Annotated in this window: 48 protein-coding genes, 1 tRNA gene and 2 pseudogenes (1 of these 51 running past the window's edge); 24 read left to right on the forward strand and 27 right to left on the reverse strand. The window is 61.6% G+C overall.

Translation table 11 applies throughout. The features are described from left to right. Nucleotides 1-414 precede the first annotated feature (414 nt). Complete coding sequence (locus ACLI1P_RS04135; RefSeq protein WP_296134169.1) at nt 415-795, forward strand: cold-shock protein; 381 nt, start codon at nt 415-417, stop codon at nt 793-795. A 23-nt stretch (nt 796-818) separates the two neighbouring features. Here ACLI1P_RS04135 and ACLI1P_RS04140 read toward each other — a convergent pair whose 3' ends face one another. Beyond that, a complete protein-coding gene (locus ACLI1P_RS04140) occupies nt 819-1400 on the reverse strand; it encodes a DUF2771 domain-containing protein (RefSeq protein WP_411709479.1) in 582 nt (193 codons plus the stop codon). Nucleotides 1401-1411: 11 nt separating this feature from the next. After that, the gene (locus tag ACLI1P_RS04145) at nt 1412-2296 is read right to left on the reverse strand and encodes a glutaminyl-peptide cyclotransferase (RefSeq protein ID WP_411709480.1); all 885 of its coding nucleotides are present in this window, start codon (nt 2294-2296) and stop codon (nt 1412-1414) included. A 56-nt stretch (nt 2297-2352) separates the two neighbouring features. On the opposite strand from ACLI1P_RS04145, the gene ACLI1P_RS04150 reads away from it, so the two are divergent. The 3 genes from ACLI1P_RS04150 (at nt 2353) to ACLI1P_RS04160 (ending at nt 5372) form a co-directional block, all read left to right on the forward strand. Further along, nucleotides 2353-2982 (forward strand): DUF3027 domain-containing protein, encoded by a 630-nt coding sequence (locus tag ACLI1P_RS04150; RefSeq protein ID WP_296134179.1) that lies wholly within the window; start codon nt 2353-2355, stop codon nt 2980-2982. A gap of 125 nt (nt 2983-3107) precedes the next feature. Beyond that, a complete protein-coding gene (locus ACLI1P_RS04155) occupies nt 3108-4511 on the forward strand; it encodes an NCS2 family permease (protein ID WP_408931803.1) in 1404 nt (467 codons plus the stop codon). 39 nt (nt 4512-4550) lie between these two features. Then, nucleotides 4551-5372 carry a TrmH family RNA methyltransferase gene (locus ACLI1P_RS04160; RefSeq protein ID WP_411709481.1) on the forward strand — a complete coding sequence of 274 codons (822 nt, stop codon included), beginning with the start codon at nt 4551-4553 and terminating at the stop codon, nt 5370-5372. On the opposite strand, the pseudogene ACLI1P_RS04165 reads toward ACLI1P_RS04160, so the two are convergent. From ACLI1P_RS04165 to serC, 3 genes and pseudogenes are all read right to left on the reverse strand, one after another. Next, nucleotides 5324-6153 (reverse strand): annotated as a pseudogene (locus tag ACLI1P_RS04165) (DUF6928 family protein). The gene ACLI1P_RS04160 and the pseudogene ACLI1P_RS04165 sit on opposite strands and share 49 nt — an antisense overlap. A 15-nt stretch (nt 6154-6168) precedes the next feature. After that, a complete protein-coding gene (gene sepH, locus ACLI1P_RS04170; RefSeq protein WP_411709482.1) occupies nt 6169-7398 on the reverse strand; it encodes a septation protein SepH in 1230 nt (409 codons plus the stop codon). A gap of 139 nt (nt 7399-7537) precedes the next feature. Continuing rightward, nucleotides 7538-8668: a phosphoserine transaminase gene (serC, locus tag ACLI1P_RS04175; RefSeq protein WP_411709483.1), complete on the reverse strand. Its 1131-nt coding sequence runs from the start codon at nt 8666-8668 to the stop codon at nt 7538-7540. Between the two features lie 151 nt (nt 8669-8819). Between serC and ACLI1P_RS04180 the strand changes: the two genes are divergently transcribed. From ACLI1P_RS04180 to ACLI1P_RS04195, 4 genes are all read left to right on the forward strand, one after another. After that, nucleotides 8820-10112, forward strand: coding sequence for a citrate synthase (locus ACLI1P_RS04180; protein ID WP_411709484.1), 1293 nt, complete (start codon nt 8820-8822; stop codon nt 10110-10112). Between the two features lie 149 nt (nt 10113-10261). After that, a complete protein-coding gene (locus ACLI1P_RS04185) occupies nt 10262-10618 on the forward strand; it encodes an FKBP-type peptidyl-prolyl cis-trans isomerase (protein ID WP_296134500.1) in 357 nt (118 codons plus the stop codon). Between the two features lie 168 nt (nt 10619-10786). Continuing rightward, nucleotides 10787-11647, forward strand: a complete 861-nt coding sequence (locus ACLI1P_RS04190) for an aldo/keto reductase (protein WP_411709485.1) — start codon at nt 10787-10789, stop codon at nt 11645-11647. A gap of 120 nt (nt 11648-11767) precedes the next feature. After that, nucleotides 11768-12643, forward strand: a complete 876-nt coding sequence (locus ACLI1P_RS04195; protein ID WP_306508020.1) for a hypothetical protein — start codon at nt 11768-11770, stop codon at nt 12641-12643. On the opposite strand, the gene ACLI1P_RS04200 is transcribed toward ACLI1P_RS04195, so the two are convergent. Further along, the gene (locus ACLI1P_RS04200) at nt 12640-13575 is read right to left on the reverse strand and encodes a DUF1906 domain-containing protein (RefSeq protein WP_411709486.1); all 936 of its coding nucleotides are present in this window, start codon (nt 13573-13575) and stop codon (nt 12640-12642) included. The two genes, ACLI1P_RS04195 and ACLI1P_RS04200, sit on opposite strands and share 4 nt — an antisense overlap. Nucleotides 13576-13795: 220 nt before the next feature. Between ACLI1P_RS04200 and ACLI1P_RS04205 the strand changes: the two genes are divergently transcribed. Beyond that, the gene (locus ACLI1P_RS04205; protein ID WP_411709487.1) at nt 13796-14713 is read left to right on the forward strand and encodes a hypothetical protein; all 918 of its coding nucleotides are present in this window, start codon (nt 13796-13798) and stop codon (nt 14711-14713) included. Here the strand turns inward: ACLI1P_RS04205 and ACLI1P_RS04210 are convergent. Continuing rightward, nucleotides 14710-15138, reverse strand: coding sequence for an OsmC family protein (locus tag ACLI1P_RS04210; RefSeq protein ID WP_296134508.1), 429 nt, complete (start codon nt 15136-15138; stop codon nt 14710-14712). The genes ACLI1P_RS04205 and ACLI1P_RS04210 overlap by 4 nt on opposite strands. 145 nt (nt 15139-15283) lie before the next feature. Here ACLI1P_RS04210 and ACLI1P_RS04215 point away from each other — a divergent pair, with 145 nt between their 5' ends. Next, nucleotides 15284-17494: a LamG-like jellyroll fold domain-containing protein gene (locus ACLI1P_RS04215; RefSeq protein WP_411709488.1), complete on the forward strand. Its 2211-nt coding sequence runs from the start codon at nt 15284-15286 to the stop codon at nt 17492-17494. Nucleotides 17495-17610: 116 nt separating this feature from the next. After that, a complete protein-coding gene (locus ACLI1P_RS04220; protein ID WP_411709489.1) occupies nt 17611-19473 on the forward strand; it encodes a hypothetical protein in 1863 nt (620 codons plus the stop codon). A gap of 43 nt (nt 19474-19516) precedes the next feature. Here ACLI1P_RS04220 and ACLI1P_RS04225 read toward each other — a convergent pair whose 3' ends face one another. Further along, nucleotides 19517-20344 (reverse strand): hypothetical protein, encoded by an 828-nt coding sequence (locus ACLI1P_RS04225; protein WP_411709490.1) that lies wholly within the window; start codon nt 20342-20344, stop codon nt 19517-19519. Between the two features lie 140 nt (nt 20345-20484). Between ACLI1P_RS04225 and ACLI1P_RS04230 the strand changes: the two genes are divergently transcribed. Together ACLI1P_RS04230 and ACLI1P_RS04235 are read left to right on the forward strand one after the other, a co-directional pair. Next, on the forward strand, nt 20485-20889 hold the full coding sequence (locus ACLI1P_RS04230; protein ID WP_411709491.1) for a TetR/AcrR family transcriptional regulator: 405 nt from the start codon (nt 20485-20487) through the stop codon (nt 20887-20889). Next, nucleotides 20879-21235, forward strand: coding sequence for a hypothetical protein (locus tag ACLI1P_RS04235; protein ID WP_411709492.1), 357 nt, complete (start codon nt 20879-20881; stop codon nt 21233-21235). Before ACLI1P_RS04230 ends, ACLI1P_RS04235 begins: the two co-directional genes overlap by 11 nt. 106 nt (nt 21236-21341) lie before the next feature. Here the strand turns inward: ACLI1P_RS04235 and ACLI1P_RS04240 are convergent, their stop codons facing one another. Beyond that, nucleotides 21342-22826 carry an IS30 family transposase gene (locus tag ACLI1P_RS04240; RefSeq protein WP_411709160.1) on the reverse strand — a complete coding sequence of 495 codons (1485 nt, stop codon included), beginning with the start codon at nt 22824-22826 and terminating at the stop codon, nt 21342-21344. Between the two features lie 249 nt (nt 22827-23075). Next, the gene (locus ACLI1P_RS04245; RefSeq protein WP_411709493.1) at nt 23076-23981 is read right to left on the reverse strand and encodes a hypothetical protein; all 906 of its coding nucleotides are present in this window, start codon (nt 23979-23981) and stop codon (nt 23076-23078) included. Between the two features lie 96 nt (nt 23982-24077). Between ACLI1P_RS04245 and ACLI1P_RS04250 the strand changes: the two are divergent. The 4 genes and pseudogenes from ACLI1P_RS04250 (at nt 24078) to ACLI1P_RS04265 (ending at nt 28762) form a co-directional block, all read left to right on the forward strand. Continuing rightward, nucleotides 24078-25271 (forward strand): annotated as a pseudogene (locus ACLI1P_RS04250) (IS3 family transposase). A gap of 117 nt (nt 25272-25388) precedes the next feature. Beyond that, a complete protein-coding gene (locus ACLI1P_RS04255; RefSeq protein ID WP_411709494.1) occupies nt 25389-26243 on the forward strand; it encodes a hypothetical protein in 855 nt (284 codons plus the stop codon). 738 nt (nt 26244-26981) lie between these two features. Continuing rightward, on the forward strand, nt 26982-27959 hold the full coding sequence (locus tag ACLI1P_RS04260; RefSeq protein WP_411709495.1) for a DNA cytosine methyltransferase: 978 nt from the start codon (nt 26982-26984) through the stop codon (nt 27957-27959). Nucleotides 27960-27988: 29 nt separating this feature from the next. Further along, nucleotides 27989-28762, forward strand: a complete 774-nt coding sequence (locus ACLI1P_RS04265; RefSeq protein ID WP_411709496.1) for a hypothetical protein — start codon at nt 27989-27991, stop codon at nt 28760-28762. 194 nt (nt 28763-28956) lie between these two features. On the opposite strand, the gene ACLI1P_RS04270 is transcribed toward ACLI1P_RS04265, so the two are convergent. The 3 genes from ACLI1P_RS04270 to ACLI1P_RS04280 all read right to left on the reverse strand — a co-directional run bounded on the left by ACLI1P_RS04270 (nt 28957) and on the right by ACLI1P_RS04280 (nt 30821). Further along, nucleotides 28957-29715, reverse strand: a complete 759-nt coding sequence (locus tag ACLI1P_RS04270; protein WP_411709497.1) for an HNH endonuclease — start codon at nt 29713-29715, stop codon at nt 28957-28959. A 51-nt stretch (nt 29716-29766) separates the two neighbouring features. After that, the gene (locus ACLI1P_RS04275; protein ID WP_411709498.1) at nt 29767-30309 is read right to left on the reverse strand and encodes a hypothetical protein; all 543 of its coding nucleotides are present in this window, start codon (nt 30307-30309) and stop codon (nt 29767-29769) included. Nucleotides 30310-30413: 104 nt separating this feature from the next. Further along, the gene (locus tag ACLI1P_RS04280) at nt 30414-30821 is read right to left on the reverse strand and encodes a hypothetical protein (protein WP_411709499.1); all 408 of its coding nucleotides are present in this window, start codon (nt 30819-30821) and stop codon (nt 30414-30416) included. Between the two features lie 128 nt (nt 30822-30949). Here ACLI1P_RS04280 and ACLI1P_RS04285 point away from each other — a divergent pair, with 128 nt between their 5' ends. After that, on the forward strand, nt 30950-32746 hold the full coding sequence (locus ACLI1P_RS04285; RefSeq protein ID WP_411709500.1) for a hypothetical protein: 1797 nt from the start codon (nt 30950-30952) through the stop codon (nt 32744-32746). Nucleotides 32747-32976: 230 nt separating this feature from the next. On the opposite strand, the gene ACLI1P_RS04290 is transcribed toward ACLI1P_RS04285, so the two are convergent. From ACLI1P_RS04290 to ACLI1P_RS04310, 5 genes are all read right to left on the reverse strand, one after another. Further along, nucleotides 32977-33049: transfer RNA gene (locus tag ACLI1P_RS04290), tRNA-Arg, on the reverse strand. A 73-nt stretch (nt 33050-33122) separates the two neighbouring features. After that, entirely contained in the window at nt 33123-33401 is a 279-nt protein-coding gene (locus ACLI1P_RS04295) for a glutaredoxin domain-containing protein (protein WP_411709501.1), read from the reverse strand. Continuing rightward, on the reverse strand, nt 33401-33946 hold the full coding sequence (locus tag ACLI1P_RS04300) for a dihydrofolate reductase (RefSeq protein ID WP_411709502.1): 546 nt from the start codon (nt 33944-33946) through the stop codon (nt 33401-33403). Before ACLI1P_RS04300 ends, ACLI1P_RS04295 begins: the two co-directional genes overlap by 1 nt. Further along, the gene (locus ACLI1P_RS04305) at nt 33946-34752 is read right to left on the reverse strand and encodes a thymidylate synthase (protein ID WP_408930268.1); all 807 of its coding nucleotides are present in this window, start codon (nt 34750-34752) and stop codon (nt 33946-33948) included. The genes ACLI1P_RS04300 and ACLI1P_RS04305 overlap by 1 nt, the downstream gene beginning before the upstream one ends. 37 nt (nt 34753-34789) lie before the next feature. Next, nucleotides 34790-35548 (reverse strand): 3'(2'),5'-bisphosphate nucleotidase CysQ, encoded by a 759-nt coding sequence (locus tag ACLI1P_RS04310; RefSeq protein WP_408930269.1) that lies wholly within the window; start codon nt 35546-35548, stop codon nt 34790-34792. A 34-nt stretch (nt 35549-35582) separates the two neighbouring features. On the opposite strand from ACLI1P_RS04310, the gene ACLI1P_RS04315 reads away from it, so the two are divergent. The 4 genes from ACLI1P_RS04315 (at nt 35583) to ACLI1P_RS04330 (ending at nt 42946) form a co-directional block, all read left to right on the forward strand. After that, entirely contained in the window at nt 35583-40424 is a 4842-nt protein-coding gene (locus tag ACLI1P_RS04315) for an ATP-dependent helicase (protein WP_411709503.1), read from the forward strand. A gap of 157 nt (nt 40425-40581) precedes the next feature. Next, on the forward strand, nt 40582-41403 hold the full coding sequence (locus ACLI1P_RS04320; protein ID WP_306508321.1) for a DNA-formamidopyrimidine glycosylase family protein: 822 nt from the start codon (nt 40582-40584) through the stop codon (nt 41401-41403). A 10-nt stretch (nt 41404-41413) separates the two neighbouring features. Next, nucleotides 41414-41827: a YccF domain-containing protein gene (locus tag ACLI1P_RS04325; protein ID WP_411709504.1), complete on the forward strand. Its 414-nt coding sequence runs from the start codon at nt 41414-41416 to the stop codon at nt 41825-41827. Between the two features lie 51 nt (nt 41828-41878). After that, a complete protein-coding gene (locus ACLI1P_RS04330; RefSeq protein WP_411709505.1) occupies nt 41879-42946 on the forward strand; it encodes an HNH endonuclease signature motif containing protein in 1068 nt (355 codons plus the stop codon). A 143-nt stretch (nt 42947-43089) separates the two neighbouring features. Here the strand turns inward: ACLI1P_RS04330 and pgi are convergent, their stop codons facing one another. The 4 genes from pgi to ACLI1P_RS04350 form a co-directional block, all read right to left on the reverse strand. Next, entirely contained in the window at nt 43090-44724 is a 1635-nt protein-coding gene (gene pgi, locus ACLI1P_RS04335; protein ID WP_411709506.1) for a glucose-6-phosphate isomerase, read from the reverse strand. 94 nt (nt 44725-44818) lie between these two features. Beyond that, nucleotides 44819-45703 carry a trypsin-like serine protease gene (locus ACLI1P_RS04340; protein WP_408930274.1) on the reverse strand — a complete coding sequence of 295 codons (885 nt, stop codon included), beginning with the start codon at nt 45701-45703 and terminating at the stop codon, nt 44819-44821. Between the two features lie 98 nt (nt 45704-45801). After that, entirely contained in the window at nt 45802-46704 is a 903-nt protein-coding gene (locus ACLI1P_RS04345; protein WP_411709507.1) for a hypothetical protein, read from the reverse strand. Nucleotides 46705-46940: 236 nt separating this feature from the next. Beyond that, nucleotides 46941-47297, reverse strand: coding sequence for a chorismate mutase (locus ACLI1P_RS04350; RefSeq protein WP_411709508.1), 357 nt, complete (start codon nt 47295-47297; stop codon nt 46941-46943). Nucleotides 47298-47418: 121 nt separating this feature from the next. On the opposite strand from ACLI1P_RS04350, the gene pcrA reads away from it, so the two are divergent. After that, the gene (pcrA, locus tag ACLI1P_RS04355) at nt 47419-49911 is read left to right on the forward strand and encodes a DNA helicase PcrA (RefSeq protein ID WP_408930276.1); all 2493 of its coding nucleotides are present in this window, start codon (nt 47419-47421) and stop codon (nt 49909-49911) included. 26 nt (nt 49912-49937) lie between these two features. Here pcrA and ACLI1P_RS04360 read toward each other — a convergent pair whose 3' ends face one another. From ACLI1P_RS04360 to ACLI1P_RS04380, 5 genes are all read right to left on the reverse strand, one after another. Beyond that, nucleotides 49938-50693: a M23 family metallopeptidase gene (locus tag ACLI1P_RS04360; protein ID WP_296133660.1), complete on the reverse strand. Its 756-nt coding sequence runs from the start codon at nt 50691-50693 to the stop codon at nt 49938-49940. A 376-nt stretch (nt 50694-51069) separates the two neighbouring features. Then, on the reverse strand, nt 51070-53757 hold the full coding sequence (locus tag ACLI1P_RS04365) for an FtsX-like permease family protein (RefSeq protein ID WP_411709509.1): 2688 nt from the start codon (nt 53755-53757) through the stop codon (nt 51070-51072). A gap of 1 nt (nt 53758) precedes the next feature. After that, nucleotides 53759-54475, reverse strand: a complete 717-nt coding sequence (locus ACLI1P_RS04370) for an ABC transporter ATP-binding protein (protein WP_306508062.1) — start codon at nt 54473-54475, stop codon at nt 53759-53761. Continuing rightward, a complete protein-coding gene (locus tag ACLI1P_RS04375) occupies nt 54472-55017 on the reverse strand; it encodes a PadR family transcriptional regulator (RefSeq protein WP_296133656.1) in 546 nt (181 codons plus the stop codon). The genes ACLI1P_RS04370 and ACLI1P_RS04375 overlap by 4 nt, the downstream gene beginning before the upstream one ends. Before the next feature lie 191 nt (nt 55018-55208). Then, complete coding sequence (locus ACLI1P_RS04380) at nt 55209-55958, reverse strand: M23 family metallopeptidase (protein WP_408930279.1); 750 nt, start codon at nt 55956-55958, stop codon at nt 55209-55211. Between the two features lie 592 nt (nt 55959-56550). On the opposite strand from ACLI1P_RS04380, the gene ACLI1P_RS04385 reads away from it, so the two are divergent. Beyond that, nucleotides 56551-57671, forward strand: partial view of a DUF6350 family protein gene (locus tag ACLI1P_RS04385; RefSeq protein ID WP_411709510.1) — the 5' portion only. Its footprint extends 397 nt past the window's final position; the window shows 1121 of its 1518 coding nt (coding positions 1-1121); its start codon is at nt 56551-56553; the stop codon falls past the right edge of the window.

The following is a 57671-nucleotide window of genomic DNA, read 5'->3' on the forward strand; positions in this document are numbered from 1 at the left end:
TGCCTGTGGGCAAGAGTAGCGGTTTATAACGAATCAGTCACGTTAATTGACCTAAAACGATAACAATGACGGCACGAGTCCGGTGTTTTAGCAGGTCATTACATCGATGTAATCTACATCACGCAAGTAACGGGTGTGGTGGGTGTGGCGATATATGGCGCGGGTTTCTTTCCGTGGCGAGGGCGGGTTAAACTATGTCTCTTTATAGTTACACCGAAAGATTCCACTGCGCGCGGCTGTGGGGGACTTTCCTCGCGGCCCTGCGGCGGCTGCCAGTTCGCCTGCATGCCTAGCGCGCCTCGCCTGATGCATGTTGGGCACACCCCGCAGGTGCTGCGGCCGACCCAGGTCGGCTCAGCGTGGCGGGCGCCTAAGATCTGGAGGGAGTTCAAGGAAAGAAAGGGAGTAGGGTCCATGCCTATCGGAAAAGTGAAGTGGTTTGACGCTGACAAGGGATTCGGCTTTGTGAGCAACCCAGGGGACGAGGACGTCTACGTCGGCCGCAACGTGCTGCCCAAGGGCGTTGAGGAGTTGTTCCCGGGCCAGCGCATCGATTTTGATTTCGCTGCTGGCCGCCGTGGCCCGCAGGCGCTGCGCGTCAAGGTGCTTGATGCCCCACGCCGCCGCACCCCGTCCCGCAAGCCGGAGGAGCTGGCCAGCATGCTCTCTGATGTCATGACACTGCTGGAAACCCAGGTCCAGCCGGTGCTGAGCCAGGGCCGCTACCCGGAGCGCAAGACCGGCCGCCAGGTGGCGGAGATCCTACGGGCGATCGCTAAGGACCTGGATAGCTAACTCCGACGCTACAGGGGGGAAAGCTACTTGGCGCTGGTGTCGTCTCCGGTGGTCTGAGATTCCTTGAGCTCGTCCTCGCTCATGGTGGACAGGGACCACACGGTATTCATCGGGGTTTCCTCGCCGGCGTCGTCGTGGCCAATCATCAAGGTGGAAATCTCTACCACCATAAGCTTCGGGCGCTCGCCGGTGGATGCCTCAATGGGCTCGACCGAGCCGGGGATGTTCAACTCCGTAGTCTCGTTGGCGCCGTGCGTGGTGCTGTCGTTGGCGGCGGGGTCGTCGTAGATGGACAGCACGTTCCACTCGTGATCGGAGATGGCCTCCGGGATCTCAATATGCAGGGTGTCATCGGGTCCGACCTTAAGGTTGGGAACCTCGCCCTCGGGGCACTCCGTGCCCGGCTCGCAGACGATGTAGGGGGAGACCTCCACGGAGTTATCGGCCACCGTGGCCTTAATAGTGACGTCCTGCGGTGACGGGCCTGGCCGGTCGTTCCACCACTTTTGGAACAGGACGACTGCCACCACAATCACCGCCACAGCGATAATCAGCGCCAGAAACTGCAGCAGTGACTTCTTCCTTGCTTGCTTCACGGTTGCCATGGCTGAAAATCCTACTCGAAGCGCACCCGGTACAAGTCGTCCCACCGCTTGCCCGTGACCCAAAACTCGTCGGTGCCCGGGATATGCGCAATGCCGTTGAGGACTGCGTTCGGGTCGTCTGAGTCCACATGCTCCAGCCCGGTGGTGTCGATGACCGCGGTGACCTGCCCGGTCGCGGGATCGATGCGCAGAATATCTTTGCTCATCCACACGTTGGCATATACCGCGCCGTCGACGCATTCCAGCTCGTTGAGATTATCCACTGTCTTCCCATCGAGGGTGACCTGGGTGCGCGGGGATACCTCGTCGAAGGTCTTCGGATCGACGTGGCGCAGCTGGTCTGAGCCATCGGACATGATGAGCTCAGCCCCGGCGTTGCACAGCCCCCAGCCCTCGCCCTCGTAGGACACCCGGTTAGTTTCAGTAAATGTGGTCGCATCGTGCAGGATCGCGGTCCCTGACTTCCACGTTAGCTGCCAGATGCCGTGATCCGTTTGGGTGATGCCCTCGCCGAAATAGGTGTTGTTGAGGGAGATTTCCTCCAGCGGATGGCGCGATCCCGGGCGCACACGCAGCAGCTTCGACTCGCCGTACATGCCGGTGCCGATGAGCAGGTTGCCGTCCTGGTCTACCTCGAGGCCCTGGGTGAAGGCACCCGGGAGCATGGTGGTCTTCTCCAGCACGGTGACACCGAGTCGCTCTGGTTCGGCGCCGGCGACCGGGCTGGCGGCGGGCGGGGCTGCGGTGCTCGATTGTGGCTCCGAGACGGTGTTGTCGGTTTCGGACGTGCAGGAGCTGAGGCCGCACACCGCGGTGGCCGCCGCGCACGTTGTGGCGAGGAGCCGGAGTGATAGGGAGTGCGAAGAGGAGCGCAATGAGAGGAGCATGTCTGTCATTGTGCACTATAGTGTCCGCCGTGATGAATAATGGCAGGGTGACTCGCAAGAAGAAGATGGCATCCCCGCTCCTCGGCTCGGTAGCAGTGGACCTGGCCCGCCAGGCTGTTGAAGAGGTGGGCGAAGGGGGCGTCGGCAAGCACCGCGGCGTCGCCGGAGTCGGCCGCAACGTGGCCACCCACCGCTTCGAAGCGGACGTCCCGGGCTATCCCGGCTGGGAGTGGCACGCCGTCTTGGCGTGTGCGGAGGGCTCGCGCACACCTACCGTGAACGAGGTAGCACTCGTGCCGGGCGGCAGGGCCCTGCAGGCGCCGGAATGGGTCCCGTACTCCGAGCGTCTGCGTCCGGGAGACCTAGGCCCGGGAGATATCATGCCGCCCGCGCCTGACGACGAGCGCTTGGAGGACGGCGAGCTTTCTGATGTCGGTTTGCGCCAAGCCACGGAACGCTGGCGCCGCACGTTCGGCCCTACCTCTGAGATGGCGGCGCAGTCGCGCCTGCAGTGCAAAACCTGCGCCTTCTACCTCCAGTTGCTGCCCAATTACGGCGTGTGTGCTAATGAATACTCCGCGGATGGCAGAGTGGTTCACGCCACCTATGGCTGCGGGGCACATTCCGGCACCACCGTGCGTGAAGAGGGATCCGAGCAGGAGCAGGCCTTCGACGACGAAAAGCCGATCTTCTAAAACCCCGGCCAGGCGGCGGCGTGGGCGACGCCGAACGAGCTACAGGCTTGCGTTTTAGTGGGGGAATGGAGCACGCTTAGCAGGTAAAACTTCATTTCTCTAGATAGAAGGGGCGCTCTCTTTCGATGAACGCAGCTATCGATCGCTTTTTTAAAGTCTCCGAACGCGGTTCCACCATCGGAACCGAGGTTCGTGCAGGTGTGGTCTCGTTCTTTGCGATGGCCTACATCATCCTCCTCAATCCGCTCATCCTGGGCACCTCTGCCGATGCTGCCGGTAACACCCTGGGCATCCCGCAGGTCGCTGCCGCCACCGCACTCGTCGCGGGCGTGATGACCATCGCCTTCGGCTGCATCGCGCGCTACCCGTTCGCCATGGCCGCCGGCCTGGGCATGAATACCTTCGTGGCCGTGACCATGGTCTCCACCAAGGGGCTGGAATGGCGCGAGGCCATGGGCCTGGTGGTCATCGAAGGTCTCATCATCGTCGCGCTGGCCATGTCGGGCTTCCGCCAGGCAGTCTTCGACGCCATCCCGGATTCGATGAAGGCCGCCATGGGTGTGGGCATCGGCATGTTCATCGCCATGATCGGCTTCGTGGACGGGCACTTTGTCACCCGCGTGCCCGACGCCGCGCAGACCACCGTCCCGGTGGGCCTGGGCGTGAACGGCTCCATCTCCACGTGGCCTGCGCTGGTCTTCGTCCTGGGCCTTATCATCTGCGGCTTCTTTGTGATCCGCCAGGTGCGCGGCGGCCTTTTCCTGGGCATCGTCATCACCACTGTCATCGCCATGATCATCCAGGCGGCTACCGGCTCCGAGGACTGGAGCATGGCCACCCCGGAGATCCCCTCCTCCTTTGGCGGCATCCCGGACCTGTCCATCGTGGGCCAGGTGGATCCCATCGGTGCGTTCACCAAGCTCGGCGTGGTAGCCACCACGCTGCTCATCTTCACCCTGCTGCTCACCAACTTCTTCGACGCCATGGGCACCATGAACGGCCTGGGCAAGCAGGCAGGACTCGTCGATGAGCACGGCAACCTGCCCGAGATGAAGACCGCCCTGGTGGTCGAGGGCTTCGGTGCTGTGGCCGGCGGTGCCGGCTCTGTGTCCTCCAATACCGTCTTTGCGGACTCGGCCGCCGGCATCGGCGACGGTGCGAAGACTGGCCTGGCCAACGTCACCACTGGCGTGATCTTCCTGCTGGCTATGTTCCTCACCCCGCTGTACGAAATCGTGCCCATCGAGGCCGCCGCACCGGTGCTCGTCATCGTCGGCGTCATGATGGCCGCCCAGCTCAAGGACATCGAGTGGACCCGCATGGAGCAGGCCATCCCGGCCTTCCTCACCATCGTGGTCATGCCGTTTACCTACTCCATTGCCAACGGCATCGGCGTCGGCTTCATTGCCTACGCGCTCATGGCCACCTTCGCTGGCAAGGCCAAGAAGGTGCACTGGATCATGTGGCTGGTGGCCGCCCTCTTCGTGGTGTACTTCGCCATGGGGCCAATTAGCTCGCTGTTGGGGTAGCGCCCGGGAAGGCGCAGCACCGTAGCTAGACTATGGGGCATGCGTTTTCTCATCGATGACCCCACAGACCCTCGCCTGGACGATATCCGCGACTTGAAGCGCGCGGATAAGTCCGGCGAGGGTTTTGTCTTTGGAGAAGGCCCGCTGTGCGTGGAACGCCTGCTGACCTCGCGCTTCCCGGTGCGCTGCATCATCGGCTTTGAGGCCAAGCTGAATACCCTCTTGGCCTCCCATGACGTGGGCGATATCCCCGTCTACCAGGTCACGCGCGAAACCTTAGGCAAGGTGACGGGCTTTGACATGCACCGCGGCCTCGTCGCCGCGGCGGACCGCGCGGAGGCCTGGACTGTGGACGAGGTCATCGAGGGTGCCCGCACGCTTGCCATCATGGAAGGCGTGGGCGATCACGAAAACATTGGCTCCCTCTTCCGCAACGCCGCCGGCATGGAGGTCGATGGCATCCTGCTGGGCTCAGGCGCTGCGGATCCGCTCTACCGCCGCTCAGTCCGCGTGTCCATGGGGCACGTGCTGCGCCTGCCCTGGGCGCGGTTCGAAGGTGGCTTTACCACCTGGCAGCGCGGTCTAGAAAAGCTGCGGGAGCAGGGCTTCCGCCTCGTTTCCCTGACTCCGCACCCAGAGGCGGTGCACATTGCTGAGGCCCTCGACGGCGCCGAGAAGGTAGCTCTCCTAGTCGGCGCGGAGGGGCCGGGGCTCACGGAGCATGCCATGAAGGCGACCGACGTGCGGGCGCGCATCCCCATGGCAGAAGGCACGGACTCGCTCAATGTGGCGACGTCTGCGGCCATTGCCTTCTACGAGCGCCAGCGGTCCCAGAGGTTCCGCGAGGTGGATACCGCGTAGCGGCGCACTAGCCCGCCAAGCTGCTTGGCGGTGCGCAGGATCTCCTCGCCGGTGGACTCCGGCTCGAGGTCGTGCTCTTCGTAGTCGTCGTAGTCGTTGAGCCCCAGCTTGGACACGGACGCGGTGGCGACGTCCGCCACGCTGCGGCGCGGGGCGGGGGTGTCCACCTTGGGCTCGGGGCGGCCATCGGTGGCGTAGCCCACGACGTCCACGTCCGGGCCGTCCGCGCCCACGGGAACGCCGAGCCAGAACTCCTGGGCGGCGGTGGCGATGCTTATCGGCTTAAAGGGCAGCGCGATGCCGCCGGCCGCTCATCCACATCGCCCGCCCAGAAGGGGGCCTCGAAGGGCTCGGGAAGACCATGATCCTCAAAGAGGTTGTCGCGGGTGCCGCACAAGGAACGGCGCAGGCGCGGCCCCGTCCAGTGCGCGAAGCCGCCATAGCCGGTGTCCGGGTTGGCGGTAAAGGCGTAGATTTCCTCTGCCGGCACCGCCTCCCGCAGGGAGCGGGAGAGCTGGGAGAGGGTGAGCTGATCATCGCGGATCAGCGTCTGCACCACGGTCACGCCCGGGTAGCCGCCAATGTAGAACTCGCTCGTGCCGGGCTCGGCGGAGCGATTGAGGGGGAACTGGCCAATCGGGGTGACAGGCAGCGAGGGATTGAGCTGTGCGAGAAACTTGCGGCCGAATCCGCGGTCGGCCTTGGGCTCGCCCCGCAGGACCTCGGCGGGGTCCGCGGCGGTGACGTACCAGATAGTGAGAACTGCTGTTTGCTTATCCACGGTGCTCTCTCGGCTCTACTCGCGGGGGCGCTTGGTGGAGGAACGAACGCCCAGCAGCACGTCTTCCCAGTGCGGGGTGACGGCCTTGCGGCGGCGCTTGGTGGGCTTGCGCTCCGGGTCAGGATTCTGGAGGAAGTCCTCGTCCACGGCAGAGTCCTTCTCCGCATCCTGTGCCGTGCCGCGTGCGGTCGTGGTGTCCTGGTCTGCGCTGGCCGCGGAATCCGCGGCGTCAGCGGACGGGTCATGAGCGCCGTCGGCGTCGGCCGCATCCTGGCCTGACGCCGCGGAGCCGGGCGCGGGCAAGACGGTGGGCTCGGCAAAGCGGTCTGTGCTCTTCGGCGCGTTAGCGTCGCTGGTATAGGAACCCAAGTCGGTCACACCCGGTTCACCGGCGCGGGCAGCGTCGATATCGATGGTTCCGTCATGGCCCTCACGGCCGTCAATGGCTTCGTCGTAGCGCTCGCCGCGGCCCACCGAGGTCAGCGAGCGTACCGGCTGCACGAAGTCCGGGTCGGTGAGGTCGGCGGCGACCGAGTTGCGCGCGACCACCGTGGCGGGGGAGGACATGGTCTGCTTAAAGGTCCACTCCGCCTCGTTGGCGGAAAGTCCCGCCTTCCACGTGATGCGCAGGATCCACGGCTCGCCCTGGTGGCGGTAGGCGTCCCACGTCGACTCGGACAACGAGTGTCCGCGTGCGGCGAAGGCGGTGGCGAGGATCTCCCACAGTGTGAGAGTGGCGGGGCCGTCCTCGCGGACTGGGTGGGCCTGCTTGGCTACGTCCGCGATGCGCGCCCGCTCCAGCAACACCGGATGCGCGAAAGGCTCGATGCGAGACTCCGGCACGCCGAGTTCCTCAGCCATCTCGGCGGTCGTGGCGCCGGCACGGATGCGCGCCTGAATCTCGTTGGGGCGCAGGTGAATGGGCTCTGCCTGGGAGTCCTGTCCGGTGGACCCACGCGTTTCGCGCGCGGCCGGCATGACGGTGCGCAAGCCGGTGGAGCGCTGCGGCTGCGCGGCGGAGCTATCCGTTTGACCTGCGTGGCCCGAGGTGGAATCCACGTCCTCCTCGTCCTGCGGCGCGGAGGGGGTCTGGTTGGTGGCTGGTCCGGTTGCCGCATCGCTGGTGGGCTCGAGCACCGCGCGAAGCTCGTCGGTGACCTCGAGGAAGAACTCCTCGCCGTCCTCGGCCCGCAAGACGAGCGAGGTGTCAGTTGAGTCGCTGGGTGCGAGGAAAATCTCGCGCATGGTGGCGCTCCTTAGCCTGGTAGCGGACGTGTGATGAAGTCCACTTTACTCAGAACCTGTCCCGAACTCCGGCAAGAGCGCGGGGCATGTCTGGCTAAAGTGCGTGCCAAAGGTACGGGCGCGAGGGAGGGGCAGGGTCCTAGCGGTTATCCAGTACGAAGTCGATGGCCCGGGTGAGCGTCGAGACGTCCGCGGCATCAATGGCCGGGAAGAGGCCCACGCGCAGCTGGTTGCGTCCCAGCTTGCGGTAGGGTTCGACGTCCACGATCCCGTTCGCGCGAAGCGTGGCGGCCACTGCGGCGGCGTCGACGGTCTCATCGAAGTCGATGGTGCCCACCACCAGGGAGCGCGCCGAAGGCTCCGCCACGAACGGGGTGGCCTCTGGGCGCGACTCGGCCCAGTTGTAAAGGATGCAGGAGTTCTCTGCGGTGCGCTTGACCATGCCATCCAGGCCGCCGTTGGCGTTCATCCACTGCACCTGGTTGTCCAGCATGAGCAGTGTGGCCACGGCGGGGGTGTTGTAGGTCTGGTTCTTGCGAGAGTTCTCCACAGCCGTCTGCAAGTTGAGGAAGGCGGGGATGAAGCGCTCGGAGGAGTTAATCTTCTCAATGCGCTCCAGCGCTGCCGGGGACATGGCCGCCAACCACAGGCCGCCATCGGAGGCGAAGCACTTCTGCGGGGAGAAGTAGTACACGTCCGCCTGCTGCATGTCGACGGGCAGTCCGCCCGCGCCGGAGGTGGCGTCGACGACCACCAGCTGGTCAGCCTTGTCCGGGTGGGGGCGGGTGACGGGCACCATGGCGCCAGTCGACGTCTCATTGTGCGCCCACGCGATGACGTCCGCGCCTTCTGTCTCGGCAGTGCACGGATCGGGGGCGGTGCCTGCCGGAACGTTGGTAATGAGCGGTGCGTCCAGCCAGGGGGCTTGGGCGGCGGCCTTAGCGAACTTCGAGGAGAACTCGCCGAAGGTGAGGTGGGCTGACTTCTGTTCAATCAGCCCGAAAGTGGCGGCGTCCCAGAAGGCGGTGGCGCCGCCGAGGGAGAGGACGATCTCGTAGCCGTCGGGGAGGGAGAAGAGCGCGCTGAGGCCTTCCCGGAGGGACCCGACGATATTTTTTACGGCCGGTTGGCGGTGGGAGGTGCCGATGGGGGAGGTGGCTCCAGTGGAAATTGCCTCAATTTGGGCGGGGCGAACCTTGGACGGGCCGCAGCCGAAGCGGCCGTCGGCGGGGAGGAGATCTGCTGGCAGCGTGAGATCTGGGTTGCTCATGGAGGGAAGTGTAGCCGAATTTCGTTCGAGTGCTAGATATTTTGTCAGGTTTGCAAATGTCGGCGGAGTCACAAATTTTGGTAAAGTGTGAAGAGGTTTAAATAGGTGACGCCGGCTTAGGCCGGCGTCACACGTAGAGAAAGGAAAGCACGTGGCTTCTGACGAGAACAAGGTTGTACTGCACTACCCGGGCGGCGAGTACGAGATGGACATTAAGAAGTCCACCGAGGGTGACTCTGGCTTCGATATTGGCAAGCTTCGCAACGAGACCGGCCTGGTGACCTTCGACCCGGGTTACGCGGCAACCGGTTCTACCGAGTCCAAAATCACCTTCATTAACGGTGAAGAGGGCATCCTGCGCCACCGTGGCTACGATATTGCGGACCTGGCGGAAAACGCCACCTTTAACGAGGTTTCCTACCTGCTTATTAAGGGCCACCTGCCCACCGAGGATGAGCTGTCGAAGTTCAACAACGAGATTCGCCACCACACCCTGCTGGATGAGGACTTCAAGGCCGCGTTCAACATCTTCCCGCGCAACGCGCACCCGATGGCCGTGCTGGCGTCTTCCCTGAACATTCTCTCCGCGTACTACCAGGACCAGCTCAACCCGCTCGATGAGGAGCAGTTGGACAAGGCCACTGTTCGCCTCCTGGCCAAGGTGCCGATGCTGGCCGCGTACGCGTACCGCGCGTCCCAGGGCAAGCCGTACATGTACCCGGACAACAAGCTCAACGCGCGTGAGAACTTCCTGCGCATGATGTTTGGTTACCCGACCGAGGAGTACGAGGTCGACCCGGTTGTGGCAAAGGCCCTGGATAAGCTCCTTATCCTGCACGCTGACCACGAGCAGAACTGCTCCACCTCCACCGTCCGCATGATCGGCTCCGCGCAGGCCAACCTGTTCGTGGCCATCGCCGGCGGCATCAACGCCCTCTCCGGCCCGCTGCACGGCGGCGCTAACCAGGCTGTCCTGGAGATGCTCGAGGACATCCAGAACAACCACGGCGGCGACGCTACCGACTTCATGAACCGCGTGAAGAACAAGGAAAAGGGCGTCCGCCTCATGGGCTTCGGTCACCGCGTGTACAAGAACTACGATCCGCGCGCCGCGATTGTGAAGGACACCGCCCACGAGATCATCGAGCACCTTGGCGGCGACCCGATGCTGGACCTGGCTATGAAGCTGGAAGAGATTGCACTGAGCGACGACTACTTCGTTTCACGCAAGCTCTACCCGAACGTGGACTTCTACACCGGCCTCATCTACCGCGCCATGGGCTTCCCCACGGACTTCTTTACGGTCCTCTTCGCCATTGGCCGCCTGCCGGGCTGGATTGCTCAGTACCGCGAGCAGCTCGAGCTCAACACCAAGATCAACCGTCCGCGCCAGATCTACACTGGAGAGACCCTGCGCAAGGTCACTCCGCGCTCTGAGCGCTAAAAGGGACGCGCTTGCGGTGGGGATAGACCCCCATACGCTGCGTTTCTAGGGCCGAGCCGCCGATCGCCCCTTATAATGGGGTGAACGTGGCTCGGCCTGCGGCTTGTGGCCACCTAAGAAAGTAATTTGTCCAAGGAGGAGATTCCCCAATGGAAAAGCCCATCGTTGAGCCGGCAACGGAGCCTGCGCCCACTGAACTTGTCGTAGAGGACATTGTGGTGGGTGACGGTGCCGAGGCCCAGCCGGGCGGCTACGTTGAGGTCCACTACGTCGGTGTTGACTACGAGACGAACCAGGAATTCGACTCCTCGTGGGGCCGTGGTCAGTCCATCGAGTTCCCGCTGACCGGCCTCATCGCGGGGTGGCAGGAAGGCATCCCGGGTATGAAGGTGGGCGGTCGCCGTAAGCTCATCATCCCGCCGGAGAAGGCCTACGGCCCCGCCGGCGGCGCGCACCCGCTGTCTGGTCGCACCTTGACCTTCATTATTGATTTGATCCGCGCCTAGCCGCCGCCCAGAGCAACGGTCTTCGCCACGGTTCCGCGTAGCTCCCGCGCCCCTGTGCCCACCCCTCCGCTTGAGCACCCAGGAGGGTGGGCGTAGGGGCGCTCGTGTGTGTGGAGTAGCCGAATTCTTGCGGCGGCCCGCCCCCACGCGGCCGCGGTGTGGGGCACAATGGGGGACATGAGTGTTCCACAAACCACGTTCAATGATGACCGCGAGATGCCGCTTGTGGGTCTTGGCACCTACAAGCTTCACGGTGAGGAGCTCAACCGCGCGGTGCGCGAGGCAATCGAGCTGGGCTACCGCCACTTCGACACGGCCACCCTCTACGAGAATGAGGCAGAGCTAGGCCAGGCGCTCGCTGACGCGCTCAAGGCCGGCGATGTCACCCGTGACGAGCTCTTCATCACCAGCAAGGTCTGGCACGATCACCACGGCAAGGGCAAGGTGGACCACGCCTTCCACGATTCCCTGGAGAAGCTGCAGCTGGACTACCTGGACCTCTACCTCATCCACTGGCCGTGGCCGCAGGGCGGGCTGTACGTGGAGACCTTCGAGGAGATCGCCCGCCTGCAGGGCATGGGCCAGATTGCGTCCATCGGCGTGGCGAACTTCTACGAGGACACCCTCCAGGAGCTCATCGCGAAGACCGGCATCGTGCCGGTCCTCAACCAAGTGGAGCTGCACCCAGGCTTTACGCAGCCGGAGCTGCGTGAGTTCCACGCCAGCCAGGGCATCGTGACCGAGGCATGGTCGCCGCTGGCGCGCGGCGTCATCCTGTCCAACCCGCAGGTGGACCAGGTGGCCCAGCGCCACGACATCACCGCGGGTCAGGCCGTTCTGGCCTACCTCATGGCCAAGGGGATTTCCGTCATCCCGAAGTCCAGCCGCCGCGAGCGGCTGGCGGAAAACTTCGCCGCCGCCGAGGTAGAGCTGGACGCCGCGGATATCGAGTCTCTCGATGCGCTCGAAGACCAAAAGGGCTTTGGCCGCATGTTTCAGGATCCGCGCGAGTTCCCGGGCAACGCCTAAGAGGCCCACTCCTCCCTTCGGTGCGGGAGGTGTGGCACCGGGGGATCGCTGCGATGTAGAGCTAAGCGAGTAGACTCAATTCCCGTGTTTTACTCCCAGCCTTTTCACAGGGCGGTATCAGTGCGTGCTGGTGCCGCCCTGCTGGCGTGCGCAGTCGGGGGCGCGGCGCTGACCGCCTGCTCCGCGGCACCGGAAGATAGCTCCACTGCCGAGTCGACGGCCTCCACGCCCGCCGCTACCCCGGCGCCGATCTCGCACGAGATGGGCGAGCCGCAGCTTGCCGCAGTCGATGACTCCGTGGGGCAGTTCCTCGCCGGGGACGATTCCAAGGCGATCACCTACTACCGCATCAGCACCGGCATGCACATGGGCTCGCCCACGGAGCACAAGCCGCGCTACGCGCTCAGCCTCATCAAGCTCTACATCGCCACCTACGTCATCGAGCACGGTACCTTCGAGGACAAATACTTGGCGCTGGACATGATCGCGGATTCCTCCGACGAGAGCGCGGGCACCCTGTTTGAGAAGTACCCCGACTCCATCGATGACATCGCGGAGGAATACGGGCTCACCTCCACCTCGGCGGGGAAGGACTGGGGGCATTCGAAGACGTCTACGTATGACGTCGTGCGGTTTATCGTGCAGCTCATGGAAAACGATCCCACCCACCCAGTGCTGGTGGCCATGGCCCACGCGGACGCGTACTCCGCGGACGGCTACCAGCAGAACTACGGCACCGCCACGCTGAGCGACGTCGTCGGCTCCAAGTGGGGCTGGTCCGACAGTAAGGACCGGCACTCCTCGGTCTCCTTTAGCGATGACTTCGTCGTCGCCGCCTCCATCGAAGGCTCCGCGAAGGACCTGACCAAGTACGTGCGCAAGCAAATTACTGGCAAGAACCTCATCAAGGGCAACAACCGCAACCGCGACGCGCTGGCGGATCCGGAAGCCGTGGAGGCGAGCAAGGAGACGCTGCCAAGCGCCTCCGCGTCCTAACCCATCGCGTTGCGCACGGTGTCGATGACGTCCACCGCGCCGCGCACCTGCTCCGGGCTTACTGAGGAGCCGCCGATGGTAATACCCTCCGGGCCCACGCTGGAGCCGCGGCTGCTCACGTCTGGGAATGTGAGGTTGGGCAGGGCGGAGGTGTCCGGCAGCGCCGGGGCTGAGGGAGCAGAGGGCGCTGCGGGGGCAGCAGCGCCGCGCGACCCCGGGGTCCACTGACCCCAGTCGCGCGCATAGACGGTGTTGATGTCACAGATGACGCCGTCGATGGTGGCCTGGCGCCCGCCCACCTGGTGAATCGCGGTGCGCGGGTGAATCTTTCCGCCGGATCCCCAGTCGTGCATCCAGTAGAAGGAGCCGATGCCGTCGGTCACGCACCAGTCGATGACGTTGTAGTTGCCGTAGACGCCCGCCTGGTAGCCGGCGGCGCGCAGCGCGGTGGAGAACGCCTGCAGGTAGGGGCGGACCTGGTTGGTGTACTGCGCGCGGGTGGGGTTGTCATCGATGGCGATGTAGATAGGACGCCCAGTCGGGCCGCCCGCCGCCTTGTGGAGGGCGATGGCCTGCGGCGCGTGGACGGCGGCGCCAGCAGCGCCGGTGAGCCAATCGGCGGTTTCTGCCCGGCCGAACTGATAGATGGAGGCGGTCTTCAACCCCGCCGCGGCGTTCGCCTTGGTCTCCGCCAGCGTCACCGGCTTGCCCGTCATCCAGTTCGCGCCGGGGCGGCGCTGAGACACGTAGCGGATGGCGCCGAGGTGCCCGGCGGCCTTGACGGCCTGGGCGGAAGGTACCCCTGCAGAGAAGTCAATGATGGTTCCGAGGGCGGGGCCAATGGCCAAGGCAGAGGGGGATTGGCTGCCCACGGCGCCAGCGGTCAGCGCCAGGGCGCCGGCTTTGATGAGGGAGCGGCGGGAAAATGACATGGTGTCTCCTGGTAGGGGCATGTGAAAGAGTTATCTGGAAACACTGTAGCCACAATGGTTTAAGATTGCACCACGAAAGAACTCCAGTAATGGTGCGCGCGGGGCGCACAGTAGGGATGAGGTGAACAGCGTGGTCGCAGAACTCAGGCTTCGTTTTGTCCAGGGGGACAGTGTCTTCCGGTTAGATAGCGCTCGGTTCAGCGATGCGCAGGTTGAACGGGTGCTCACGGACTACATCGAGAATCAGCGCCTGCGCTCTGAGTGGATTCTGGACAGCCGCCGAGAAGGCAACACCATCGTGGTGGAGCACCTCTTTCCCATCGATGAATTCGTGGAGAAGGCGGTGGCCCGGATGGACATCGATGAACACGACATCGACGCGCTGCCGCTGACCTATCCCATCGTGTGTGAGATCCGCTCCGGCTACCTGCGCATCCACAAGCCCCTGGCGGAGAAGTACGGCGCGCTGCTCTCTGACTTCGTCCGGGGATTGTGGAAAGTGCTGCTGTTGGGGGACGAATGCTCCCTGTGGGACCATGGCTATGCCCAGTGTGGGGGAGCGGGCCGGATTCCGCTCTACCCCTACTTGCTCCTCGAACCCGACGAGCCGCTCATCGGCTTCTACCGGGTAGACGTCAACATGGCGACCGAGGCCTGGCTTTTCATCACCCCGCAGGGCCTCATCGTGGACTACGACGATGACATTTTCGCCTTTAACAAGGTGGACATGCGCAACGCGACGATCCCCTCCGGTCTATTCAGCTTCAGCATGCTCAAGGCAGACGTGGTCGGGGCCTTTGGCGAAGGCCCGGTCAGGAAGGCATTTAGCCCCAAGGACTTGGGCGAGCTGGATCAGGCTCGGGCCGATGTTCGCACCATGCTCTCCTCACCCCACCAGGGCCGGCCGCGCCGCATGTTCGACACGAACCCGCTTCCTTGGATCGAGGTCGACGGCGAGGAGCTCGACTACATGGCGCAGGCGAACCTGGAGCGCTACCGCCGGCGCCGCATCGACGCCGGACGCAACCCCTTTGCTACCGGCGCGGGGCAGGGGAATGTGGTGCCCGGCCGGCTGGAAAATCCCTTCGCCGATTCGCGGGATACCCACCCCGGCAGGGACGACAACCCCTTCGCCTAAGCCTCCGTGGTGCGGAAGGACACGGTGGTGGGGTGCTCCACCGTGCGGGAGACCGTGCAGTCCTTCTCGTGAGAGATGCGCACGAGGCGCTCAACCATGGACTGCGCCTGGCGGCCGGCGTCGGTGTCAGGGAAGCGGAGGGAGAACTCCACGTCGACGTCGCTTAGCCTTGCGGCCCCGTCCTCGCTGACGCGGGTGCCGTCCACGTGGACGTCGAAAAGCTCTGGCTCCGCGCGCCGGGAGGTGACCACGTCGACGTCGACCGCAGAGCAGCCTGCCACCGCGGCGAGCAGCAGCTCAACCGGGCTGAGCAGTCCCTCGCCGGTCCCGAACTCCAGGCTGGCGCCCGCTGGATTGGTCGCGCGGTAGTGGCCCGTGTCGACGCGAGTGACGTCGACCCCATATTTCTTCACAATGTCGCTCATGCGCGCCATCCTAACCGCGGCGCGACCGGGCCAGTCATTTAAAAGGAAATTCATATAGCGGCCACGTTGCCGCAAACTACGAATATTAATCTTCTCGTCGTCTCTCTCGAACTCACAGCTCACCTTCGTCTTGATTGGACACACTATGACTTCTCGCCGCCTCCTGAGCACCCTGGTCACCGCCTCGGTAGCAGGTACCTTCCTCATCGCGCCCGCCTCTGCAGAGCCCACGGAAGAACTCGGTTCGCGCTTTACTCTGGGCGTGCTGCCAGACACCCAGTTCTACTCCCGCTATTCCACGCCGGAGACCGGCAACCTGGCCCAGGCGCGCTACGGCAGCGAGCCCTACACCGCGCAGACTGAGTGGCTGGTGAAGAACCAGAAGGCGCTCAACATGGACTTCGCTACCCACCTCGGTGACGTTGTGGACCAGGCGGACGTGGATGGTGAGTGGAAGGTCGCCGACAAGGCCATGCAGGCGCTCGATGATTCGGACCTCAACTACTCCATCTTGCCGGGCAACCACGACATGATCGCGGATAAGTCCGCCCATCCCTACAACGACTACTTCAGCGCCGAACGCGCCAAGGACGCAAACCCGGACACCTTCCAGGAGCGCCACACCGCGGTCAACAATGACTCCGAGTACCACATTTTTGAGGCTGAGGGCCAGAAGTACCTGGTCCTGGCATTGGCGTGGCGCGCGGACGACGCGGCTCTGGACTGGGCCCAGGGCGTTCTCGACGCCCACCCGGACCTGCCGGTCATCCTCACCAGCCACGAGGTGCTTAATATCGACGGCGCTGGCGAGGTCTTCTACTCCGATGACTACGGCCAGGGCCTGTGGGACCGCTTCATCAAGCGCAACGACCAGATCTTCTTGACCATGGGCGGCCACCACCATGGCGCGGGCTACCGCGTGGACAAGAATGATGCCGGCCACGACGTCGTCGCGATTCTGCAGGACTACCAGATGGCTTACCAGGGCGGCAACGGCCTGCTGGGTGTGCTCGAGTTCGACCTTTCCGGCAACGAACTGGAGATGACCGCTCTGTCTCCGTGGGTAGCTCAGAAGCCGGCCAAGGAGCTCACGCAGTTTGACAAGCTCATCCTGGACGGTAAGGGCGATAGCTACCACGTGCCGCTCAACTTCGAGGAGCGCTTCGCTGACTTTGCCCCGGAGTGGACCATCGGCGATGAAAATGACCCCGACCTGGGCCGGAAGGCCCGCGACATCGCTGAGGAAGGCTTCACCCCGTACACCATTCCGCAGGACCAGCTGCCGGAGGGCCCCAACGACTTCGTGAAGTCCGACAAAACTGTCTTCCACTGGCGTCCCGGCCAGACCAAGAACAAGGATGGCAAGCAGCTTAGCGACGGCGACGTGGCCACCGAGGGCGCAGTCATCCCGGATGCCTTCGGCGCCGATGGTGCCGGCGACCTCGTCCGTGCAGGCGGACCCTCCAACCTAGGCGAGCGCATCACCTACAGCACCGACCACCACCCGCTATCTTCTGATTCTGGTTCCCTGTACTGGTCCGACCCAGCTGGTAAGGCCGCGATGGCGGAGTTCCGGTCCAAGGAAGGCGCTGCCATCAACAAGGTCGATACCTCCGCGGGCTATACCTTCGAGTCCTTCGTGAAGATTCCGAAGGATTTCAACGGCTCTGAGCACGGCTGGGGTAGTGCCCTGTCGCGCGACTCCAGCATCGCCGAGCTTGTCGACGGCTCCGAGGACACCGATCCCACCGTCATGTTCGGCATCTCCAACCTCCGTGAGCTGCGCTGGTGGGCGGAGCCCAAGGAAGGCTCCGGCTCCACCGTCTGGTCCCACGAGGTTCCCACCGATGAGTGGATGCACATCGCCGTGGTGAACAAGCCGGATTCCGACACCGTGGAGATGTTCATCAACGGTGCCCCCATCCTGCGCAACGCCAAGGGCGCTGAGGGGCTCCTCCCGCGGGACCTGCAGTGGGTCATGGGCGCTGGCTTCGACAACCGCAAGCCGCAGGATCCGTGGTACGGCTGGATTGGTGAGACCCGCCTGACCCAGGGTGTTCTGGACTCCGACCAGTGGCTTACCGCCCGCCCGGACCAGCCGGTAGAGGACGAGGAGCCGAAGACCTCGGAGACCTCCAACCCCACCGAGCCGACGAAGCCCTCCGACCCGTCCGCCGATGACGTTGCCCAGGCCTTCTTCACCGGCTCCAGCCGCGGTGCGAAGGTCATCCTGCCCATCGTGGCCATCCTCGCCGCGCTGGGTGGCGCAGCCGTGGCCGCCATTCCCACCATCAACCGCATCTTTGGGCTCAACATTCCGCAGCCGCCGCTGCCGAAGATTCCGGGCCTGAATTAAACCCTTGCCGAAAGCTACTCCCTGCCTGTGTGGGGAGTAGCTTTCCTCGTATCGGGCTAGGATTTCTCGCGACTGCCTAGGATGTCGGTAGTACACCCTGAGTGATTGGAATAGCTATGGCTGGACAACAGAACTCAAAGATTGGCTACCAAGCCGTAGGAACGTCGATCCAACTTCCGCGGGACTATTGCGTTGCCGAACTACCAGACTGGCGCGCCGTTCATTTCTCCCTCATCCTCCCCATGCCGCGTCTCAAGGTTAGCGACTTCGGACCCGGTTGGAAGCTCGGGCGCTTTAACGGAATCAAGAGAATCAGCTCGGCCGTGTGGGATGAAGACGCCGGTACATATGTGGCCCCGGAGATGCGCCTGCCGGATCCGGTGCCGGATTCCCTCGAAGATCTCGACGGCACAACGAAAAAGGAATTCTTTGACCACACTCCGCGCGCCTTTTATGAATCCGCGAAGCAGCGCTTCAAAGAGCCACTACGCTCGTCCGTTGCAGGCATCATCTCGGACGGACCCGCAATTACCGGTGAGCGTCGGTACGAGCACTACCTCGCAGGTAGGCCTGAGTGCATTACCCGTGCCTTGAAATTCCCCTTTAAGAATGACTGCTCGCAGTGCCTGGGTGATAATAACTACGAGTTCGTCAAGATGGATCAGTGGGACCATGTCGACCATGCTGTGGACATGAAGCCATGCGAGGTGCTGCTGCCCCAGTACGCGGAGCTTGGCGGAAAGGTTCAGCTCCTGTGCGCCGAATACGTCGACTACGAAGAGCCTTGCCACAAAGAAGAAGACCATCCGTGCAGCGGGCAGAATTCTTCCACCGTCCTGGTGCTCCATGTCGTTGCGGAGAACTGTAGCTCGGCGCAATTGGATGATATTTCGCAGTCACTGCGGCGGCCGCGCAATACGGTGCAAGTAGAGGGCGAGGGGCAGCGAGTAGCTCTCCTCAGCAGGTTTTGTGACCACGCTTTCTCGGTGCTGCCGCTTCCGGCGGATGCGTCGTTAAAAATGGAGCGCGGCGGCTACATTTCTGCAACAGGGGAGTGCTTCGAACAACGCTCCACCAGCATGCGCCCCTTCACGGTGGTGTGCGCGGTGCCAGCGAAGAAGATTGACACACGCCCTCGCCTCATTGAAAAGTTCGAAAGCAGCTGGTCCGAGGCCGACATGTGGGCGTGGCGCTTGAGCACGGGCGCAGACAAGTACTACGAAGGGCTGCCGCTACTCGACGAAGTACATCTCAGCAAGACCAAGACCGCCTCGTACAACTACTGGACCATCCACAACTCCGGCGACGGCATGGCGGTGGTGCGCACCGCCGAGCCCAGCCCCGATGACAACAAGCTGTGGATGCTCGCCGGGACGCGGTTCGTAGATCTGGCACTCCTCGTACGGCGCTCGGGGCGCTACCTGTCGGAGCTCAGTGAGCGCCTCCGCAGGATTCGATTCGTCGGGGACGAAGTGGAAAAGATTCTCCTGTCGCAGGAGATCGACGAACAAGACGTTGCCGAAGCCAACGAAAACCTCTCCGCATCACTCTCCAGGTTCCAGGACCTCCAACGAGACCTCATTGAGTTCCGAGACCGGCTGTGGTTCGAGCACGTTGCCGGTCGTGACGTGGACACTATCGTGCTCAACGCCTTGCAGACGTCGACTGGCGTCAAGCATCAATTTGATGATGTGAGCAGGGAAATCGAGCTGCGAAAGGACGTCTACTCCACGCAGTATCAGGCCCTGAAGATCTTGGCCCAAGAGCGGCTGGAAAAGCAGGACCAAGCCCGGCAAAAGCAGTTGGACAACAGCACTCAATTCTTAGGCTTCGCTGCTGTGGTCCTCGCCGTACCTCCCATCCTTGAGATGGTGCCCTTCGCCGAAGAATCGTGGCAGCCCTTCGGCTACAGCGTCCTCATCATCGTCGTCTTGTCCCTTGTACTGATCTGGTATTGGCGTCGAAACCACAAGTCATAAGCCATCCGCGAGGGTAGGGACGTGGCAGCGCTTAGATGCCGGCCTACCAGTGCCACAGCGTGATGTGGTAGCCAGTTCTTCCTGCCGCTGGGTCCTTCCGGTCGCTGGTCTTTTCCGTGATGACGTAGGCATTCTCGGAGTTCTCCGCCGCTGCGGCGAGTTCCGGGTAGCAGCTCTTGCGGGTAGTGATCCGGGAGATAAGCCTGCCATCGGGGGCGAGGAGCACCACGTGCGGCTTGGCTTGGGAGCCCTCCGGAACGGGGAGGAATTCGAGGTGGACGTCCTGAAACTTCCACGTATCGCGCTCACACAGGTCGCTATAGGCTTCCTCGTTCCAGTCGTCGAACTCGACACGTGCGGCATCGGGCGGCGCGCCATCGCTGCGCGCAGATTGCTCTAGGAGCTGGTGGCGGATGCCGCGCCGGTCTTTGGGCAGGAGGACGCTTACTTCGCGGCGCTCATCGTGGTCATTGATGTGCTTGTCCATCACCGCCTGCGCAGTCAGGGATATCCCCTGCTTGTGGGCTAGCCGGAAATCGCTTTGACTGCCCAGGATGACGCCGAATGGCTTACCGGAAAACATCACGCATATGGCCTCGCGCTCGCGCGTGTCTATCGAGCGCCTAGTGATGGCATTGTTAAGGAATGCATCCCCGTAGTAGAACTCGACCTTAAAGCTTTGACCCGTGACTATGTCGGCGAGAGGCCGCACATCGTAAACGTTGACCGTCCGGGGAAAGTCCCCTTCGATCTGCAAATACTTCTGGAATTCAAAGCCGGGCCAGGGGTAGAGCCGGGCTGCGTCATCGAGCTGTTCCGTCTCCGCGGAGTCCTCGTCCGTGAGGCCGATAAGCCGCGAGATAAATCCCATGTATGCGCTCCCGATGGTGGCGTGAGTCTCTTTACCGATACTAGCGAAGCACCGAGCGAGAACGGTCGAATAGTCAGGTGGCGGTCTCAAGAGTGGCGTCGATCGTTCAGTTATGGACAAATGATTCTAGAATGAGTAGTATGAAACTCATGGGTAGACCTCGTAAGTTTGATGAAGCGGAAGTTCTTGCTGGCGCTATCGCACTCTTTGGGATGAGTGGATTTAACGCCGTATCGGTCGATGTGGTGGTGAATCAGCTAGGACTCAACCGGTCCAGCTTTTACAACATCTATGGCTCAAAGCATGGGTTGTTTCGTGCTGCTGCGGAGGCGGTGTGTGACCAAGCTAAGAACGGGCAGGTGTCGGAAGCGGCAAAGGACTTCGTGGTGGTGGCACTGGTTGAGGTGGCGCCGGTCAGTAACGATTTACGGGAACTTATCCACCAGGCCTATGAACTGTGCTTAGGCAGCTCGGGCGCTCTGGGAGAGCACGTGCTTTCCCGCTCTCAAGGAACCAAAAATAAGGAGAACCCTCATGAACAATAAACTCACGTTGACGGACAAGGAACTCATCATTGAGCCACGCGGTATGGATAAAATGTGGTCCTTCACCCGCCGTATTGAGGTCCCGTGGAGCCACGTTCGCGGTGCTACTCATGACCCGGGGATGAAGCATGAGCCGAAAGGTTTTCGCGCCCCGGGCCTGCGCAGCGGCCAGAAACTATCGGGCACATTCCACGCTGACGGCGGCCGTCAATTCTGGAACATTAGCGGCTACGAGAACGCCGTGGTGATCGAGCTTAAAGACGAGCGCTTTGAACGGTTGGTTGTGTCTTTAGAAAACCCGACCGAGTCTGCTGCCCGCATCAATGAAAAGGCCCAGGCGGATTAGGTGCTGCCCATGGCACGGGGGATGATCCGCACTCCGCTGCAGGCGTGCTTACGCTCACGGTAAATAGTGGTTGAAACCGCCATGGCGGTTTCAAGTGGTGGATGCATCACTTGAATAGTTCTTGTATCTTCTCTTCGGGTTTATACCAGTTGAGGACCTTTCTGGGGCGCCCGTTGAGAAGGTCTTGAATGTGTTGGACATCCTTGTCGGTCAGGGTACTAAAGTCGCTTCCTTTAGGTAGGAAGTCTCTGACTAGCCCGTTAGTGTTTTCGTTGGTAGGGCGCTGCCAGGGCGAGTGCGGATCACAGAAGTAGACTGCTAGTCCACGTGCGATGCTCAGCTTGTCTACTTGGGCTAATTCAACGCCTTGGTCCCAGGTGAGAGTCTTGGTGATGTTGCGTATTTTGCCGGTGAACATCTCGATTAACTTGTCGACAGTTGTGGCGGAATCATGAACATCCAGTTTGCGGATCATGGTGTAGCGAGTACTGCGTTCCACACAGGTCACGAGTGCAGTGCTTCCTCCTTGTCCGATGATGAGATCGCCTTCCCAATGTCCTGGGACAGCGCGGTCTTCAACGCTGGCAGGGCGCTCGCTGATGCGGTAGTCCTCACCAATCCAGCTTCGATTACCGCGGGCTGGCAGGCGTGATTGTGGCTTTCGTCCGGTCCGCCCAGAACGCAGCGCTTTTTCTACTTTCAGCTCGTGGCGCAAAGCACCTTTAGCTTGGATGTAGAGAGCTTGGTAGATGGTTTCATGGCTAATTGACATATCCCCACCTTTACTGAAGCAGCGGGCAAGATAGTTCGAAATCTGCTCAGGCGACCACTTCGTGTTCAATCCCTCGATGACCAAGGCACGCAGCTGCGGGTTGGTATCGAGTTTGCGGGGTTTAGGCCTGGCTAAACGGTCCACAGCCCGCTTTTGTGCCACGAGGGCATCGTAGCCATGCTCAGTCATCCCACGGGCGATTTCCCTGCTAATCGTCGACTGGTTGCGGCCCAGTTGGGCTGCAATCTCACGGTGAGTAAGCCCCTGTTTAAGCAGGTAGCCTATCGCTATTCGGTCATGGCGGATAAGACGCTTTCCGCGTCCTACCTTCGATTCGGATTCAGTGGGATGATCATTGAGTATCAAACGCCCAGACATGCGATTATGATGCCACGCTTTAACCGTGGCATCACTGCGATCAACTACCTGACCGGCCTGTTTATAGCTTTTGCCAGCATCAACAAGCTGTAAAGCTTTAGCGATGCGATCCCGCTGGTGTTGTGCGGTTCCACCACGGTTGCCTTGGACGAGCTCAAACCCGTCCTGGGCAAGGTAGCTATAGGCCAACCGCTGAGGGAACCCGACCTCTTTAACTGCGCTGAGCACAGACCGGCCGCTTTCAACCAAAGCAACAACGTGTTGATACTGCTCGTCAACCAAACTCCGCTGGCGCCGAGCACGGCTAAGGCCCTCAGCCTGACGCCACGCCCTCGCCTGAGCTTTCGAAACCCCCAACTCCTTCAGGATCAATGGCATCGGACGCGCATCATGCAGATACGCCTCCACAAACTGCTCACGTAGCTTCTTGTCACCTGACATCTACACAACCTCCCAGCTGTATAGATGCATTCACCACCTGAGCCCGCCCCATCGATTCTTGGCCACTATTTACCGTGAAGGTCGGCTCTCGGCTCCAAAAACTAAAAATCTCGAGACACCGACCGGAATGATGCCTCGAGACTTCACAATGGGTACTTTTACGAAACCCTTTAACCTGTCGAATCGGTGTAAAGCCCGACGCTCCTTTCCTTTAACTTTTGCTCAACTTTCCTTCGCTGACCCGCTGAGCTAGACAACTCGGAGTCCACTTGAGGGCTTGTCGTGGAGTAGTCCTCTAAATCTCCAAATGTCAACCGGCTCAGCGATACCAGAAAGCTCGAACAGTTTTGGTTGCCCCACCGGCCCGGCTACTTGTCGAATAACCGGCCAAGGGATATTAGCCCCGACCAAGTGAAGCAGGAAGGTATCTCTCATCCGCAAAACGTCGGGCATGAGTCCTTGCTTGGCTGACCGTCGCTTGACATGATCAAAAGCAGTTCTTCGATATTCGCGATTTGGGTAGAGGACGAACTGGTTTAGTTTGTCTGGTTCAGTCGGCATAAACTCACGAAGAGCCGTATCAAACCGAGGCAGTATGGGAACATCTCGACCCTCAACGTCGCAAAGCACAACACCTTGTGAGTCAACCTTGACCTGATTCCATTTCAGATAAGCCATTTCCAATCCTGCAAGTCCCCCGCCGAGACCTAGCGAAATCACAAGCTTCTTCGCGCAGGCCATAGATGCCCGCTGCTTGAAGTTTGCCCAGTCTTCTATGCGAATGATTTCACGTTGAGAGTATGGTCGAGCATTTGTATCTGGGGAAATCTTTATACCCCGGTCGATTTGGGTCGGCTGTAATTGGCGTGCCACCGCAAGTGCTGCTTTGAATTGGATCATGTCAAATCGAAGCTCTTGTCCAAGTGTCTCTATACGTGGCTCGGTGAAAGCCTCAGGAATTTCCATCCCTTCAGACTCAAGGAGGACCTTTGCAACCGACTCAACTACCGCATGCGGGGACCAAAGTTGACTTTTGGAACGATCAAGGATGGAGATAATCTGCTCCACTTCCTGTGCGACACGGTCCCAGTCCTGCTGCGACATGCGGGGCGGTTTCCGAATTTTGCCGTACACCTTCCACGTATCAATCGACATGGATCGCCCCCTGAACAAAAGATCGGACCTGACCCCTGTTAGGTAGACACCTGATATCCAGCCCGGTTGGGTTGGGAAGAAAGGTAATCTACCACCATGCCTAGGTACTCCGAACAGTTCAAACGTGATGCTGTGGCCCTCTACGAAAACAATGAGGACCTCTCACTTCACGCGGCTTCAGCAGAGCTTGGAGTCAATCGATCCTCACTTTTCTCCTGGCTTAAGCAGTACGGCACCGGCAAACGCGCCCGCACGAAGACCGTGCGCGACAAGGCGACAGCGACGACTGAGTCTGAACGGATCCGCCAGCTAGAAAAAGAGAACGCGAAGCTGCGCGAAGAACGCGACATCCTGCGCAAGGCCGCGAAGTATTTTGCTTAAAGAGACACGCTGGTAATCCGCTTCCAGTTTGTCTATGACCACCGAACCGAGTACTCGGTTAAGTGGATGTGCCACGTGTTAAAGCTCAATCGCTCCTCGTTTTATAAATGGGTCAACACCCGCGATAAACGCAGGTTAAAGATGTGTTCCGATGCCCTTATGGGTGCAAGAATCAAAACCATCTTCGAGGATGAGCACGGGCTTTATGGTGCTAAACGCATCGCTGCAAGCCTCAGCGACGATACGGACTTTCCTCCGGCCAACCATAAGAAGGTCGCACGCATCATGAAATCCATGGGGCTTAAAGGCTTTAGTAAACGGCGTCGATGCATCACCACCAGGCGAAAGCCTGGCCACCGAGTCATGCCCGATTTAATAGGCCGCAAATTCACCGCTGACAGGCCGAACCACGTCTATGTAGGCGACATTACGTACCTGCCGTGTAAGGGCGGCAAGAACATGTACCTAGCCACGGTCATCGACGTCTACTCGCGCAAACTCGTCGGTCATGCGCTCGCCGATCACATGCGGGTATCGCTGGTTATCGAAGCTTTGTCTCATGCCAGGAAAGTCCGCGGAAGCCTTAAAAGGGCAATTTTCCATTCCGATCATGGCAGTGTGTGCACCTCACAGGCTTTTCAAGACCACTGCGCCCAGCTTGGCGTGCGCCAATCCATGGGAGCAGTGGGAACGAGTGCCGATAATGCCCTGGCAGAATCATTTAACGCCACGTTAAAGCGTGAAGTTCTGCGCGATCGGAAAGTCTTTGACAATCCCGTCATCTGCCGCCAAGAAGTCTTCCGATGGTGCATGCGCTACAACACGCGCAGACGACACTCCTGGTGCAACCTTCTTGCCCCCGATGACTTCGAAGCACTCCAATCAGCTACACTGACCCAAGCAGCATAGCTAACCCCCGACGTGTCTACTTTCCGGGGGTCAGGCCCAAACTCGAAGCAGAAGCGGGTGGCAGCCCGTAGTATCGTCATTGTCCCTTATTCCCCTCTATTCTTTTGGGAGGCTTCGTTGAACTACGAAGAAATGTACAAGCTAGACCGGGCAAGTCGGGCGGCTGATGCCGAAGAGTATGAAACCCAGATCCAAGAGCTGGAGCGTAACCATAACTCTGGTCGAATTGAGACATGGTGGGAGCGGTTTGAAAAAGATCGTCGCACGGAACTCTCATTTATAGATTACTTTGGCTTTTTCTACGAGAATATCTACCGACCATTTAACTGGGATCGGGCTGATTGGGCCTGGGATTTGTTTGAACGCGATGTCAATACGACTCGCGATTTCGCTCAATACTGGAATGACTTGCAGAACACGATCTACCGTCCGTACAACTGGGACAAGGCAACGCAGTGGTTCGACAATATGCAGAGAGACTCGAACAATACTCTTGACCTCATTGACTACTTTGAGGCGGTGCGACATGGCATCTATCAGCCGTACAACTGGGACAAGGCTGAACAGTGGCTTGACCTAATGCGCAATGACCGCAATAACACGTCCATGAATCTTCCTGAATACTTCACGATGGTTCGAAATACTATCTATAGCCCCTACAACTGGGAGACGGCAGAGAAATGGTCTGAGCGATTGTCGCAGGATCGATTTACTGACCTAAGCCTCGGGGATTACTTCCAGGCGGTGAAGTCGAGGATTTATCAGCCGTACAATTGGGATGTTGTGGATACTTGGTGGACTCGTTATCTTCAGGATCGTTACACCGAGCTAAGCTTTCCTGACTACTTTGATGAGGTAAATCAGAACGTAATTCGACGGAAGAGTCTAAGTGCTGCGGACGATCTTTGGTCTGAATACCTTGGTGATCGTAAAACAACTGAGCCTTTCTATGAGTGGGCTCAGAGCCACTAGGCAATAGGAAAAGGCACCCACTCCGATGATGATTCGGGGCAGGTGCCTTCACTTTGTCTATATCATTCATTTCAATGAACGGATAAGTAATGATTGACCCACCATCTGCAGTCCATGCGCGGCCTAGGTCGAGACGTATGAACAACTCGTTGATTGGCTGAACCGTCAGCGACTTGCCGGCACGCACGCAAACCATTCGGGACTTTAATGTCCTACCGATGTCCTGCTGAATGCGAGAAGTGCGAATAGCTCGCCGTCCAGGCTCTCGACTCACAACCCTGACATCTGCGCCCGCTCCGACCGATCGAAAGTATCAAGAGTCGGGCTCGGAGCAACTAGTGGCGAGACGGATTCACGTGGCTGATTCTCTGCGATCCAGGCAGGATGTGAATTGGTGAGTGCAGCCGTGATGAGGTCTGAGCCGAAGCTGCGGACGTGGTGAACATCGGCGGGGTTGTTTGCGGTGACGAGTTCATCGTTGGTACGCAGGATCACTAGAGTTTCGTTGCTGGCGTGAACCCTGCTGCCTGATTCAAAAAGTGGTAGGGGCAAGGAAAATAGTCACTATGACCTCCAGGAATAGGGTTGGTGGCTGAGACTACTGGGCTCGTGAAAGTTTGTTCGGTTGTGCAGTTAGAGGTCATGTCCTCCCACTCGGGTAGCCTTTTTACTCGAATGCAATAACTGGTCGTATCGCTGCGTTGTGAGAGGCGATGCGGCCACAACGAAAGGGAAGTCATGGACCACAACTACTCGTCCATCGAGGTCTGTGCTGGTGCTGGTGGACAGGCATTGGGTCTTGAAATGGCCGGCTTTAGGCATGATCTTCTTATCGAATTGGAGTCGTGGGGCACCAACACTCTGCGTCACAACCGCCCTGAATGGAACGTGTTGCAGGCTGACTTGAATGAGTGGGAGCCGACCCCTGAGCTTTACGGTATTGACTTGTTCGCTGGTGGTGTCCCCTGCCCACCGTTTAGCGTTGCGGGTAAGCAGTTAGGCAAAGAAGACGAGCGCGATCTTTTCACTAGAGCTGTTGATTTGATTGAAGAGATCAAGCCTCGTGGAGTCATGCTTGAAAACGTCCGTGGACTGCTCGATCCGAAGTTCGAGGACTACCGCAACGAAATTCTGGCGCGGCTAACTGACGCGGGATACGAGGGGGAGTGGCGTTTGCTTCACGCCGCAGACTATGGGGTTCCACAGCTGCGTCCGCGTGCCATCCTTGTAGCTTTGAATCCTGAGGACAACGCGAACTTCACGTGGCCCGAGAAGCACCCAGAAGAAGCGCTGACCGTGGGAGAGACCGTTGTGGATCTTATGGGCGCAAACGGCTGGGAAGGTGCTGCAGCCTGGGCCAAGACTGCGAATCGCATTGCTCCAACCCTCGTGGGCGGATCGAAGAAGCACGGCGGTCCGGACTTGGGACCTACTCGTGCACGCAAAGCCTGGTTGGAGATGAACGTTATCGGCACCACCATCGCAGATGAAGCTCCAGAAAAGGGCTTCGTTGGTCAGCCTCGCATGACCCCGAAGATGCTCGCCCGTATTCAAGGTTTCCCTGACTCGTGGGAGATCACGGGCCGCAAGACGAATGCCTGCCGTCAGATTGGCAATGCTTTTCCGCCTCCCGTGGCAAAGGCTGTCGGTACGCAGATTCGTTTGGCCTTTGAGGCTACGGATTTTCACTATGATGGTAATCAAAGTGGCCGATAGTCGGCTCTAGCGACTTGGATTGGGATTGCATGGGTAGGAAATTATGGATTGCCAGGTCGCTAGCTTTTGCTATTGAAGTCGGGCCTTGGATATTTCCAATGCTGGGGAGCATTTTTCTTTCTAAGGCTGTAAGCGCTCCTGGCGGAATTGGCCAATTTTTATCGAACTGGAATACATGGACAGCTTTATTTTTGATTCTTTTAGGAACCGTGCCATTGGCAATTAAAGTGTCGAATCAAGCTAAAGAGTCAATTTTCGAGACTCGAGCTCGTGAACGGGAGACGGAGACGCTGAAATTAGCAGCGGAGTTGATTTCTAAAATTCCTGTTGACAGTTCTCTTAGTCGCATAAAACGAGAAGAGCGAGCTATCGAAACTAGGGCGGAAATTATTCAACGTCTTGGTGAACAAATTTATGATGACATCGAAAGCCTTCGAGTGATCTATTTTGAATTAGACGTGTCGAGTGGCCGGCAGTTTTTCACGCCAGTAGATACCTTTGGCTGCGAACATAGCCCCGCGAAAAAACATGGTGAGGATGACCCACGGTTCCATGACTTTATGAAGCTCATAAAGTCATCTCAAGAGACTAGTTCCGAATCCCACACCGAGGAAAGAAACTATAAGAGTTTTGTTTCTGCTTGTGTGACGGGGTCTGGTGGGGAGGTTGGATACGGGTTACTCACAATGGATACAGCTAGTGAATTTCCATTTAGTGAAGATGATGAGCAGAATCTATTGCTTGCAGCCAAGTTGATAGGTCAATTTTTGGATGCAGCTTTACGTGGAAAACATGTAAACTAAAAGAAAAGGCGAAATGAAAGGTACATCCATGGCAAACAAACTTGTGGACAGGAGTTTTCCCGTAGACCCTGAAATTGCCAAGGCGCGCCGAGATAACCTCGCAAACTCGACACGGCTTTTCAAGAAGAAGAAGAAGCAGAGGGGTCGCCAGTCTAGCATGCTCCGTCGCGTTCTCGCTGATGCGGGATACAAATCTATCTAGATTCAACTGATTTTAAGTAGTCAAGGACCGCTTGCTGCACGAGGGGGCCACCGAGCCGATACTCATCAAAGGCTCGGTCGAGTTGGGTTCGGGAACGCTGACCGGCTCGAATCCACGACAGCATTTCTAGGCGGTCGGATTTCTTCAACGACTTGACCTGCTCGACTACCGCCTGCGGATCAGCAGCAGAGCCCGTGTCAGCTTTGGATGACTCGTTGCACACTCGGCACTCCGTTTGCAGGTTATCGAGCGTGGCAGCTCCGCCGTGTGAGTTCGCTTTGATGTGGCCGGCGGTAAGCACGACAATCGAGCCGTCATCGTATTTCTCGCCTGCGGCACGCCCGCAGAGCACGCACCGTCCACCGTCACGTTCAAAGACCTGTCGGCGCACTTTCGCGGAGATGGTGTTCCGCTTGGGACGCGGACCGTCACCAGGCCACCATCCGTACTTCTCAAGAATGCAGTCCTCGCCCAGGCTAGGTTCTTCCTTGGCGGATAGGTACTCCCACCCGTAGTCACGAAGCTCCCGTTGGCGGCGCTGGGCATGCTCATTGGATATGCCGAGAGTCTCACGAAGTTGACGAGTGGTGAACCGTCCGTCGATTTCGACATTCCAGCGCAACCACGAGGCCATGCGTGGCACAGCTCCGGTTAATCCGCGTTGCGTGGACTCCCACCACAGCTCACCGTCCGGTGTAAAAGCCTCAATAGGGTACTCGTGTTTGTTAGGAGCAAAGTCGAAATTACTCATAGAAAAGAAGTTACCCGGATCAGTACTTGTATTGACCGTTTTGGCTATTGCCTATTTTGCTTTGATGATTTTATTTAGGTATTCGATGTTTACTTGATCCAGCTCAAAGCGTTCAGAACCATTCACAGTCATTATGAGTAGCGAGACATGGGAAAGCTGTTTTCCGATCCGCTGAAGGGCCTGGACGGTCTCGTTGCGTTCAAATGCTTTATGCCAGAAGTGCCCACTCTCAATAGACGGTGTTTCGGCAATGGCGTCAATATATAAGCGCTCGGGCGGACTTCCTACTCCATAGAATTCCAACGCCGACACTTGGCATTGGAGTGGGGATCGTCCTTTGTTGGAAATAAAAATTGAAAGGGAATAGTGGACGCCACTCCCTTTGTCTATTGCGTCGTTGGAACGCAACCCAAACCGAGCGTTGGCCTCTAGGTTCGGTCCGTCTAGCTGCCACGTTTTGCGTGACCACCACACGGACCAGAGAGCCACGACCAGGGCGATTACGGAGATAACTAGAGATGAAAAGCCCACCCAGTCAAAAGATTGTTCTGGGAAGTTGGTGACGACGACAGGCTCGGGTGTAGGGGTGTCCATATCCGCGAGTGTACTGAGCGAGTTGGTAATAAATTTGTATCCACTGCGGTTATTTCGGCAACCGGTCCACCGGACAACACGATCTGGATAGATCTCCAGGTAACTTAACCCATTTTCGCTTTCTGTCCGAGGCGTTTCTTGAGGTTCTGTGCACCTAAACGATCCATCGGAAGATCTTCGTTGTGATGTTTCAGTATTCGTTGTTGCTGCTTGTCAGCATATTCCCGGTCCAGGCGCGGCCACAGTTCTGTGCCCAGACCGGCTTCGAGTGCTGCAATCGTCCAACCGCTCGGCCAGGATGTTCCATCGAGAAGATCTTGGATCGTGGACTTTGGAACGCCGGTAATTTCGGCGATAGTGCGTACGTCACGGGCGTAAATGCGGTTCGCCATGAGCCAGCGGATATTGTCCGCGAAGCCGCGAATCTTCTCGTGAACCTGGTTGTGCTTGATTGTTCCGCGCGGCCAGCTGGGGTAAAGCTCTCGGGGGCGGGGAGTGCGATTGACAGGCATGCTTCAAGCCTATCGAAGCTGTGTTCCGGTGACCTGGGGATTCGTGTTGTTTTTGTCCCGCGAGCCCGGTACATTGCGATTCTAGCGGTCATTGAAATGAGCGCAGCTGAGGTATCGAAGGTTCGCCGATGAGCCATCAGCATCCCTATACCGCAGCCTATCTAGGAGGTGAGCCGCAGCCCATGAGTGGAGCAGCGTTTACCTCTGATGGCGCGCAAGCCCAGGTCGGTATCGTTTCTGTCGAGCCGGTGGGCCTGCACAACCTCAACCTGGCTGAAAAGGTCGTCACGAACTCGGGCGTGGAAGACCTTATCGCTGGTTGGCGCATCGAAGACGGCTACGACCCGAAGAAGGGTGGCCGACCGTCCGTGATCTCGGACCGCTTGGCGCTTGTCCTGATGGCAATGCTCGCTATCGAGTCGAAGCCCATGCACATCCAGCTCGCTACGGACATCATTACTCAGCGTGCCACGAACGATGTGCTGCGTCGCTTTGGTCTGCCCAGCCGTGACGAAGAGGATTATGTCTCCGCTGAGGGTCGCTGGGCTTGGTACATGAAGCTGCACCGTGCTTGGAAGCGTATTCACGATGTGCTTGACCCCTATGACGATGTGCAGCTGCACAAGCGCATGGATCGCTCGGAGTTTGATGAAATCGTCTCCATGTGCAACATCGACCGCATCAAGGCGCGCATGGCCCGTCTCGTGGCCTTTGATAACGCCTTGGTGCGCGCCTCGATGGATCTCATGCCCGATGAGCACAAGAGTACCTGGCGTGGCGATGTTTGTGTGGACGGCACCCCGATTCCCGCCGCCAAGACCGGCACTACCCGTTCTAGCTCCCGTGTCTCATCTGAGCCTGACGCGGGCTGGTATGTCCGTGAGGGTGAGCACCGTGGTGACGAGAAGCGTGACGGTGCTGGCAAGCTCATGTGGGCATACGAAGCTACTATTGCCACTCAGACCTTTGAGGCTGATGAGCTGGGCACCCCGAGTCTGATTATGGGTGTCTCACTCGACAAGCCGGGCCACCGTATTGCCGAGAACGCCAAGGCGGCCCTCGATAGCCTCATCAATGACTCCAACGCTCCTAAGGGGCACCTCATGGGCGACCGTGCCTACCTGCCAGGGTCTAAGCCGGAGAAGCTGCAGATTCCGCTACGTCAGGCTGGCTACCGCATGATGGGCGACCAGAGCCAGGCTTCTCGTGGCCTGCAGGCTACATACGAGGGTGCGGAGCTCATTGATGGTACGTGGTACTTCCCTGGCATGCCGAAAGCCTGGAAGACAGCCTCTGAGGACTATGCCACTGGGCTCATTTCAATGAGCGATTTGGAGCACATTGTCGATGAGCGGCAGTCTTTTGCACTCATCGTGAAGTTCATTGGTGACGATGGTTCGGTGACGTTCAAGAGTCCGGCCCGTGACCGCTACGCGACGCTGCGTGTGGATGGCATTCCGGTCCACAAGGACGCTGTTAGCCGCAAGCTGCGCAAGGTATTCAAGACCAACCTACCGAAGGGTATCGAGCACACAGCTGTGTGGAAGCAGAAGCAGCTTCGTATCCCGGTGACGGAGGGTGCGAAGTTCGCACAGCAAGGGCCGGCCTGGGGCACGCAGGAGTGGGCCAACATCTACCGCCGTGGCCGTAACACAATCGAATCCCGCAACCGCTTGGTCAAGAACAACAGGCTTGCGCTGGGCGACCACACTCGCCGTCTGATGCGTGGCTTCACCAACGCCGCCATGATTGTGGCTCTCGGTGCTGTCGCCGTGAATGTGCATCTCATCAGCGCCTCTATCGCTGACCTTTCTACGGGGAGGCCGCGTGTCAAGCGTGCCTCCGTGCAGGCTCAGTGTGAACGTTTCACCAGCCTCGACACAATGCGTGAGATGGCACCTAATTCGCCGCCAGTAGCAGCATAAGGACTTACCCGCCCGCAGGACATTGATCGTCCTGTGGGCTACAGGTCGTGGGTACCAGGGATTCTGGACCCACTTCTTGCGTTTTGGGGTCGTAGCAACGAGCTGACTCCTAGTCGAAACCGCTCATTTTAATGAACAAATCCCGAGATTCTTGAGTGAATCTCGGGATTGTTGTGTAGGGGCTGGGTTTCGTAAACAATGTGGGGGTTGATTCGTAAAACCGCCCAATGTGCCCCAGAGAGGATTCGAACCTCCGACACCGGCTTTAGGAGAGCCGTGCTCTATCCCCTGAGCTACTGGGGCAGGGGGTGCGTTGCCGCACCTAGGTAAGACTAGCAGCCCCGTTCGGTGTGGCGGTAAATGTGTCGCCTTGGGCTTATTCGCCGGCCAGCTCCTCGTACTTGGCCTGAACCTCGCGCGCGGGCGGATTGGTGGCATGGGAGCCGTCGGAGTAGAGGACGGTGGGAACGATACGGTTGCCGTCGTTGACGGACTTAATCCACTCGTTGACGTCGTCGGCGCCTTCCGCTTCGGCGTCGACAAGCGCGTGCGGCGTGCCAAGCGTGTCTAGATCCTTGCGCAGGCGGGAGCAGAACGGGCACCAGTCGGCATAAAAGACGGTGACGTGTTCGGTGGTTTCCGGGGTAGCAGCCATTAGGCGGCAGCCTTTCTGTCGTAGGTGAGAAAGCGGTATTTCATAGGCAGCTCGCTCGGCGGCTGCCCGGGGATGGTGAGGTGACCAGATTCGGAGGTCAGCCAGTCGCTATCGGCGGAGAGACTGAACTCTTCTGGCACGGAGGGAGCGTGCACGGCATCGGTGCCGTAGACATCGCCGACCTGGACGCCCATGAGCGTGACCTCGATGGTGTCCACTCGGTCGAGAGCGGAGCGGTAGAGTTGGCCGCCGCCGATAATCCAGGCGTCGTCAAGCGCGGCGTCCAAGGCGGCGCCCAGGTCACCCACCACGGTCGCCCCCGCGGACCACGCGCCGGGCTCGCGGCTGGAGAGCACGATGTTCTCCCGGCCCGGAAGCGGGCGGAACTTGGGATTAAGAGACTCCCACGTCTTGCGGCCCATGATGACCGGCGCGCCCAGGGTGACCTCTTTGAAATGCTTGAGATCCTCCGGCACGTGCCACGGCATGACGGCACCGTCGCCGATGATGCCGTCGAGGGACTGGGCCCAGATAGCGCCCAGCATTAGACGGACACCTGCGCCTTGATGGTGGGGTGGGGGTCGTAACCGATGACCTCAAAGTCATCGAAGTCATAGGAGAACATGTCCTTTGCCTTGTGGAGTTTAAGCTGCGGGTAGGCGCGGGGCTCGCGGGAAAGCTGCTCTTCGACCTGCTCGATGTGGTCGTTGTAGATGTGACAGTCGCCGCCGGTCCAGATGAGATCGCCCACCTTGAGGCCAGCCTGCTGGGCAAACATGTGGGTCAGCGCCGCGTAGGAGGCTAGGTTGAAGGGCACACCCAGGAACATATCGGCGGAGCGCTGGTAGACCTGCATGGACAGCGTGCCATCGGCCACGTAAAGCTGGAAGAGCAGGTGGCACGGCATAAGCGCCATCTTGTCCAGCTCCGATACGTTCCATGCGGAGACCAAGTTGCGGCGCGAATCCGGGTTGTTCTTGAGCGTGTCGAGCGCGACCTGGATCTGGTCGATGTGCTGGCCGTCCGGCGTGGGCCACGAGCGCCACTGCACGCCGTAGACGGGGCCTAGCTCGCCGTTCTCATCGGCCCACTCGTTCCAGATCCGGACCTTGTTCTCCTGCAGCCACTTAACGTTGGATTCGCCGCGCAGGAACCACAGCAGCTCACCAATGACGCCGTGGAAGTAGACCTTCTTGGTGGTCAGCAGCGGAAAAGACTCCGCTAGGTTGTAGCGCAGCTGTGCGCCGAACAGTGAGCGCGTGCCGGTGCCGGTGCGGTCGCCCTTGGGCGTGCCTTCTTCGAGGACACGACGCAAAAGGTCCTCGTACGGAGTCTCAATCATGCTCGCCATGATAGCGAGGATGCGCGTGCATCACGCGCGCGGGGGCTTAGTAGCCGCCGTTGGCCTCCGCGTAAGCCGCGGCGTGCTCCAGGATGTCGTCCGCCAGCTCGGGGCGGCAGACCAGCAGGTCCGGGATGAAGGTGTCCTCGTTGTTGAACTTGACGGGGGAGCCATCCAGACGCGAGCAGTGGAGGCCCGCAGCCAGGGCAACGCCCACCGGGGCGGCCTGGTCCCACTCGTACTGGCCGCCGGCGTGAATGTAGCCGTCGTAGTCACCGAGGAGAACGTGCATGGCCTTAGCACCCGCGGAGCCCACGCCCACGGTCTCGTAGCCCATCTCTTCCGCGATGTAGCTGGCCACCTTCGGCGGGCGGTTGCGGGAGACCACGAACTTCTTGGACAGCGGGCCGGCCACCGCGCGGACATCGGAAGACTTGAAGGTCACGCCCAGATCCGGCATGCCCACCGCGGCGTGGATGGGGGTGCCGTTTTCCACGAGGGCGATGTGCACGGCCCAGTCCTGGCGGCCGGTGGCGAATTCCTTGGTGCCGTCGAGCGGGTCAATGATCCACACGCGCTCCTTCTTCAGGCGGCTCAGGTCATCGGCGGCCTCCTCCGACAGGACGCCGTCCTGCGGGCGGTGCTGCTCTAGCACGCGGGAAATCCATTCCTGGGCGGCCTCATCGCCGGCATCACCCAGTGCGAGACCGCGCAACAGACCACCGTTGCGCACGCCTTTGAGGATCTCGCCGCAGCCCACGGCGATGGAGTTAGTCAGACGGGAATCAGAAATCTCAACGGTCATGCTGTCCAGATTACCGCGCGCGTTAGAGTAGGGCATGTCTAAAAACGTTCTGGCTAAGTTCCGCCCGCAGGTGGCCGGGTGGTTCGAGGACGTTTTCGCCGGACCTACCCCCGTTCAGGAGCACGCGTGGGACGCCATCTCCGGGGGTGCGAACGCTCTCGTCGTGGCGCCGACTGGTTCCGGTAAGACGCTCGCGGCCTTCCTCTGGGCGCTCAATTCCTTGGTGGAACGTGAAGGCCAGACGGCGCTGCCGCTGAGCAATGAACCATCACGTGAAGGTGCTCACGACGGCGTGCGCGTGCTCTACATTTCCCCGCTCAAGGCACTCGGCGTGGACGTGGAGAACAATCTGCGCGCCCCGCTTACCGGCATCGCGCGCACCGCCGAGCGGCTGGGCCTGGACGTGCCGGATATCACTGTGGGCGTGCGCTCCGGGGATACCCCGCAGGCAGAACGCTCCCGTCAGGTGCGCAAGCCGCCGGACATCCTCATCACCACCCCGGAATCGGCCTACCTCATGCTCACCTCCAAGGCGGCGGGGATCCTCAAGACCGTGGACACGGTCATCATCGATGAGATCCATGCCTTGGCAGGTACCAAGCGCGGCGTGCACTTGGCGCTGACCCTGGAGCGCCTGGGGCAGCTTGCCGGCGAGTTCCAGCGCATCGGCCTGTCTGCCACCGTGCGGCCGCTGAGTGCTGTGGCCAATTTCTTGGGCGGCGATCGCCCAGTGGATATCACCGCCCCGCCGGCGAAGAAGCGCTGGCAGCTCGACGTCCACGTGCCGGTGGAGGATATGTCAGACCTGCCCACCCCGGAGCAGGGCTCCCCCATCGGGGAGGCGACTGTTGAGGACCCCCTAGGCATCACGCAAGGCCCCCAGGACGCGTTGCACATGCAGGGCGGGGCAGGGGAGTCCGCCCTGCCCGCTGCGAAGTCCATCTGGCCCTTCATCGAGGAAGAGCTCTACGCCGAAATCATGGAGCACCGCTCTACCCTCGTCTTCGTCAACTCGCGGCGCACCGCGGAACGCCTGACCAGCCGGCTCAACGAGCTCTACGCCCAGGAGCACGACCCGGAGTCCCTAAGCCCCGCCACCCGGCGCGACCCGGCCCAGCTGATGAAGCAGGTCGACGTCGCCGGAAAGGCCCCGGCTGTCATTGCCCGCGCGCACCACGGATCGGTGTCCAAAGACGAGCGCGCGCTCACGGAAACCATGCTCAAGGAGGGCACGCTGAAGGCCGTGGTGGCCACCAGCTCCCTGGAGCTGGGCATCGACATGGGCGCAGTAGAGCTGGTGGTGCAGGTGGAATCCCCGCCCTCGGTGGCCTCGGGCCTGCAGCGCGTGGGCCGCGCCGGGCACTCCGTCGGTGCGGTCTCGCACGGATCCTTCTACCCTAAGCACCGCGCGGACCTCGTGCAGTCGGCGCTGACCGTAGCGCGCATGGAGGACGGCCTCATCGAGGAGATGCACGCCCCGCGCAACCCGCTCGATGTATTGGCACAGCAGACGGTGGCGGCCGTGGCGGCGGCGGGCGAGGAGGGCCTGCTTGCCGACGACTGGTATGCCCTCACCCGCCGCGCCTGGCCCTACCGCGACTTGGCGCGCGAGGTCTTCGACTCCGTCCTCGACCTGGTCAGCGGCGTGTATCCCTCGACGGATTTTGCGGAGCTCAAACCCCGCGTGGTCTACGACCGCGTGACGGGTGTGCTGACCCCGCGCCCCGGCGCACAGCGCGTGGCGGTGACCAACGGCGGCACCATCCCGGACCGCGGCATGTTTGGCGTCTTCCTCGTGGGAACGGGGGAAGCCGGTGCCGCGCCGCGCCGCGTGGGCGAGCTGGATGAGGAGATGGTCTACGAGTCCCGCGTGGGCGATATCTTCACGTTGGGCGCCACGAGCTGGCGCGTGGAGGAGATCACGCGCGACCAGGTGCTGGTCACGCCCGCACCGGGGCACACGGGCCGGCTGCCGTTCTGGAACGGCGACCAGGCGGGGCGGCCCTATGCGCTGGGAAAGGCGTTGGGGGCGTTTCGTCGAGAAGCATATGCGGATCCGTCCGTCGTGCGCGACGCTGACGAGCTCGCCCGCCGCAACATCGCGGCCTACCTCAAGGAGCAGGAGGAGGCCACGGGGCTCATTCCGGATGAGAAGACGCTGCTGCTGGAGCGCTTCACGGATGAGCTCGGAGACTGGCGCGTGCTGCTGCACACCCCGTTTGGCCGGCCGGTGAATGCGGCGTGGGCGCTGGCGGTGGGCCAGCGCGTGGCGGAGCGCACCGGCATGGACGCGCAGGCCGTGGCGGGCGATGACGGCATCGTGCTGCGCCTGCCGCAGGGCGAGGCGGACCCGGACGCGGCGCTGTTTTCCTTCGACGCTGACGAGATCGCGGACATCGTCACCGAGCAGGTGGGAAACTCCGCGCTGTTCGCGTCCCGCTTTAGGGAGTGCGCGGCGCGAGCACTGCTGCTGCCGCGGCGCAACCCGGGCAAGCGCGCGCCGCTGTGGCAGCAGCGCCAGCGCGCGGAGCAGCTTCTCGACGTCGCCCGCAACTACCCCTCTTTCCCCATCATCCTGGAGACCGTGCGCGAGTGCGTGCAGGACGTCTACGACCTGCCGGCGCTCACGGAGGTCATGCGGGAGTTGGCGCACCGCCGCATTCGCATCGCGGAGGTCACCACGGAGCAGCCCTCGCCCTTTGCGTCCTCGCTGCTGTTCAACTACACCGGCGCGTTCATGTACGAGGGCGACTCGCCCCTGGCGGAAAAACGCGCGGCGGCCCTGGCGTTGGACCCGGCGCTGCTGGCGAAGCTCTTGGGCACGGTGGAGCTGCGCGAGCTTCTCGACGCCGAAATTATCGCCGAAGTCCACGCCCAGCTCCAGCGCACCACCCCGGAGCGCCAAGCGCGCACCACTGAGGAGGTCGCGGACCTGCTGCGTGTGCTGGGTCCGATTCCCGTCGACGAGCTGGGCGCGCACGCCACGGTGCCGCTTAACGCACTCGATGCGCTGGGCGCGCGGATTATGCGGGTGCGCATCAACGGCCGCGAGCACGTGGCGCAGGCGCTCGATGCGCCGCTGCTTCGCGACGGCCTAGGTATTCCCGTTCCGCCCGGGATCCCGGCCCAGCAGGCCACGGTGACCGACGCGGTGGATCAGTTGGTCAGCCGCTGGGCGCGCACGCGCGGGCCGTTCATCGCGCGCGATGTGCAGGAAGCCTTTGGCCTGTCTGCTGCCGTGGCGCACTCGACGCTGAACGGCCTGAACTCGATTGTGGCCGGGCACTACCGGCAGGGCGTGGAGGAGCAGGAATACTGCGCGGCGGAGGTGCTCAAGGTGATTCGCTCGCGCTCGCTGGCGGCGGCCCGGGCGGCCACGCAGCCGGTCTCACCCGCGACCTTCGGGCGCTTCCTCCCGGAATGGCAGCAGGTGGCGGCCTTAGGCCGTCGTCCTGTGCTGCGCGGGGTGGACGGCGTCTTCGCCGTCATTGAGCAGCTGGCCGGCGTGCGCCTGCCAGCCTCCGCCTGGGAGAGCCTCATCCTGCCTCAGCGAGTGGGGGACTACTCGCCGACGATGCTGGACGAGCTCACCGCCAGCGGCGAAGTCCTCATTGTGGGCGCGGGCAAGGCCGCCTCAAACGACCCCTGGATCATGATGTTGCCTGTGGATTATGCCGCACAGCTCGCCCCGCAGGTCTCGGCAGAAGATGCCGGCCTGTCCATGTTGCAAACCCAGCTGCTGGAAGCATTAAGCGGTGGCGGTAGCTACCTCCTGAGCGATATCCAGCCACAGCTCAGCGGAACCGCCGAGGAGGTCCGCGAGGCTCTCTGGGGCCTGGTCGAAACTGGCCTGGTCAGCCCCGATTCCTTCGCGCCCATCCGCGCGCACCTCGCCGCCGGCGGGCGCGCCGGGCGCGCGGCGTACCGTGCGAAGAGGCGCCCTACCCGCTCCCGCCTGCGCATGGGGCGCACCTCCTTTGCCCAGTCCCAGAACGCCGCGGCCGCGCAGACCGCCCCCGACGTGGTTGGGCGCTGGTCCCTGTCGGTTCCCGCCGCCACGGACGCGACCTCGCGCTCCATCGCGCACGGCGAGGCCTGGCTGGACCGCTACGGCGTGCTCACCCGCGGCTCCGTGGTGGCCGAGGACGTCCTCGGCGGCTTCGCCCTGGCCTACAAGGTCCTCTCTGGCTTCGAGGAATCCGGCAAAGCTATGCGCGGCTACGTCATCGAGGGCTTAGGTGCCGCGCAGTTCTCCACGCCTGCGGTCATCGACCGACTGCGCGGGTTGGCGGATTCGCCGGACGTGACCGGCTGGCCGTCCGGCACCCGCGAGCCGCAGACCTATGTCCTGGCCGCCACGGATCCCGCGAACCCGTACGGTGCGGCGCTGCCGTGGCCGCCTTCCGACGCCTCAGACTCCGCCGCCCGGCCCACCCGTGCCGCCGGCGCTCTGGTCGTGCTCATGGACGGCCTGCCGGTGGCGCACCTGACCCGGGGCGGGAAAACACTCACGACGTTCCTGACCGCACTACCCGAAGGCATCGAGCGCGCCGAGGTCCTCACCGCGGTTCTCACGGGCCTGAACGAACTCGTGGCTTCCGGCAAGCTCAGCAAACTTGTCATCGAGAAGGCCAATGGCCGGTCCATCTTCGACGGCGACCTCGCCGGGGAGCTGCGGGCCCTGGGCGCTGCGCTGACCCCGAAGGGCGTGCGCATCACCGGCTCGGCTGAACCCGCCCGACCGGCCCGCCACGGCGGGCGACGCGCCGCCGACGCGATGGAGGAGCTCTCCTTCGACGACCCCGCCGAACCCGATGATCCGCCTCCCGCGCCCGGCAGCCCCGGTGGGTTCCGCCCGCGCCGCCGCCGGCGCTGAATGAGTTTAAGAACACCCTGCAGCTGCTCGGCGTGAAAAAGATTGAAGACCTCTCGCGCGAGCACGTCGTGACCCCTGGGAGCCAGGGGCGCTGGCATTCGGCGCGGGAAGGACGGCACCGGTAGAGTAGGCACCCGTTTGGTGAGGAGGTTCTACTGTGCCAGAGGGCGATTCCGTCCTGCAGCTGTCGAAGCGGCTGCAGTTCATGGAGGGCCGGCGCGTAACGCGTTCCTCGCTGCGCGTGCCGCGCTATGCCACCGTGCGGTTCGACGGGCTGGTGTGTGAGGAGGTTTGGCCCTATGGCAAGCACCTCTTCATGGACTTCGGCGGCAAGCTCATCCTGCATACCCACCTCAAGATGGAGGGCGAGTGGGCCATCCACTACGCCGGGGACCGCTGGCGCAAGCCGGGGCATAGCGCGCGCGTGGTGCTGCAGGTGGAGAACTCCCCGCGCGATATCGAGCTGGTGGGGCACTGGCTAGGGCACGTGGGCGTGTTTCCCGCGCGCGAGTTTGAGCAGCGCATGGCGCACCTTGGCCCGGACATCCTCGCGCCTGAGTGGTTGGAGGGAGGCTTCGAGGAGGCGGTTAGCCGCATCGAATCGCGCCCCGAACGCAGCATCGGCGCGGCCCTTTTGGACCAGCGCAACGTGGCCGGCTTGGGCAACGAATACAGGGCCGAGATCTGCTTCCTGGCCGGCGTTCATCCAGCAACGCCTGTAGCGCTTGTCGACGTCCCCCAGATCCTCACCATCTCCCGTCGCCTCATCTGGGCCAACCGCGACTCCCCGGTCCGCGTGACCACCGGTGTGAAGAGGGCGGGGGAGACCACCTACGTCTTTGGCCGCAACCGTCAGCGCTGCCGACGCTGCGGCACGCTCATTGAGAAGTCCACGCTGGGCGGCGTGGACGCCGGCGGCGACGACGGTGAGCTGGAGCGCGTCATCTGGTGGTGCCCGCACTGCCAGCCGCGCAGCTAGGCTGGGTGGTATGAAGATCATCTTGAATATCATCTGGCTGGCTACTGGTGGCCTGGCCCTCGCACTGGGCTATTTCCTCCTCGGCATCCTGGCGTGCATCCCCGTCGTGACGATTCCTGCTGGCGTGGCCTCGATGCGCATGGCGAATTTCGCGCTGTGGCCTTTCGGGCGCTCTGTGATTCAGCCGGTGAAGGGCACTGGTGGCATGTCGAGGTTCTCTAATGTTGTCTGGTTCCTCGTGGCCGGCCTCTGGCTGGCTATCGGCCATGTGACCACCGCCGCGGCCCAGGCCGTGACCATCGTGGGGCTCCCAGTGGCGTGGGCAAACCTGAAGATGATTCCGGTGACTTGCTTCCCGTTCGGCCGCAAGATCGTGGATTCTGATCACATCCCCTTCGGCTGGGAGTCGATGATCAAGCTCTAAAGATTTCCTCTCCGGTTGCGGGGTGGTGTGGGGTGCTTTAGTCTCCTTCCCATGGGGGATTTAGAGACCTATTTCTCCTTCCGCTGCTCGGGGATGTCATTGGTGGAGCAAGCGGAAGGAGGCGAAAAGCACCTACGCGCACTCGGCGCTGCACCAGCCGATGCCGCCGAACTCGCACGCCTCGACCACGTCTACTTCGGGTCGACGAAGTTCACCGGGAAACAGCGCACCGCCCGCAACCGCGCCCTGGAACAACACCATGACCTAGCCACCCTCGCACTGATCGAGTCCTATACGGCACGGTTGAAGAATCAGCTGGACGCCTGGAACCTGCGCATCAAACTAGCTGGCACACCCGCCCACAACATCCCCGCCGTAGCGTCGAAAAAGCTCAAGGAGCTTAAGCCCAAGCGTGTGCCCAAGCCTGGGGTGCGCATGACCTACCGCAAAGACGGCCCGCACTCGCTGACGATTACCGATAACCCACTGACCATCACCGAGATGCGCGGGGTCCTAGAATCGCTTGATCCCACCGACTTGTTGAATGCCTCGAAACAGGTCTTCTTTGAAAAATCCCACGGCGGAACCAAACCAGCGGTGCTGACCAGCGTGGTTGTCACCTTGGATAAGCTCGACAAGATTGTTAGCGGCGACGGTGATGACATCGTGCTTGAGCTCACTAATGGCGGCCGGATGACCGGGCGGGAGTTTTTGACCTACAAGTTTGCCGAAATCGGCTACGTCACTCTCATCCACCCCACGATCGGGCCGGTGTGGCTGCACCGTATGAAGCGCTTGGCTGGGTTTGAGCAGCGCATGATGGCTAGTGCTGAGCATCCCACCTGTGCCAGGAAGGGATGTAATAAACCTGCTGATTATGCCCAGGTGCACCACCTCATCCCATGGAAAGCAGGAGGTACCACCGATCCGCCGAATCTGACAATGTTGTGTGTCTATCACAACGGTGTCAACGATGATGACCCGGATAAACCCACCGGGGCAGGCTACGTCTTCCGTCTTCGCGGCGAGGTGGACTACATCCCACCCTGGGGCGAACCAATCACCGCTCAAGTGGCATATCAAGCCGCGCAACGCGGACTCGGACCGCGTGGCGGGTGAACCGCCACCCAGCACAAAGGACACGCACCACCACGCGGACGCCCACAGGGCCTCCGCGGCGTTGGCGATCCCACATGCCGGTTGCGCGTTAAAACGGGTGAACCCCCGACCGTGGGGTCGGGGGAGACGTCGTCAAGCAGTGCTTAACGGTGGCTGCGGTACCAGCCAATCAGAGCATCGGTGGAGGCGTCACCGGAAGCGGCCTCTTCCTTGCCGGAGACAGCCGGTGCGAGGTCGTTAGCCTGCTGCTTGCCCAGCTCCACGCCCCACTGGTCGAAGGAGTTGATGTCCCAGATGATGCCCTCGGTGAACACGATGTGCTCGTAGAGCGCGATGAGTGCGCCGAGAGTCTGCGGGGTGAGCTCCTCTGCCAGGATGGTGGTGGTGGGACGGTTGCCCGGCATCACCTTGTGCGGGACCACGGCCGCGTCCACGCCCTCGGCCGCAATCTCTTCGGCGGTCTTGCCGAAGGCCAGAACCTTGGTCTGCGCGAAGAAGTTACCCATCAGCAGGTCATGCATCGAACCGGTTCCGTCCGAGGTGGGGAAGTCCTCCTTCGGGCGGGCAAAGCCGATGAAGTCCGCCGGGATGAGACGGGTGCCCTGGTGCATGAGCTGGAAGAAGGCGTGCTGGCCGTTGGTGCCCGGCTCGCCCCAGTAAATCTCCCCAGTGCCGGTGGTGACAGCGGTGCCATCGCGGCGCACGGACTTGCCGTTGGACTCCATGGTCAGCTGCTGCAGGTAGGCCGGGAAGCGGCCGAGGTCCTGGGAATAGGGCAGCACCGCGTGGGTCTGGGCGCCGAAGAAGTTGGAGTACCACACGCCCAGCAGGCCCATGAGGACCGGCACGTTCTGCTCCAGCGGGGTGGTGCGGAAGTGCTCATCCATGGCGTGGAAGCCCTCGAGGAAGCGCATGAAGTCCATCGGGCCGATGGTGCACATCAGGGACAGGCCGATAGCGGAATCGACGGAGTAGCGGCCGCCCACCCAGTTCCAGAAGCCGAACATGTTCTGGGTATCGATGCCGAACTCGGCGACCTTCTCCGCGTTGGTGGAAACGGCCACGAAGTGCTTGGCCACGGCGGACTCGTCGCCATCGAACTGGTCAATGAGCCAGCGGCGCGCGGCGTGAGCGTTGGTGAGGGTCTCCTGGGTGGTGAAGGTCTTGGAAGCCACGATGAAGAGGGTGGAGCCGGCATCTAGGCCGTCGAGGGTGGCGGCCATATCGGCCGGGTCGACGTTGGAGACGAACTCCGCGCTGATACCCGCTACCTCGTAGGTGCGCAGGGCCTTGGCGGCCATGGCGGGGCCCAGATCGGAACCGCCGATGCCGATGTTGACCACCTTCTTGATGGTGTGGCCAGTGTGGCCCAGCCACTTGCCGGAGCGCAGAGCGGTGGCGAAGTCACGCATGCGGCCGAGTACCTCGTGGACATCGGCAGCCACGTCCTGCTCGTCGACGCTCAAGTCCTTGTCCACCGGCATGCGCAGCGCAGTGTGCAGGACGGCGCGATCCTCAGTGTTGTTGAGGTGCTCGCCGGCGAACATGGCGTCGCGACGGCCTTCGACGTCAGCTGCGCGGGCGAGGTCAACCAGCTTGGCCACGACGTCTTCATCGATGAGGTTCTTCGACAGGTCCACGTGCAGGCCCGCGGCGTCGAAGGAGTAGTCGGCGGCGCGGGAGGGAGAGTTGGCGAAGAGCTCACGCAGGTTGAGGTCCTTCTTTTCCTCAAAAAGCGAGGTGAGCGCGGCCCACTGCGGCTGTGCGGTGATGTCCATTGCAAAAGCCTTTCTGGCAGGTAGCAGACATGAAACTTACTCTGTCTACCGTAGTCCAGAATGCCGGAGTGCGCGGCGACGGGGCCGGGGAATCTTAGGCGTACAACTGGAGGTTGAACTGCTTCATGGTGTTGCCGATTTCCATGGCGCCTGCCTCGTAGCTATCTGGGTCATCGAGGACATAGGACATCACGCCCACGGCGTAGAGCTCGCCGTTGATATAGGCGTAGACGGGGCCGCCGCTGTCACCTCGGTCGCTGTCGTTGCCGAAGGCAAACAACCCCTGGTCCTCTTGGCGTCCGATGTAGTTGCCGCAGGATACGCCGCGCGTGGAACCCGCGCGGCAGATGGTGGGCTGGTCCAAATCAATCTGGTCCAACGTCATCCAGCCAGCCAGCGGCGCATTGAGGGCCGGGGCAGTGGAGGCCTGGACATCGGGGTTGGAGATTTCGATGAGTGCGATGTCGGCGGAGTTGATCGTGTCCGTGTTGGTATTGCGGGCCTCGAGGACCATTTCACCGATCTTGACCTTGTTCTGTTCTTGGTCCTCGTAATAGAAGACGTCACCTTTGTCGCCGCAGTGCCCGGCGGTGAGAATGAAGAAACGCTGCCCGTCACCGGCGAAGTGGCCCGCCGAGCACCGACCACCGTTGGAGTTGTTGTAGATTGCCACGCCCGGGGTCAGCACGCCGGCGTGCATGAAGTAGTCGGCGGCCTCCGGCTGGGCCAGATCCACCTGGGGCTCGGGGCGCTCGGCCTGCGGGATCTCCGTGGTGTTGTCCCACAGGGAGGAGCTATCGCGCACCTCGTTCGACCCGGCACCGCCACTATCCACACCGCCCTCGGCCCCCGTCGCTGGAGGAAGGGCCAAGGAGGTCGTAGAAATGCTGGTGCCGCCGGAGGAACTGGAACAGGACGCCAGAGAAAACGCAGCGGCCGCGGTGAGAAGAACCGCGGAGACACGAGAGAGAATACGCATAGGCTGAAGACTATCGCACGCCTGCCCAGCGCGCCGGGGTAGTAGGCGGATAAGCGCAGGCCCCGGGGATGGTTCCCCGGGGCATCAGGCGAGCTGGACTAGTTGTAGAGGGAAAGACCGTGCTGGTTCAGCGTGGTTCCTAGCTCCATGGCCAGGTGCATGGAGTCCACCTCTTCGATGTAGGCGGAGTAGACGCCGACGGCGTAATATTTGCCGTCGACAAGCGCGTAGACAGCTCCACCGCTATCGCCCTTAGCGGCGTGGTTGGCAAAGTAGAAGCCGCCGACCTCGCGGTTGATGCCCAGGTAGTTGCCGCAGGAGAAACCCGTGGTCGAGCCGAGGCGGCAGATGGTGGGACGGGTGCGCTCCACTTCCTCGTTGGAGATCCACCCGGCAAGCTCGCCGTCCAGGTTGGGGGAGGAGTTGTACTTCGCGCGCGGGTTGGTGATTTCAATCAGGCCGATGTCGGAGGAGTTCACAAAGCCCTTCACGTTCGTGTTCTCCGTTTCCACTCGCATGGTACCGAAGGTGACGCGGCGGCCGGAATCACTGTTGTAATAAAAGGTGTCACCAGTGTTGCCGCAGTGCCCGGCGGTCACCACGAAGACGTGGCCTTCCTTGCCCGCGATGTGACCGGTGGAGCAGCGCATCCCCGTGCGCTTGTTGTAGATGGCGGTTCCCGGGGCCAGCTGACCGGCGTCCTTAAGACTCGGTGCCAGGCTGGAATCGGAACGGGTGACCACCGGGTCCGGCATTGAGCGCGGGAGCTTGAGCAGCTTCTGCGTTCCGTCCGCGGGGGACGTTGCGGTCTTGTCGGTCGCGGGGGCGCTGGCAAGCGCGTCCGAGTTGAAGCCCGGCACCACGGAGGGGCCGGAGCTAGACAGGAACCCTGCCTGCGGTGCGGAGACTTCACTGACGGTGGCGGCGGGGCCGGCGACGGTAAGTGCTGCAGTCAGCGCCGCAGCGGCGAGGGGAGAGAGAACGTGCGAAAGGAAGCTCATACCTGTGACATTAGGGTGAGAAACCGATGTTTGCCCAGGTAGCTGGATGTTTTGTGCTTCTTTTAAGGGCTGTGGCTGCTAGCTTTAGGAGGCTCTTAGAACCGCGGCCCGGTGGCTAAAATAGTTCAGACTTTGCCACAGGTTCGGTATGCGTGGGGGTAAAACCCCACCCCCTGCGCTCTTAGGTGTTATAGGCAAGACCCACCTAATTCATAGCTTCCGCGCACAGGAAGGGGCTAGCCCAGTTTGCCGCGGCCTAACCGCAGGAGCGCGGAGGCGATGGTGGGACCCTCTTCTCCCAGCTCATCGCGGAATTCGTTGAGGATAGCGATCTCCCGGGTGTGGACCAGGCGGGTGCCGCCGGAACTCATGCGCGTCTTACCTATTGTTCGGGAAACCTCAGTTCGGCGCTTCACCGCGTCCAAAATGACGCGGTCTAGGCGGTTGATCTCTTCGCGGTAGCGCTGAATCTCGGCGTCAGTGAGCGGATCTTCGGAGCCGGAGGGCATGCGGATACCCAGGCCATTGTCCACAACATTGGGGTCCTGGTGCGCGGGGTCTAAGCCCGCGTCTGCGGAGTGTGAAGAGCTCATGCCCTCAAATTCTGCCACCGCGTGCGCCAAAAGAAAATAGCGCTCTGTGGTTGCGGAATGTGGGCTGGTCAGGGGAGGTATGGAGGGAATGTCCGTGGGGGCTAGTAGGTTGGAGTGCATTATGAACAATGACTCTCCTTTTAGCCCCCGTCCGTCTTCTTCCCCGCGCCCTGTCAGTGAGCGCACTACGCCCGCTCCGGCGGGCACCGATCCCCTCCTGGAGGGGCTTAACCCGCAGCAGGAACAGGCGGTGACGCACTCCGGGACGCCACTGCTCATCGTGGCGGGCGCCGGGTCCGGCAAGACTGCCGTGCTGACCAGGCGCATTGCCTTCCTTATGCGCTCTCGCGGGGTGGCGCCGTGGCAGATTCTGGCCATTACCTTTACTAATAAGGCCGCGGCGGAGATGAAGGAGCGCGTGGGCCAGCTTGTTGGCCCGGTGGCGGAGCGGATGTGGGTGTCTACGTTCCACTCCATCTGCGTGCGCATTCTGCGCAACAACGCCCAGCTGGTGCCAGGGCTTAATACCAACTTCACTATCTATGACGGCGATGATGCCCGCCGGTTGCTCACCATGATTGCTAAGGACATGCAGCTGGATTTGAAGAAGTTCTCAGCGCGCGTGCTGGCCAATCAGATTTCTAATCGGAAGAATGAGCTCATTTCGCCGGAGGAGGCTCGCGCGGAGGCGGAGAAGACGAAGAACCCGTTTGAGCTCACAGTGGCGAACGTCTTCGCGGAATACCAGCGCCGCCTGCGGGCGGCCAACGCCGTGGACTTCGATGATCTCATTGGTGAGGTGGTTCGCATCTTCACCCAGCACCCGGAGGTCGTGGACTTTTATCGGCGCCGCTTCAAGCACGTGCTTATCGACGAATACCAGGACACCAACCACGCCCAGTACGCACTTGTCTCCGCCCTCGTGGGTAGGGGAGAGCTGCCGGCGGATGCGCCGGAGCTGTGTGTTGTGGGTGATTCGGACCAATCCATCTACGCTTTCCGTGGCGCGACCATCCGCAACATTCAGGAGTTCGAGCGCGACTATCCGCAGGCGCATACCATTTTGCTGGAGCAGAACTACCGCTCCACGCAGACCATCCTGAATGCCGCGAATGCCGTGATTGCAAAGAACGAGGGGCGGCGCGAGAAGAACCTGTGGACCGCGCACGGCGAGGGCGCAAAGATCGTGGGCTACGTGGCTGACAATGAGCACGATGAGGCCCGCTTTATCGCCTCGGAGATCGATTCGCTGACGGATTCCGGCAGGAATTACTCCGATATTGCGATCATGTACCGCACCAACAACGCCTCCCGCGCGCTGGAGGATATCTTCGTGCGCTCCGGTATTCCTTACAAGGTGGTGGGCGGCACGCGCTTCTATGAGCGCCGCGAGATTAGGGACTTGGTGGCCTACCTGCGCATCATGGATAACCCCGATGACACGGTGAGCCTGCGGCGTATCATCAACGTGCCCAAGCGGGCCATTGGTGACAAGGCCCAGGCGCAGATCGCGTTGCACGCGGAGAACTTGGGTGTGAGCTTCGGGGCGGCGTTGCGGGATGCCGCCGCCGGGAACGTGGCCGGCCTGGGAACGCGCGCGGTCAATGCCGTGTCCAAGTTCAACGAAATGATGGAGGGTGTGCGCGCGCAGGTGCCGGGGATGATCAATGAGGTCACCGGCCAGCCGGACTTGGGGGAGCTGCTCAACGCTGTGCTCGACGCTACCGGCTACCGCGCGGAGCTGGAGAAGTCGAACGACCCGCAGGATGGGTCGCGCTTGGACAACCTCAATGAGCTGGTATCCGTGGCCCGGGAGTTTAGCTCGGATGCGGCCAACCAGATGGCGTTTACCGGCGCCGACGCGGAGGAGAACCCAGAACTAGCAGAAGGTGAGGCTGCGCCCGGTTCGCTGCAGGCCTTCTTGGAGAAGGTGTCGCTGGTGGCGGATGCGGACCAGATCCCGGATAACGAGTCTGGGGTGGTTACGCTCATGACGCTGCACACCGCCAAGGGGCTCGAGTTTCCCGTCGTCTTCCTGACCGGCTGGGAGGACGGGCAGTTCCCGCACATGCGGTCCCTGGGGGATCCCAAGGAGCTGAGTGAGGAGCGTCGTCTGGCCTACGTGGGCATTACCCGTGCACGCGAGCAGCTTTACCTCACGCGCGCCATCCTTCGCTCGTCGTGGGGCAATCCGGTGACGAATCCGGCCAGTCGCTTCCTCGGCGAGGTCCCGGAAGACCTCATCGACTGGCGCCGCGAAGAACCAGATAGCTCGCTGTCGAGCGCGTGGGGTGGAGATGACTCCTACCAGTACGGCCGCACGTATGGCTCCGACTGGTCCGGCTGGGGGTCAAAGTCCCGCGGCGGCTACTCGCAGGGCGCTGCGTCTTCCCCTTCGCAGCGCGCCCGCAAGGCGCCGAAGGCAACCTCCATGCCGAAGAACAACCACCTCAACTTGGTGGTGGGGGACCGTGTCAACCACGCGAAGTACGGGTTAGGCACGGTCATTGAAGCCTCCGGTACCGGCGCGCGGGCGACGGTGACCGTGGACTTCGGCTCGGCGGGCAAGGTGCGGCTGATGCTCATCGGCGGCGTGCCGATGGAAAAGCTCTAGCGCCTGCCCGCCACAGCCGCGGAGCGCTAGACGCTGATGCCGCGCTCTTCAAACCAACCCACCGGGTCGACGGCCTGGCCGCCGCCCGGGTGTACCTCGAAGTGCAGGTGCGGGCCGGTGGAGTGGCCCTCGTTGCCGATGACGGAAATCTGGTCGCCGGCCTTAACCTGGTCGCCGACGTTGACCAAGAGCTGATCACTGGGCATGTGGCCGTAGACGGTGATGGTGCCGTCGTCGTGCTGGATGCGGATCCAGTTGCCAAAGCCCTGTGCTGCCCCGGAGGAGATGACCTCTCCATCCATGACGGCGTAAATAGGCGTGCCGACTGGGTTGGCTACATCGATGCCGTTGTGGAACGAGCCCCAACGCGGGCCAAAGCCAGACGTGAAGGTTCCGGAGGTCGGGAATACCACGGTATTACCGTTCGCATCCTGGCCGCGAGTAGGCGTGAGGCCGGAGTGATCACCCTGCGGGGCGAAGGCCTCGGCGAGACCAGGAATGCTCGAAGGATCGAGGACGATTTCGAAGCCGTCCTGCGTGGTGTTGATCTCTGGGGTGGAGGCCCCGTTGAGAACGCCGGCCGTCGAAACGAGCAGCCCGGAGAATGCTTTGAAGAGGTCGGCCTTGGAGTCTTCCTTGACTTCGATGTCGTCGGTGGTGGGCCCCTGGGAGGACCCATCGGAGACATCCACGCTTGCTGCCGGTTCGGCGGCGAACGCTGGGGTCGTCACGGTGGCGGTGGTGACCGCCACGGCGGCGAGTGCGCTAAGCGTGCGCTTCATAACTTCACGTCCTTAAGTCCTGCTGTAGCTTGCTTGTGCCGACGTATGCGGCAGGCGAGCGATAGGGTGCGGCCATAACAGTCGCGGTGAGCCTCGTGGCCTGCGACACGCCGGTGCGGATGCAGCCAAGTGCCGAGGTTCTGGGGCAACGAGATACAAACTATCCCGAGCTATCACCCCGCGCAATCCGTAAAATTGCAGGTAAATACAGGTATTGTTCGAAAAGTTATCGAACATCCCAGCGTGTTACGCGTGTGAAAGAAGCGAAAAGTGTTACGGGGGTAAAGTGGTGGCTTAGAGAATGGGGGTAGGTTGTGGGGGTGCCTCAATAGCGAACGCCTCGGCCACCATCAGGTGCGCCGAGGCGAAAAGCTCCTTAAGTCAACGACCTGCTTTCGCTGCGATCCCGAGCAGTAAGTGCTGCTCCTTCGCGCGTGTGATTCACGGCAGCGGCAAGTGCAGCAGCCACCAGCGGTACGAGGAGTACGGCGAGGAAGGACCACCAGTCCGGCACAAAGTAATCCTGCCCGCGCAGTGCATAGGGCGGCGGATCAAGGAGGTAGCGCGGGTTATCGGAGAAGACATACGTGCCAATGTGGCCAGCCAGCACACCGAAGAGCATGCTTGCCGTGGCCACCAGCCAGGTCTGCCATGCCGACACCCGTGACATGAGCCCCGGGTCGGCGCCGATGGACTGGAACACGTTGTTCTCCTGGCGCATGCTCGTCGCGGCATTGGCGATGATGAGCGCCAGAACCACCAAGCAGACCACACCCATGCCGAGGGCTGGGTAGAAACGAACATCCTCGACAGGACCTGAGGCCCAGGCAAGGTAGTACTGGGACTGGGAGGCTTGGGCGGCGGCGTCGCTAAGCTCTTCGCGCATCGTGTTATCCGGAACGTCGTTAAAAGCAATAGCGCGCCCCTCATAGAACGGTTCCATTCCCAGGGCCTCGCCTGCCTGCGGGCTGATGAGCACAATGTCACGTGCCATGGTGGGCAAAGCCTCGGCGATGGGGAGGTCGGCAGACCGTGTGTCGCTCTTTGCGGTGGCTGAAGAATCCTCGAATGTGTCCACGGTCACCGTGCCTTCAGTGTGCGTGCCGACATGAGAATTGTGGGCAAGTACGATGCCACCGGCATCGAGTGTGCGGGCAGCGGCCTGGCGGTCCTCTTCGGTATCGAACTGCCACAGGTCTAGCTGCGAGGAATCAGCCTGGATGAGGCGGGTATCAGAGATCATCGAGTTACTGACGAACATCGTCATCATCTCGTGCGCGCACTCCTCGCGCGCTTCCTCCGATTCATCGGTGCGCCGTCCTTGCGAGTCGATGAACACGGCCCTTTCAACCGGAACGGTGATATCAACCTGCTCGCACTCAAAATCAAACTCGGTGCTGAGGTCGTAGACCTCTCGATCTTCTTCCGGCCAGAAGTAACCCCCATGGGACGGGTACGTGTAATAGGGGTGAATGGAGCCTGGGGCGGTGTCGATGACGGCGTCGGCAGCTGCGCGCTCCGCCTCGGTCGATTCCTTCACAGGATCGCCATACGTTTCACTCTGGATGAGCGCCGAGGTCCTCGGCATGATGATCTGCTCTTCGGCACGGTGCTTGGCGTCCGCGGTCATGGTGGACACGCCGAACACTGTTGCCACGAAAGAGACAGCAACAATGGCGATGGCCGTCGGCAACGCATGCATGCTGCGGCGGGTCAGGCTGCGACCTGCAAGGCGGAGCGTCAAAGGCCCGCGTCGGGCAATCTTTGAGCAGAGGAAAACCAGTGCGGGGGCGGAGCCGGCGATGGCGATCATGCCGAAGAGCACAATGAGGGCGGAAAACGTCCTGCCCAGTGGAGTGAAGCTGAGGAGCAATAAGAGCGGCAACGCCACAGGGCCGATGGCCATCCATGGCCGGAAGCGCAGTAGACGGTCGGGAGCGCCGCCCTGAATAGCCGCGGCCAAGGCGCTGCGTTGAGCCAGCCATGCCGGGACGATGGACACCACCACTGATCCCACGACCGCGACGAGCCACGCGATGATGCACTCGGCCCATGGCACGTGGACAGGGAAGTCCGGATAACGTGCAGTCCACGCCGGCCATACGACGCCCAAGCCGAGCACCAAGCCGATTGTGGCGCCTAGGACGCCCATGAAGAAACCGTAGGCCATAACCGCCAGCATGATGTGGCGCGGCATTGCTCCTTGACTGGACATGAGTGCGTAAAGGCGTGTGTTGCGCCCCATGGCGAGCGTGAATACAGGAGCGAGAAGGAAAAGAATGAGGAGGCCCGCGATGATATAGACACTGGCAAAGAACACGAAGAACACGATGGCTTCCAGTGCGTCCCCGGGGCTGGGCGTGTTTTCTTGGGCTGGGAGTGATTCGCTTAGTTCGGGGCCCCACAGGTCGAGTCCTTGCTGCGCGGCGGCGTCTTCCATCTCAGAGGTGAGCTGGACATCGCCGTTGATGGCCCACGTCGTGCTGACAGATGTGTGATCCGGGGGATCTCCTAAGGCAGGGGCGGTGACGAAATCGAAATTATCTGGCCCGATGGCGGCTACGGTGGCGTGGCGCTCGCCGTCGATGGACCGCCCCAGGAACGTCACGGTATCGCCCACCTGGGCATCGAGCTCGCGGGCAGAGCTGCGGGATAGGACGATCTCGTTCGGCCCAAGCCCCAGTTTGTCGACGACCTCCCTGGCCTTCTCCGGTGGATTCTCTGCATCAAACTGCACCAGCCAGGAACTGGTTGACCGGTCGCCTACGAGCACCGACGTGTTGTCGAAGCTGGTGATAGGTGAGACGGTTGTTCCTTCGGGGAGAATCTCAGCCGCGAGCTCGGGAACATCGGCGTTGGTGGTCTCCTTCTGTTCGCTGAGGACCTGGACGCTGCGATCAGGTGACAGAAGGAAAGTATTGAACGTGGAGGATGCCTGGAACAAGGAGAATCCCACCACGAGCGCGACCGGTAAAGCAATGAGGATGACCGCCGCGCACGTGCGCCACGGGTGGCGCCAGAGGTCACGTCGTGTTGGGCGGGTGGCAGCATTAATGGCTGACATGTTAACGCGCCTCCTCACCGGTCAGGCGCCCATCGCGGACCATGACTACGCGGTCGGCCCAGCCGGCGAAACGCGGCTCGTGAGTGACTAGAATTCCGGAAGCACCGGCGTCGATACGCGCACGTAGGACCTTCATGATGTCTTCGCCCGTCGAGGTGTCCAGGGCGCCTGTGGGCTCATCGGCGAGCAGTACCTTACGCGGTCCGATGAGAGCGCGCGCAATGGCCACGCGCTGGGCCTGGCCGCCGGAGATTTCCTCAGGGAAGCGGTCAATGGTGCCATCGAGGCCGACCTCGCTGAGAGCTTCCTCAGCAGCCTCGCGGCACTGCGCAGGCGACAGGCCATCCAGCTCAAGAGGCAAAGAGACGTTCTCGCCGACGGTCAGGGAAGACACCAGATTGAAGTGTTGAAACACGAGGCCCAGGTGACGGCGGCGAGCGATAGCGGCCTTGGCTTTGGAAAGTTCGGAGGCATCGGCGCCGTCGAGAAGCACGCGTCCCGATGTCGGAGGCTGAAGCAAGCCCGCGACGTTGAGCAGCGTGGACTTGCCGGAGCCAGAAGGTCCCATGACGGCCACTAACTCGCCTGGGTGCAGTTGGAGGTTGACGGAATCCAGGGCAGTGACCTGGCGAGCTCCGCTGCCGAAGACGCAGGTAATGTTGTCCAGCTCGAGCGGGAAAGGACGGTGCTCAGATGCGGGCATGGAATCGGGGGTCATCGCGGATCCTCCTCGGTTGTGGTGGTTGGGTTTGCTAGGGATTCCACGCGGTCAAGCCAGCGTGAGAGAGATTCCAGGTCGAAGATGTGGCGCTCTACGGCCAGGCGCTGGGCGCTGCGTTCGGCTGGCAGCTCGGTGGCGCGCTGGTTAAGTTGGCGCAGCTGGCGCAGGGTGGCGAAGCGTTGGGCGTCGAGGACAGTGATGACGTCGACATCGGAACGCTGGGCGGCCAGGGTGACTTTTAGGACAAGCTCGTCGCGCTCGATCGCGGGCTTGTGTGCGGGGCTTGTCCACCAGGCTTCAAGTTCCTCGCGCCCGGCGTCGGTAATGGCATAGCTTGTGGCGCGGCGCCCAGTGGGGCCGGTAAGTTCCCCGGCGTTGGCGATGAGCCCATCGCGCTCCAGGCGGCTCAGTGTCTGGGCAACCTGGCCCATGTTGAGCGGCCAGAGCTCGTCGAAGGAGTCGGCGAACCGTTGCTTAATGTGGCTGGCGGTGGCGGGGCCGTCACTGAGCAGCGCGAGCACGGAATGCTTGGTGGACATGGTCACCTCCCGGCGGGGAGAAAGGAAGGAAGTCAGAATGGTGCATACCGGGTAAGTTACCCGGTAACCTTTGGGGTAGTCAACGGCTTGCAGGGGGAGTCGGGGGGTGGTGAGGTTACGCGAAAGGCGGCGCAGAACCGAAGCTCTGCGCCGCCTTTCGCGGGTTAAGAAGGTGCTAAAGAATAGTGCGTTTAGACGTTGATGCCGCGCTCTGCCAGCCACGGCACCGGGTCGACGGCACCGTCGCCAGTCGGGTGAATCTCGAAGTGCAGGTGGGAGCCGGTGGAAAAGCCCAAGGACCCCATGCCGGCAATCTTCTGGCCGGCGTGGACGCGTTCGCCCACGGCGACGTCGAGAGTCTGCATGTGGCCGTACACGCTCATGGCGCCGTCATCGTGCTTGATGCGGATCCACTGACCGTAGCCGGAGGCCGGGCCGGAATCGATGACGGTGCCGTCCATGACGGCGAGGATCGGGGTGCCCGGGGTGTTCGCGATGTCGATGCCGGAGTGGAAAGAGCCCCAGCGCGGGCTGAAGCCGGAAGTGAAGGCACCTTCGGCCGGGCGGGCGACGGAGGGGGCGCGGTTGGCCTCGTCGGCGGCAGCGCGTGCGTCGGCAGCCTGAATGGCCTTGTCCAGCTGCGCGTTCAGGTCAGTAACCGGCTTGGCTTCCGCGATGGCGAGGATCTGCGGGGCCGCGTCCTCGATGGCGGTCTGAGCGTCCTTGATGGGGTCGACATCGGCCTTCAAGGCGTAGTCAACCGACTGGGCTTTGGTCTCGCCCGCGTTGTCAGACTGGATGGTGCCAGCAGTGGCACCGCCTACGCCGGCGGAGGATACGGCGCCCGCGGCGATGGTGACGACCGCTAGGCGCCCCTTTGCCGTCTGCGAGGTGGTGATCTTGCGGTGGCGTGCTGCGCTCCGCTGAGTCTTGCTTCGCATTACTCTTCTTCCATCTTCATTCACCATCGTCCACACCGGATGAAGTGTTACGTTCTCGCCCGGTTGGTTATCCGATTGTGACCTTCTTGTTACCAACGAGATGTAACAGTAGCGTCTCAGAAATGGTTGAGCAAGCCAGATTGCAGTTTTTCTTTGCGATGTGCTGCAAATCCTAGCAAAGACGGTACTACTGGGTATTTCTGTGAACTGTGTTATTTCTGCGCCGATAGACTGCAAGCGACTTTGGCGAAAGCTGAGAGATTGAATTCTCAAGCTAAGAATTTTCCTGTGTGGCGGGGCTTATCTGCACCTTTTCAGGCGGGTGCTCGCCGCGCCACCCTCGTCCTACTGGCACCGCGTGGCAAAGTGGACGCCGATGAATAAGAACAGGAGCCCTCAGTCACGGTCGTCGTCGCGGCCCCGCGCTCAGGTGCGGGGGCATGGAGAACGCGTCGGGCACGCCGACCGGAGCGCGCCGGCTGCCCGCCGCGAGCGCCGAGATTCCGCCCAAAGGATTAAAGGAGCGGAGACCGCCCGGGCGCAAGCGCGTCGCGCATCAGGTCCGACCACGCCACTCGGCCGCCTGCGTCGAATGAGTGCGGTCGTCGCCGTGCCCAACCTGGTGGTCGTGCTGGGCATTCTCGTCGTGGCGCTGGCAGCGCTTTTGCTCTCCAGCTCTCCCATGGCCTGGTTGCCCACCGTTGTCGGCGAAGCCTGGATGGTGTTTAACCTGGCACCAATTCGTGCCGGGGGCATCGACCTGGGCATTGTCCCGGCGCTGCCCGCACTTCTGCTGGTGTGGCTGGTGGGCCGCCGCGTGCGCGCGGCGGTGAAAGACAAAGTCAGCATCAACGACCTGCTGGTTCTAGCAGCTTGTGTGTTCGCCGTTCCCTTCATCCTTACTTCTATTGCCTGGTTCATGTTGTGGGACGCGGGCAAGGTTTATGACGTGGCCCCACCGGGATACCTGTCGGTTCTACCGCGAATGCTGCTCTTGCATGCCGCGGCGCTGGTCTACGGAATGGGCACGCGCTTGTGGAAAGCCCTGGCCAAGCGCAGCGGGGTACCGCGCGTGCTGGTCGACGCCGCCCGGATCGGCTTCAACTACTTGGGCGCCCTGTGTGCGGTGGGCCTTGTGCTCACCCTGATCCTGTGGGTTGCCGGCTGGTCGCGTCAGTCGGAGATGCTGGCCAGCTACCCGCACCTCGATGCCCTGGGCACTATTGGCTTGGTGCTTATCAGCCTGTGCTACCTGCCCAACGCGGCGGTGTCTGCGGCTGCCGTGCTGAGCGGTTCGGAGTTGCACGTGGGGCCGGATACCAGCGTCAGCCTCTTTAGCGGGCACATGACCCCGCTGCCGCCGCTGCCGCTGATGGCGGCCATTCCGTCTTCGGTGAGCCCGTGGGCCATCGCGCTGTTCGTGGTGCCCGGACTGGCGGCGGTATATGTCTTTGCGCGTCAGCGTTCCCGGGTGACCTTCACCGTGGCTGCCGTGGCAACCGTGGCGTGCACGCTGGCCGCGCTTGTCGTGGTGTTTGCGGCCTCTGGCGAGCTGGGAATCTACGGCTACACCGGACCCGAGCTCCTTAGCGCAGTGGGACTTATCGCCCTGTGGTGCTTGGTGGCCGGTGCTGGGTTCGCCGCGGCCAACGCGCTCACGGCTTGGCGTGCGCGCCGCGCGGCGGCAATGGAAGAGGATGAAGAGGAATCTGA

Source organism: Corynebacterium tardum (assembly GCF_046717785.1).
In the GTDB taxonomy this organism is placed as follows: domain Bacteria; phylum Actinomycetota; class Actinomycetes; order Mycobacteriales; family Mycobacteriaceae; genus Corynebacterium.

Coding starts and splice junctions, on each gene's coding strand:
- ACLI1P_RS04225 (WP_411709490.1), bottom strand. CDS start 20,344: ATGGGATTTATCTCGCGGCTTATCGGCCTCACGGACGAGGACTCCGCG.
- ACLI1P_RS04360 (WP_296133660.1), bottom strand. CDS start 50,693: ATGAAGCGCACGCTTAGCGCACTCGCCGCCGTGGCGGTCACCACCGCC.
- ACLI1P_RS04240 (WP_411709160.1), bottom strand. CDS start 22,826: ATGTCAGGTGACAAGAAGCTACGTGAGCAGTTTGTGGAGGCGTATCTG.
- ACLI1P_RS04270 (WP_411709497.1), bottom strand. CDS start 29,715: ATGAGTAATTTCGACTTTGCTCCTAACAAACACGAGTACCCTATTGAG.
- ACLI1P_RS04300 (WP_411709502.1), bottom strand. CDS start 33,946: ATGCTGGGCGCTATCTGGGCCCAGTCCCTCGACGGCATCATCGGCGAC.
- ACLI1P_RS04220 (WP_411709489.1), top strand. CDS start 17,611: ATGGCTGGACAACAGAACTCAAAGATTGGCTACCAAGCCGTAGGAACG.
- ACLI1P_RS04190 (WP_411709485.1), top strand. CDS start 10,787: ATGGGGGACATGAGTGTTCCACAAACCACGTTCAATGATGACCGCGAG.
- ACLI1P_RS04150 (WP_296134179.1), top strand. CDS start 2,353: ATGGCATCCCCGCTCCTCGGCTCGGTAGCAGTGGACCTGGCCCGCCAG.
- ACLI1P_RS04350 (WP_411709508.1), bottom strand. CDS start 47,297: ATGAGCTCTTCACACTCCGCAGACGCGGGCTTAGACCCCGCGCACCAG.
- ACLI1P_RS04365 (WP_411709509.1), bottom strand. CDS start 53,757: ATGTCAGCCATTAATGCTGCCACCCGCCCAACACGACGTGACCTCTGG.
- sepH (WP_411709482.1), bottom strand. CDS start 7,398: ATGCGCGAGATTTTCCTCGCACCCAGCGACTCAACTGACACCTCGCTC.
- pcrA (WP_408930276.1), top strand. CDS start 47,419: ATGAACAATGACTCTCCTTTTAGCCCCCGTCCGTCTTCTTCCCCGCGC.
- ACLI1P_RS04210 (WP_296134508.1), bottom strand. CDS start 15,138: ATGAGCGACATTGTGAAGAAATATGGGGTCGACGTCACTCGCGTCGAC.
- ACLI1P_RS04235 (WP_411709492.1), top strand. CDS start 20,879: ATGAACAATAAACTCACGTTGACGGACAAGGAACTCATCATTGAGCCA.
- ACLI1P_RS04265 (WP_411709496.1), top strand. CDS start 27,989: ATGGGTAGGAAATTATGGATTGCCAGGTCGCTAGCTTTTGCTATTGAA.
- ACLI1P_RS04135 (WP_296134169.1), top strand. CDS start 415: ATGCCTATCGGAAAAGTGAAGTGGTTTGACGCTGACAAGGGATTCGGC.
- ACLI1P_RS04310 (WP_408930269.1), bottom strand. CDS start 35,548: ATGACCGTTGAGATTTCTGATTCCCGTCTGACTAACTCCATCGCCGTG.
- ACLI1P_RS04200 (WP_411709486.1), bottom strand. CDS start 13,575: ATGTCATTTTCCCGCCGCTCCCTCATCAAAGCCGGCGCCCTGGCGCTG.
- ACLI1P_RS04315 (WP_411709503.1), top strand. CDS start 35,583: ATGTCTAAAAACGTTCTGGCTAAGTTCCGCCCGCAGGTGGCCGGGTGG.
- ACLI1P_RS04160 (WP_411709481.1), top strand. CDS start 4,551: ATGCGTTTTCTCATCGATGACCCCACAGACCCTCGCCTGGACGATATC.
- ACLI1P_RS04340 (WP_408930274.1), bottom strand. CDS start 45,703: ATGCGTATTCTCTCTCGTGTCTCCGCGGTTCTTCTCACCGCGGCCGCT.
- ACLI1P_RS04145 (WP_411709480.1), bottom strand. CDS start 2,296: ATGACAGACATGCTCCTCTCATTGCGCTCCTCTTCGCACTCCCTATCA.
- ACLI1P_RS04185 (WP_296134500.1), top strand. CDS start 10,262: ATGGAAAAGCCCATCGTTGAGCCGGCAACGGAGCCTGCGCCCACTGAA.
- ACLI1P_RS04280 (WP_411709499.1), bottom strand. CDS start 30,821: ATGCCTGTCAATCGCACTCCCCGCCCCCGAGAGCTTTACCCCAGCTGG.
- ACLI1P_RS04325 (WP_411709504.1), top strand. CDS start 41,414: ATGAAGATCATCTTGAATATCATCTGGCTGGCTACTGGTGGCCTGGCC.
- ACLI1P_RS04285 (WP_411709500.1), top strand. CDS start 30,950: ATGAGCCATCAGCATCCCTATACCGCAGCCTATCTAGGAGGTGAGCCG.
- pgi (WP_411709506.1), bottom strand. CDS start 44,724: ATGGACATCACCGCACAGCCGCAGTGGGCCGCGCTCACCTCGCTTTTT.
- ACLI1P_RS04215 (WP_411709488.1), top strand. CDS start 15,284: ATGACTTCTCGCCGCCTCCTGAGCACCCTGGTCACCGCCTCGGTAGCA.
- ACLI1P_RS04275 (WP_411709498.1), bottom strand. CDS start 30,309: ATGGACACCCCTACACCCGAGCCTGTCGTCGTCACCAACTTCCCAGAA.
- ACLI1P_RS04345 (WP_411709507.1), bottom strand. CDS start 46,704: ATGAGCTTCCTTTCGCACGTTCTCTCTCCCCTCGCCGCTGCGGCGCTG.
- ACLI1P_RS04295 (WP_411709501.1), bottom strand. CDS start 33,401: ATGGCTGCTACCCCGGAAACCACCGAACACGTCACCGTCTTTTATGCC.
- ACLI1P_RS04370 (WP_306508062.1), bottom strand. CDS start 54,475: ATGACCCCCGATTCCATGCCCGCATCTGAGCACCGTCCTTTCCCGCTC.
- ACLI1P_RS04375 (WP_296133656.1), bottom strand. CDS start 55,017: ATGTCCACCAAGCATTCCGTGCTCGCGCTGCTCAGTGACGGCCCCGCC.
- ACLI1P_RS04330 (WP_411709505.1), top strand. CDS start 41,879: ATGGGGGATTTAGAGACCTATTTCTCCTTCCGCTGCTCGGGGATGTCA.
- serC (WP_411709483.1), bottom strand. CDS start 8,668: ATGAGCAACCCAGATCTCACGCTGCCAGCAGATCTCCTCCCCGCCGAC.
- ACLI1P_RS04140 (WP_411709479.1), bottom strand. CDS start 1,400: ATGGCAACCGTGAAGCAAGCAAGGAAGAAGTCACTGCTGCAGTTTCTG.
- ACLI1P_RS04245 (WP_411709493.1), bottom strand. CDS start 23,981: ATGTCGATTGATACGTGGAAGGTGTACGGCAAAATTCGGAAACCGCCC.
- ACLI1P_RS04155 (WP_408931803.1), top strand. CDS start 3,108: ATGAACGCAGCTATCGATCGCTTTTTTAAAGTCTCCGAACGCGGTTCC.
- ACLI1P_RS04260 (WP_411709495.1), top strand. CDS start 26,982: ATGGACCACAACTACTCGTCCATCGAGGTCTGTGCTGGTGCTGGTGGA.
- ACLI1P_RS04305 (WP_408930268.1), bottom strand. CDS start 34,752: ATGGCGAGCATGATTGAGACTCCGTACGAGGACCTTTTGCGTCGTGTC.
- ACLI1P_RS04380 (WP_408930279.1), bottom strand. CDS start 55,958: ATGCGAAGCAAGACTCAGCGGAGCGCAGCACGCCACCGCAAGATCACC.
- ACLI1P_RS04230 (WP_411709491.1), top strand. CDS start 20,485: ATGAAACTCATGGGTAGACCTCGTAAGTTTGATGAAGCGGAAGTTCTT.